This window comes from Muricoccus pecuniae (genome assembly GCF_014199205.1).
Taxonomy (GTDB): Bacteria; Pseudomonadota; Alphaproteobacteria; order Acetobacterales; family Acetobacteraceae; genus Roseomonas; species Roseomonas pecuniae.
On sequence record NZ_JACIJD010000020.1, the window covers coordinates 1 to 55,686 of the forward strand.

The window sequence follows — 55,686 nt, forward strand, 5'->3', positions numbered from 1 at the left end:
CTGTCGCGCGGCACCACCCAGCAGACCCGGTCCACCATCCCCGCCCCGATCAGCCGGCTCGCCGCCAGCACGGGAAGCAGCGACTTGCCCCCGCCGGGCGTGACGGCGGCGAGGATGTCGCGCGCCTCCGTCTCGCCCGTGGCGATCGCCTCCACCACCCCCGCAAGGCGCTGCTGGTGCGAGCGGAGACGACGATGGGTCACAGTGAGTCCGGGTGTGAGGACATGACCTCAACACCTTGATTCGTCGCGATTCCCCTGTCCAGAGAAAATTGTGAGCGCTAACCCGCCTTTCTCAGCCCCCGGCATCCCCGCGCAGCAGCGCCGCCAGCGCGGGGGAGAGGCCGGCCGACTCCCGCCCGCGCACCGGCGCCATCGGCCCGCTCCGCGCGCGGGCGGGGCGCAGGGCGACCAGCGCCTCGGCCATCCGCACGCCGCAGGCCATGCCGTCCAGCAGCGGCACGGGGGAGCCCTCGCGGAGGGCAGGCTCCATCCCGGCCAGCGCCGCCCCGCCCAGGACCACGCTGTCCGCCCCGCCCGCCACGAGGGACGCCACGCCCTCGGCCACCGCGCGCCGCGCGCCCTCGGGGTCCGACAGGGCGCGCTGCGGGGTGAAATCCACGCCGACGAGGCCGGAGAGGCGGGAGGACAGGCCGTACTTCCCGACGAGCTGGCGGTAGCTCTCCGTGCCCCCGAAGGTGACGAGGCCGAAGCGGGGGCCGAGCATGAGCGCGGCGAGACAGGCGGCCTCCGTCATCCCCACCACCGGGCAGGGCATGAGCTGGCGGGCCGCGTCCAGCGCCGTGTCGAGCGAGACGGCCAGCACCACCGCGTCCACCCTTCCCGCATGCTCCGCGAGGAGGTCGAGGATGCCGTGGGCCGCGATGGCGTTCTCCAGCCCGGAGGAGATCACCGCCGGGCCGAAGCGCGGCGTGCCCGGCACGATCTCCACCCCCGGCGAGGCGGCGGCGCGGGCCGCCCCGGCGCAGAGCGCGGTGATGGCTTCGGTGGTGTTGGCGTTGGCGACGAGGATTCGCATGGCGGTCAGCGGAGCGCGGCGAAGCCCGGATTGTCCAGGCGCGACGGCACCTCCCGGCAGGCCGTGACCACCGCGCCGGGGATCCGCTCGGCCCAGACGAGGAAGGGGTTGAGGGCGAGGATATCGCCCACGCGCAGGCTCAGTGTCATCGGCTCGCCCATCGCCGCTTCCAGCGCGGCCGGCAGGAGGTCCGGCGGCAGCGCCTCGTCGTCCCAGCGCCCGCCGAAGATCCCGCCCTCATGGGAGAAGACGGCCAGCGGCGGCTCGCCCCTGGTCTCGTAGAGGGCGGAGAGCCCGGCCCGGTCGGCGCGCAGCAGGGCGTTGTGGACGGCGGCGGCCGAACGCAGCCGCGCCGTGGCGGGCTCGGTCATCCGCAGCAGCAGCGCGTCGCAGGCCTCGGCATGATGGCGGCCCGTGCCGGGGGCGGCGGTGCAGGGCTCGCCCAGCCGGCCCGCGAGGATCCGCAGCGGCGTGTCCGGGTCCCCGGCGGCGTGCAGGCCGCGCAGCAGGGCGAAGCCCCGCCCGTGGTCGAGGCGCGAGCGCAGCTCCTCCACCAGCAGGTCGAGCCGCGGGGTGGGGTCGCTCGGCACCGCGGCGGCGATGGCGCTGCGCGCGGCCTCCAGCTCGGCCGCGTGCTCGGCGCCGAGCGGGATCATGCACTCGTTCGGCGGCAGCTCGGCCGCCGACCAGACGAGGGGGCCGACCAGCGGCACCAGGCGGCGCGGCGTGACAGTCATGGGATCGTTCATCACCTCCCGCATAGCCCAGCCCGGACCGGGGCGCCAAAACCTGCGACACAGGCTTCACCGCGGGCGGGGGATCGCGCAGGCTGCCCTCCCCCAGCCGAGGACCGCGATTGATGGACGCACTCCCCGCCAACCCCGCCCTCGACCTGCCCTTCGACGCGGAGGCCATCCTCGCGCGCCTCCGCCCCTGGGTGGAGTGCGAGAGCCCCACCTTCGACGCGGCGGCGGTGAACGCGATGATGGACCTCGCCTCCCGCGACCTCGCCCTGATGGGCGCGCGGATCGAGCGCATCCCCGGCCGCATGGGCTTCGGCGACAGCGTCCGCGCCCGCTTCCCGCATCCGGAGGGGGAGGCGCCCGGCATCCTCGTCCTCGCCCATCTCGACACCGTGCACCCCGTGGGCACGCTGAACGCCCTGCCCTTCCGGCGGGAGGGCGGTCGCTGCTACGGGCCGGGGATCTGCGACATGAAGGGCGGCACGCTGCTGGCCCTGGAGGCGATCCGGGAGTTGGCCCGCGCCGGCATCCCGACCTCGCGCCCCGTCACCGTGCTGCTGACGCCGGACGAGGAGGTGGGCACCCCCTCCACCCGGGACCTGATCGAGGCCGAGGCCGCGCGCCACGCCGTGGTGCTGGTGCCCGAGCCCGGGCGGCCGGAGGGGGACAGCCCGATGGGCGGGGTGGTCACGGGGCGCTACGCCATCGCGCGCTTCAACCTCCGCACCACCGGGCGGCCGAGCCATGCGGGGGCGAAGCTCTCCGACGGCCGCTCGGCCATCCGGGAGATGTGCCGCCAGATCCTGGCGATCGAGGGCATGACGACCGAGGCCGCCACCTTCTCCGTCGGCGTCATCCATGGCGGGCAATGGGTGAACTGCGTCGCCACCCATTGCGACGCCGAGGCGCTGAGCATGGCCCGCCGCCAGCCCGACCTGGACGAGGCGGTGCGCCGGATGCTCGCCCTCCGCTCCTCCGCCCCGGACGTGGCGCTGGAGGTCCGGCGCGGCGTCACCCGCCCGGTCTGGGAGCCGGACGCGGCGGTGATGGATCTCCTCGGCCAGGCCCGCGCGCTCGGGGCGCGGATGGGCTTCGAGATCGGCCATGAGAGCGCGGGCGGCGGCTCGGACGGGAACTTCACAGGGGCCATGGGCGTCCCGACCCTGGACGGGCTGGGGGTGCTCGGCGCCGGCTATCATACGCTGGGGGAGTACATCCGCGAGGACTCCCTCGTGCCCCGCGCCCGGCTGCTGGCCGGGCTGCTCGCGCGGGTCTGAGCGGCGCGCCTCAGCCGAGGAAGGGAAAGTCCCCGGCGGCCTCCCAGGGGCCGCCGCGATAGTGCCAGAGGAGCAGCCCCTCTCCCCGCGCCTCCCAGGGGGTGAAGCCGGCCGCCATCCCCTCCAGTAGGGCGCGCGCCGCCTCGGGCGTGACCTTGTTCTGCACCGTCACATGCGGGCGCCACCCCGCCGCGTCCTGCCGGGTGAGCCAGGGCGACCAGTGCTGGGCGAGGAGCCGGCGCAGGCGCAGCAGCGGCGGCGCCTCGACTTCCAGCGCCACGCCTCGGCCCAGCGAGCGCGGGCCCGTGAAGGTGAGCGGCACCGGGGGCGTGCCCGCGCAGGCCGTGCGGAGGTTGTCCGCGATCTCCTCGATCGCTTCCCCGGGCAGGGCGTGAAAGAGGGTGAGATGCGCGGGGATGAGGTTGCGCTCCGGCGGGAAATGGGCGCGGCGCAGCGCGTCCAGCCGGGCGAAGGCCGCCTCGTCGAAGCGGAGGGTGAGGATCAGCGGCGCGGGGCCGCCCGCCCCTCCCCGCGCGGATTCATCATGGGACATGCCCTCCCGAACGGGGTTTGAGGGGATCGGTTCCTGTGGCACCCCGCACCGCCCGGCCAGCACCGCCCCGGCGAGGCCCGGAATCGAGCAGGGGACCCCGCGACCGGGCCATGGCGACGCTTCTTCAGGCCCAGCTGCTGCTTCTCCTGCTGGCAGGGATGCGGCGGCGCGGCAGCTTCCCCCGCCCGCGCGACACCCTTCCGCGGGTGCGGCGGCCGTCGTGCTGATGCGCCACTTCGGCTGAGGCCGATACCGCGCCGGCCGGAACTGCTCTATCCCCGGGGGATGAGCGCCCGCGCCGCCCGCCAGCACCTCCTCGCCGATCCCGTGCTCGGCCCCGTCGTCGCCCAGGTCGGGCCGATGCGCCTCAAGCCCGTGCGGGACCGCGAGCCCTACGAGGCGCTGGTCCGCGCCATCGCGCACCAGCAGGTCCATGGCCGCGCGGCGGAGGCGATGCTGAACCGCCTCATCGCCCAGGCGCCGCACCAGCCCTTCCCCTCCCCCGAGGCCGTGCTCTCCCTGCCCGAGGGCGCGCTGCGGGCCTGCGGCTTCTCCGGGGGCAAGCAGGCCGCCATCCTCGACATCGCGCACAAGGCCGCGGCCGGCTGGATCCCCACGCGCCGCGCCGCTGCCCGCATGACGGACGAGGCGCTGATCGAGCGGCTGGTCGCGCTGCGCGGCGTGGGCCGCTGGACGGTGGAGATGCTGCTGATCTTCACCCTCGGGCGGCCCGACATCCTGCCCGTCGACGATTTCGGCGTGCGCGAGGGCTACCGCCTCGCGGCCGGGCTGGACGCGCAGCCCAGGCCGAAGGAGCTGGCCGCGATCGGGGAGCGCTGGGCCCCCTGGCGCTCCGCCGCCGCCTGGTATCTCTGGCGCGCGGCGGATCTGAGCAAGGAGGGCCGCTTCAAGGCGCCGGCGGCGATCTGAGGCCGCGCCCCCTGCGGGCGCCCGGGCGAACCGGTGGCCTCGCGGGCTCCGCCCCGGCATCACGGCAGTGGCGAGAGGGTGTCAGACTCCGGAGCGCATACACGTCCAAGAGGGGCCGCGCGCGAGCTTCCAAGTCGAGCCCGGGCCGATCCCGCCGCCGGGAGCGTCCGCCCGATCGGGCACTCCCCGGGAGTGGATAAGGCGGTCATCGGCCACCAGCCTCCGCGCGAGCTGATGCGCGCCCGCAGCCTCGACGCGCTTCGCCGGGCGGCGTGAGGCGGCGTCAGCCCGGGAAGAAGCCTTCCATCACGGCCGCGAAGCCCTCGGGCTGGTCGGCATGGACCCAGTGCCCCGCCCCCTTCACCGTGAGGAAGCGCGCGGCGGGGAAGGCCGACCGGATCACCGGCCGGTCCTCGGCCCGGATATAGTTCGACCGCTCGCCCGAGACGAAGAGGGAGGTCCCCTCGAAGCGCGCCCCCTCCGGCATCTCCCAGCCCATGATCGCGGGCAGCGAGGCGGCGATCCCCTCCAGCCCGATCCGCCAGCCCGAGCCATCCGGCCGGCGGTTCGTCAGGATGAAGGCGCGCACCCCCGGATCGGGCTCGGCCGTGGCGAGGCGCGCATCCGCCTCCGCCCGCGCCGTGCCGGGGGGAATGGCGCGCATGGCCGCCACCAGCCCGTCCCAGCGCGCGGGATAGGCGGTGGGGGCGATGTCCGAGACGAGGAGGCGCCCGACCCGCTCGGGATGGGTGAGGGCCAGCATCATGGCCACCTTCCCGCCCATGGAGTGCCCCATCACATCCGCCCGCCCGACGCCGCGGGCATCGAGGCTCTCGGCCACATCGGCGGCCATGGAGCGGTAGTCGATGGCGGGCGCGTGCGGGCTGGCCCCATGGTTCGCCAGGTCGAGCGCGAGGACGTATCGCCCGCCCGCCGCCAGCCGCCGCTGCAGCGCGCCGAAGTTCCGGGCCTGGCCGAACAGCCCGTGCAGCAGCAGCAGGGGCGGCCCCTCGCCCTGCTCGATCGCCCCGAGTTCCATCGCCCCTCCCCTATCCCCTGACGGCGAGCGCCACGCTGGCCGCGATCAGCGCGCCGCCCAGCCACACATCCCAACCCAGCGGCTCGCCGAGCCAGATCGCCCCGCCGGCCACGCCGAGGACGGGCACGAGCAGGAAGCCCATCGAGGCCACGGTGGAGGGCAGGCGGCGCCCGGCCTCGATCACGCTCCAGGTGCCCACCGGCGCGGCCAGCAGCCCGATGAAGAGCGCGTGCGGCAGCGCCCCCGTGCCGATCCCGCCCGTGGGCTCCCGGATGAGGGCCAGGGGCAGGAGCATGAGGCTGGCCACCCCGAAGCAGAAGGGCAGCAGCTCCAGCATCGGCCGCGCGGGCGGCAGGCGGCGGGTGATGACGATGGCGACGCTCCAGGCCAGCGCCGCCCCGATCAGCATGGCGTTGCCCGCCAGCACCCCGGGCCGGGAGGCGTCGATCGACCAGGGACCAACGAGCACCGCCGCCCCCGCCAGCCCCAGCGCCGCCGCCCCCCAGCGCCAGCCCGACACCCTCTCCCCGAGGAAGAGGACGGAGAGGGGGACGAGCCAGGGCGTGGTCACGTTGGAGAGCACCGCGATCCGCCCCGCCGGCAGCAGGGCGAGGGCGAGATGGGTCAGCGCGAAGAAGCCGCCGAGCTGGAGGGTTCCCACCGCCAGCACCGCCGGCAGGTCCCGCCGCCCGGGCAGCCGCAGCCGCCCGAGCGCGAGCAGCACCGCCGCCGTGACGAGGGCGGCCAGCCCCGCCCGGCTGAGGGCGAACCAGGCCGGCGTCGCGTCGCGCAGCGCGTCCTTGCTCACGGGCCAGGCGCCGCCGAAGAGAAGGACGGCGATCGCGAGCAGCCGCAGGTCGCGCGGGTTCAACGGCCCGGCTTCAGGCGAGCGTCAGCACGATCTTGCCGATATGGGTGCTGCTCTCCATCAGCCGGTGCGCCTCGGCGGCCTCGGCGAGAGGGAAGGTCGCGTGGATGCGCGGGCCGCAGCGCCCGGCGGAGAGGACGGGCCAGACCTTCTCCTCCAGCGCGCGGGCGATGGCGCCCTTCTCCTCCGTCGTGCGCGGCCGCATCGTGCTGCCCGTGACGGTGAGGCGCTTCACCATGATCGGGCGGATGTCGGCCCCCTCCACCTCGTGCCCGCCCATGAGGGCGATGATGACCAGCCGCCCGTCCATGCCGAGCACGCGCAGGTTCCGCCCGAAATAGAGGGCGCCGAGCATGTCGAGCACGACATCGCCGCCCTTGCCCCCCGTGACGCGCCTCATCTCCTCGACGAAGTCCTGGGTGTTGTAGTCGAAGGCCTCCTCCGCCCCGAACTCGACGCAGGCCCGCACCTTCTCCGGGCTGCCGGCCGTGGCGAAGGGGCGCGCGCCGAACTCGCGGGCGAGCTGGAGGGCGGTCGAGCCGATGCCGGAGGTGCCGCCATGGATGAGCACTGTCTCGCCGCTCGCCAGCCGCCCGTGGCCGAAGAGATTGGCCCAGACGGTGAAGTAGGTCTCGGGCACCGCCGCGGCGCGGGTGGCGTCGAAGCCCTCGGGCCATGGGAGGCATTGGGGCTCGGGCGCGACGGCGTATTCGGCATAGCCGCCGCCATTCGTCAGGGCGCAGACGCGGTCGCCCACCCGGAACCGGCTCGCGCCCTCGCCGAGCGCCACGACCTCGCCGGCCACCTCGAGCCCGATCACGGGGCTCGCGCCCTTGGGCGGGGGGTAGTGGCCCTTGCGCTGCTGCACGTCCGGCCGGTTCACCCCGGCGGCCATCACCCGGATCAGCACCTCTCCCGCGGCCGGGCGGGGCACGGGGCCGGTGGCCGGCACCAGCACCTCCGGCCCGCCGCCCTCGCCATGGGCGATGAAGGTCATGGTCTCGGGGATCGGGGGCATGGCGGCTCCTTCTGGACGGGGCGCGGAAGGTCGGCGCGGGGGCGCGGCCCGTCAAGCGCGCGGGGGCGGCCTGGAGGCCAGGCACCGCCGGCAGGAGAGGGCCGGCACCGATCCGTGACCTCCCCGCGATGCCCCGGCCTTGCGCCCGGGCGCCTCAGCGGCGACCATCGGGGCTTCCCTGGCAATGCGAGAGAGGAGAAGGGCCATGCGCCCGGCCGCGCCGCGCCGCAGCCTGTTCGCCGCCCTCGCCCTCGCGGCGGGGCCCTCCTCGCGCGCCGCCCGGGCGCAGGGGGGCGGGGGCAACGGGCCGTCCGCCGAATGGCGCTTCGGCGCGATCTACCCCCTCTCCGGCGCCCCGGCCCTGCCCGGCGACGAATCCTTCCGCGGGCTGGAGATGGCGGTGGAGGAGCGCAACGCCGCCGGCGGCCTGCTCGGCCGCCCCATCCGCCTCCTCCGCGCGGACGCGGCCGATCAGGCGACAGCGGTGGCCGAGGCGCGGCGGCTGATGGGGCCGGAGCGCGCCTCCCTCCTCTTCGGCAGCTATGCCTCCTCCCTCTCCGCCGCGGTCACCCAGGTGAGCGAGGCACAGGGCGTGCCTTTCTTCGAGCTGGGCGCCTCGGCGGACAGCATCACCGAGCGCGGCTTCCGCAACCTCTACCGCACCTGCCCGCGCGCGAGCGATTTCGCCCGGGTGGCGGCGGAGGCGATGGGCGAGCTGCTGCCGCGCCTTCTCGGCATTCCCCGCACGGAGATGCATGTCGGGCTGCTGCACGAGGACGGGCCCTTCGGCCAATCCCTCGCGGAACTGCAGGCCGCGCGTCTGGGCGGGGCCGGGATCGGCGTGGCCGAGCGCGTCGAGTATCCCGCCCGCGCGACCGACCTGCTGCCCGCCGTGCAGCGCCTCCGCGAGGCCTCGGTGGAGGTGCTGCTGCACGCGGCCGGGCAGAACGACGTCGCCCCTCTCTTCCGCGCGCTGCGCGAGGTCGGCTGGCGCCCGCGCATGATCATCGGCAGCGGCGCCGGCTACAACCTGACGGACACGGCCCGCAGCCTCGGCCCCGCGATCGAGGGGGTGATGAACCTCGACTTCACGGCCTATGCCATCGCCGAGCGCGTCGCGCCGGGGAACGCCGCCTTCGCCGAGGCCTACAAGCGACGCTACGGCGCCGAGCCCCGCTCGGGCCACTCCCTCGCCAACCATTTCGGCGCCCGCATCGCCCTCGATGCCGTGGCCCGCGCGGGCGGCACGGAGAAGGAGCGGCTGCGCGCCGCCGTCCTCGCCACCGACCTGGCCGAGGGCACGACCCCCACGGGCTGGGGCGCCGCCTTCGACGAGCGCGGCCAGAACACCCGTGCCCGCCCCTGGCTGATGCAGTGGCAGGACGGCAAGCTGGTCACCATCCACCCCGAGGCCGCCGCCGTGGCGCCGCCGCGCGCGCGGCTCGGGACCGAGTAGGGAGCCGAGTGCCATGAGGAACGACGAGCGCGTCTGGCGCGCCGTGGACGAGCGCCGCGACAGCTACGCCGCCTTCTCCGACCGCGTCTGGGAGATGCCGGAGATCGCCTATACCGAGAAGCGCTCCGTGGCCGAGCACGTCGCCATGCTGGAGAAGGAGGGCGCGCGCATCACGCGGGACCTCGCCGGCATCCCGACGGCGGTGATGGGCGAGTGGGGCGAGGGCGGGCCGGTGATCGCCATCCTCGGCGAGTACGACGCCCTTCCCGGCCTCTCGCAGGAGGCGGGTATCGCCGAGCCGAAGCCCGTCGAGGGCCAGGGCGGCAACGGCCATGGCTGCGGCCACAACCTGCTCGGCGCCGCCTCGCTGCTGGCGGCCGCCGCGGTGAAGGACTGGCTGGCCGAGAACGGCATCCCGGGCCGCGTGCGCTACTACGGCTGCCCCGCCGAGGAGGGCGGCGCCGCCAAGGGCTTCATGGCGCGGGACGGCGTGTTCGACGACGTGGACATCGCCATCTCCTGGCACCCCGCCTCCTTCTCCGGCGTGAACGAGGCGGTGTCGCTCGCCAACACGCGCATCGACTTCACCTTCCACGGCCGCTCCTCCCACGCCGCCGCCGCGCCCGAACTCGGCCGTTCGGCGCTCGATGCCGTGGAGCTGATGAATGTCGGCGTGAACTACATGCGCGAGCACATGCCGGACCACGCGCGCATCCACTACGCCATGCTGGATGGCGGCGGCATCGCGCCCAACGTCGTGCAGTCCCGCGCGAAGGTGCGCTACCTCATCCGTGCCGCGGACCTGCCGGAGCTGAATACCCTCGTCGGGCGCGTGAAGAAGATCGCCGAGGGCGCCGCGCTGATGACGGAGACGCGGGTGGAGACGGGCGTGGTCAGCGCCGTCTCGAACCTTTTGGGCAACGCGCCGCTGGAGCGCGCGATGCACGACAACTTCCAGCGCCTGGGCCCGCCGCAGTGGGACGAGGCGGACCGTGAGTACGCCGCGCAGATCCAGGCGACGCTGAGCGAGGCCGACATCAAGGCCGCGCACCGCCGCCACGGGCTGAAGGTGGAGCCGGGCAAGACGCTCTGCGACATCATCGTGCCGCTGGAGAACCGCGGCGAGGGCGGCGTCGGCTCCACCGATGTGGGCGACGTCTCCTGGGCCGTGCCCACGGTGCAGGCGCGCGGCGCCACCTGCGCCATCGGCACGCCCTTCCATTCCTGGCAGCTCACCGCCCAGGGCAAGTCGCCGGCCGCGCACAAGGGCATGCTGCACGTGGCGAAGGTGATGGCCGGGACGGCGGTGGACGCGATCCGCGACCCCGCGCTGATCGAGCGCGCGAAGGCCGAGTTCAGGGAGCGGACGGGCGGCAAGCCCTATGAATCCCCGCTGCCGAAGGACCTCTCCCCGCCGATCAAGGCCATGGGCCAGGGGGTCTGACACAGCTTCCGCGCCCCTCCCGGCCGGGAGGGGCGCGGAGGCCCGCCCGTGCGCGCTATGGGCAGGCCTGGCCCATCCGCCGGTGGTGCAGGCCCGAGGAGAAGTAGCCGCTGAGGTAATCCAGCACGGCGCGAACCTGCGCGGCGTTCCGCCGCCGCTCATGCGCCAGGAGCCAGATCTCGTAGGGCGGCTTGATCCCGATATCGAAGCAGCGGAGGAGCTCCGGGTCGCCCGCCGCGACGAAATCAGACATCAGCCCCACGCCCAGCCCCGCCCGGATCGCGGCGAACATCGCGCTCACGCTGCTTGGCCGCAGGCCGACCGCGGCGTCGGGGATGTTCGCCGCGGCCCAGGCGGCCACCGGCCCCGAATGTTGCACCACATCCGTTCCGATGAAGACATGCCCCGCGATCTCCTGGACGCAGCGGGGAACGCCCCGCGCGGCGGCATAGGCGCGGCTGCAATAGACGGCCCATTGCTCCGTCGCGATGCGGCGGCCGACAAGGTTCGGCTCGTCCGGGCGCGGCCCGGCCCGCAGGGCGACATCGGCCTCGCCTGCATCCAGATCGAGGCGCCGGTCGCTCGTGATCACGTCCAGCCGGATGCCGGGATAGGCCGCGTGGAAGTCGCGCATGGCGTGGAGAAGGAAGCTCGTGGCGAAGGCCTCGGTCGTGGTGAGCCGCACTGTCCCGGACAGCCCGCGCTTGCGCGCCGCGGCCTTGCTCCCGAAAAGCTGGACCGCCGCCTCGACCGCCCGCGCCGCCTCCATCAGCTCCCCGGCCGCCTCGGTCGGAAGATAGCCCGCCGGGGATTTCTCGAAGAGCTCCAGCCCGAGCGCCGCCTCCAGCGCCGCGATCCTGCGCGCCGCGGTACTCTGGCTGACGCCGAGCGCACGGCTGGCGGCGAGGGTGGTTCCCTTCTCCGCGACGGCGAGGAAGTACCGCAGGTCGTTCCAGTCGAGCATCCCGCGGATTCTGCATTCCCGCCGAACCGCCGGGCAAGATTGGTGTTTGAGCGGCGCCGCCGGGCTGCGTAGTGAGGAGGCCGCTTTCACCTCCTGGGGCTGCGGCCATGAAACTCCACTTCGATCCCGTCTCCACCTCCTCGCGCAGCGTGACCTTCTTCCTCTTCGACCAGGGCATCTCCTTCGAGGAACGGATCGTGAGCCTGAACGCCGGCGAGCAGCGCGCGCCGGACTTCCTGCGGCTGAACCCGAACGGGCTGGTTCCGGTGCTGGAGGACGGCGACTTCCACGTCACCCAGAGCGCCACGATCCTGCGCTACCTGGCCGACCGCCATGCACCGGCGACCCTCCCCTCCGAGGCCCGGGCGAGGGGGCGGGTGAACGAGGCGCTGGACTGGTTCTCCACCGGCTTCTACGTCTCCTACTGCGTGTTCCTCGCCTATCGCCGCATGCTGCCCCCGCTCCAGGCCATGCCGGCGGAGGGGCACCTGGCGATGGAGGGCCTGGGGCAGGCCATGGCGGCGAAATACCTCGCGGTGCTCGACCGGCACATGCTGGGGGAGAGCCCTTATGTCTGCGGGACGGAAGTCTCGGTCGCCGATTATCTCGGCTTCGCCCATGTCACCCTGGGCGAATACCTGGACTTCGATCTCTCCCCCTATCCGCGCGTGGCGGACTGGGTGCGGCGGATGAAGGCGCGGCGCGGCTACGACCCGGCCTACGCGACCTTCCGCGGCTTCGTGCAGGCCGCACGCGTGGCCCGCGCCGCGCAGGCAGCACCCGCCGAGCCTGCCCCTGCCGACGCCTGACACCATCGTCCCCAGGAAAGGAGCAACCCCGATGCGTCGGATCGACCTCGGCTTCCTCATCCTCGCCACCGCCACCCTGCTGGTTGGCGTGGGAATGGGAGTCTGGATGGGGCTGACCCACAACTTCCACTTCGCGCCGGTCCACGCGCATCTGAACCTGCTGGGCTGGACCTCACTCGCGATCTTCGGCCTCTGCTACCGGGCCTATCCTGCGCTGGCAGGCTCGCGCCTCGCGCTGCCGCACTTCGCGCTCGCGGCGGGCGGCGCGATCCTCTTTCCCGCGGGGATTGCGCTGTCGATCTCCGACATCACCATGGAGGTCGCGAAGCTCGGCGCCCTTCTCTGGGCGCTCGCGGTGCTGCTCTTCCTCGTCGCCCTGGTCAGGCTGGTCCTGGCGGGGCGGGCCAAGGCGGATGCCGGCACGGCACGCGCCCTGGCAGCCTGACGCGCCGGGCGGCAGCAGGGCCGCCCGGCAACCCTTCTCAGTCGGCCTTGATGCCGGCTGCCTTGATGACCGGCTCCCACTTGGCGATCTCGTCGTCCAGCCACTTCTTCGCACTGGCCGGCGTCGTGTCCGAGCGCGTCTCCATGGTGAGGTCGGAGAGGCGCTGCTTCACGCTCTCCATCGCCATCACCTTGTTCAGCGCGCCGTTCACCGCCGCGACCACGGGCTCCGGCGTGCCGGAGGGGGCCAGCACCATGTGCCAGGTATAGGCCTCGTAGCCCGGGACGCCCGCCTCGCTGAAGGTGGGGATGTTGGGCACCTGCGGGATGCGGCTCGCGCCGGAGATGGCCAGCCCCTTCACCTCGCCGCGCGTGACAAAGGGAAGCGCGGAGTTCGCCACGTCCAGCATCATCGCGACCGTGCCGTTCAGCAGGTCCGGCATCGCCGCGGCCGAGCCGCGATAGGGGATGTGGTTCACGCGCAGCCCGCCGGCCTGGCGGAGGAACAGCTCGCTCGCGAGGTGCAGCGCCGCGCCGTTGCCGGTGGAGGCGTAGTCGTACTTGCCGGGATTCGCCTTGAAGAGCGCGATCAGCTCCGGCAGCGAGTTTGCCGGAACCTCCTTGTTCACCATCATCAGCATCGGGATGACGCCGGTCAGGGCGACGGGCGTGAGGTCGGCCAGCGGATCGAAGGGCAGGCGCGGGAAGATGGAGCGCAGCGCCGCGTGGGCGATGGTGGTGTAGAGCAGCGTCTGCCCGTCCTTCGGCGCCTTCGCCACCACGTCCGAGCCGACGACGACGCCCGCCCCCGTGCGGTTCTCCACGATCACCCGCTGGGGCAGCATTTTGGAGAGCTCGTCGGCGATGAGGCGCGCGGGCACGTCCGTCGGGCCGCCGGCGGCGAAGGGAACGACGAGGCGCACGGGCGCGCTCGGCCAGCTCCCCTGCGCGCGGAGAGCGGGGGCGGCGAGCGGCGCGGCGGCGAGGCCCGCGGCCCCGGCGATGAGGTGGCGGCGCTGGATCATAGGGGAAGCATCCCAGGAAAGTGGAGGTTTCGTCATCCCAGAAGGGGGGAGACAGGGTCAGTGTCAACGCCCGGCCCGCTCACGAGGCGCTCATAAAGGTTTATGTCCGTTGCACCCTCGGTCGAGAAGACCAGCGCGCGGCTCTCCGGCCCGAGGCCGAGCGCCTCCCGCGCGGCCCCGTCCCGCGCCGCCAATGCCAGCCCGGCCAGGCCGGCCGCCCCGCTCTCCCCGGCCTCGATGGGCGGCGCGCGGCGGGCGAGGAGGCGCATGGCGGCGATGGCGGCCGAATCGGGGATGGCCATGAAGGCGAAGGCGGCCCGCTCCAGCTCTCCCCAGGCGAGAAGGCTCGGCTCGCCGCAGGCCAGCCCGGCCATCATCGTGTCCAGCTCTCCCGGAACCGTGGCGGGCTCGCCGGCCTCGGCGCTGGCGAGGAGGCAGGCGGCGCGCTCGGGCTCCACCACGACCAGCCGCGGCCCCGTGCCGTGCCGCGCCCGCAGCGCGACCGAGACCGCCGCCGCCACGCCGCCCACTCCGCCCTGGACGAAGACGTGGCTCGGCGGGGCGGGCAGCGCGTCCAGCGCCTCCTCCGCCATCAGGCGGTAGCCCTGCATCACCTCGCGCGGCGTCTCGGTGTAGCCGGGCCAGGAGGTGTCGGAGACGAGGAGCCAGCCCGCCTCCCGCGCCGCCGCCTCGGAGGCGCGGACGCTGTCGTCGTAGTTGCCGGGGACCTCCCGCACCTCGGCGCCCAGGGCGGTCATCGCCTCCCGCCGCCCCGCGCTCACGCCAGGATGGACGAAGATGACGCAGCGCGCCCCGAAGCGCCGCGCGCCCCAGGCGACGCTGCGGCCGTGGTTGCCGTCCGTCGCGCAGGTGACGGTGATGCCCGCCGTCTCCGTCGCGAAGCGCCCGGATTCGAGCTCGGCGGGAGAGGCCGCGTTGGCCACGCCCCGCCGCGCCAGCTCCCGCGCGATGACGACCGAGACGGCGTAGGCCCCTCCCAGCGCCTTGAAGGAGCCGAGGCCGAAGCGGGGCGATTCGTCCTTCAGATGCACCGAGGCCAGGCCGAGCGCCGCCGCGACATCCGGCAGGCCGCGCAGCGGCGTGGGCGCGTAGCCCGGCCAGGCGGTGATCGCGGCCCGCGCGCGCCGCCACCCGCCCTCGGGCAGCACGACCACCCCGGGCACGCCGTGGCGCGGGTTGGTCAGGAGGCGGAAGGGGTGGCCGGTCATGGCGGGCAGGAGGTCACGGCGCGAGGCGCTGGGCAAGACGCCCTACCAGCAGAGGAAGATCTCGATCAGCAGGAGCAGGTAGCCCAGCGCCATCACCACGAGGCCGAGGAAGATGAGCACGATGCCGATGCCGTAGCGCAGCGTCTCCACGCCGTAATCGACGAGCAACCGCCCGAAGGCGAGGGTCTCCCGCCCACCGCCGCAGGAGCGGGGCGGCGGCTCGGGCCTGGCCTGGACGATTGGACGGGCAAGGGGCGCCGCGCAGGCCGCCGGCGCCCCACCCTCCCCCGCCCCCAGCAGGAGCAGGGGTAGCAACAGGAGCCGCGCGGCGCCGGGCCGCACCGCGGGGGCTACAGCCCCGCCCGCTCCAGCCGGAGGATCGCGCGGGCCAGGGCCTGGGCGCGGGGGACCATGCTGGAGACCTCCAGATACTCCTCCGGGCTGTGCGCCTTGCCGCCCACGGGGCCCACGGCGCAGAGGGTGGGCGCGCCCATGGCGGCGGTGAAGCCGCTGTCGGCGCAGCCGCCGGAGAAGTCGCCGGTGACGCTCAGCCCGCTCTCCGACGCCGCGTCGCGGTACATCTCAAAGACGCGGGCGGCGGCGGGGGTCTGGGTCAGGGGCAGGAACTCGCCCCGGATCGTCATCGCCGCCCGCGTGCCCGGCACGAAGGAGCGGGAGACGATCTCGTGGATGCGGCCCATGACCTCGTCCCGGTCCGCGGGTTCGACATAGCGCAGGTCGATCTGCATCGCCGCGTGCGGCGCCACCGTGTTCACGCTCTGCCCGCCGCTGACGAGGCCGACATTCAGCGTGATGCCGCGCGCGAGGTCGGTGAGGGCGTGGACGGCCGTCACCTTCGCCGCCAGCTCGCCGATGGCGCTGATCCCCTGCTCGAAATTGCCGCCGGAATGGGCGGCGCGGCCCTCGATCTCCACGGCCATGAACACGCCGCCCTTGCGCCCGGTGACGACGCCGCCATTGGCCCGGCCGGGCTCGGAGTTGAACACAACCCGGGCGCGGCGGGCCTCGGCCTCGATCACCGGGCGGCCCTCGGGGGAGCCGATCTCCTCGTCGCCCGTGAACAGCCCGACGATCGGGCCCGGCGCCCCGCCCACGGCGTGGAAGGCGGCCATGACGAACATGTTCATCACCAGCCCGGCCTTCATGTCGGCCACGCCCGGCCCCGTGGCGATGCCGTTCTCCACGCGGAAGGGGCGGCGCTCCGGCTCGCCCTTGGGGAAGACGGTGTCGCGATGCCCCATCAGGAGGACGTTGCGGCGGGCGTTGCCTTCAGCACCGGCGTCGCCCTCCGCGTCCAGCGTGGCGCGGAGGCAGTCGCCGAAGCGGGCGCCGGGGATCGTCTCCACGGGGATGCCGCGGGATTCGAAGAAGGCGCGGACCTGCCCACCCACCGCGTCCACCCCGGCCTTGTCGTAGGAGCCGCCATCGGTGTTCACCATGGCCTCCAGCAGGGCGAGCATCTCCCCCTGCCGACCGGCCAGCCAGTCCAGCACGCGGCTCTCGGTGGTGGCGCTCATCCCGCTCTCCTCGCTGTCCGGACCTCCATCAGCCCGGCGGCAGCGCGATGCAAGCCGCCGGGCGGATCGTCACGCGATCGGATCGGCCTCGGGCACCGCCAGGGCGCGCTCCAGCGCCCGCGCGCCGCGGAGGCAGAGGTCGTCCCGGCCCTGGGCCGCCACGATCTGCACGGCGCGCGACATCCCCTCCGCGTCCAGCCCGGCGGTGAGGGCGATGGCGGGCTGGCGTGTCAGGTTCTGGGTGAAGGTCCAGGGCGCCCAGTCCCGCCACAGCGCCTCGGTCGGGCGGATGGTCGGCCCATCCGCGGCGAAGGCGGCGGTGGGGGTGGCGGCCGTCAGGATCAGGTCGTAGCGGAGGTGGAAGAGGCCCATGCGGTGCGCGGCGTCCACGCGCATCGCGTCGGCGGCGAGGAAGTCGATGGCGGAAAGCCCGCCCTCGCGCCGGGCGACCTCGGCCAGCCCGTCATCCAGCTCGCCCCGCTTCTCCTCGGGGGTGGCGGCGACGAGCTTGGCCAGTGCCACGCCCCAGACGCGGCCGAAGATCTGGCGGGTGTCCGGCAGCTCCGGGTCCGCCTCCTCCACCAGCGCGCCCTCGGCCCTGAGCGTGTCGGCGGCGCGCTGCAAGGCGGCCTCGCCATCCGCGTCCAGCGGCGGCTCGTAGCCCCAGCGGCGGACGAGGGCGATCCGCATCCCCCGCACCCCGTCCTCGATCCCCGCGCGCCACTCCCGGGGATCGTCGGGCAGGCAGAGGGGGTCGCGGACATCGGCGCGGCCGATGGCGTTCAGCATCAGCGCTGCGTCGCGCACCGTGCGCGTCATCGGCCCCGCGCAGGCCACCGCCGAGAAGGCGCCGTGCGGCCATTGCGGCACGCGGCCATAGCTCGGCTTGAAGCCGACGATGCCGCAATAGGCGGCGGGGATGCGGATGGAGCCGCCGGCATCCGTGCCGATGTGCAGCGCGCCGAAGGCCGCCGCCGCCGCCGCCCCCGCGCCGGAGGAGGAGCCGCCGGTGGTGCGCTTGAAGTCCCAGGGATTGCGGGTGATGCCGTGCAGCGGGCAGTCCCCCGGCGTCTTCCAGCCGAACTCTGTCGTCGTGGTCTTGCCGATGATGACGGCGCCCGCCGCCTTCAGCCCCATCACGGCCGGCGCGTCCTCGGATTGCGGGCGGGGATCGGTGGTGCGGCTGCCCCGGCGCGTGGGGAAGCCGGCCATGTGCAGCAGGTCCTTCACCGTGCAGGGCACGCCGTCCAGCACGCCCATGGGGCGGCCGGCCATCCAGCGCGCCTCGCTCTCCCCGGCCTGGCGCAGCGCCTGGGGGTTCATCGCGGCGAAGGCGTTGACCGAGGGGTTGTGCCGGGCCACCCGCTCCGTCACGGCGCGCAACACCTCCACCGGGCTCAGCGCGCGGCGGGCATAGAGGGCGATCAGGGTTTCCGCGTTCATCAGCGCGGGGTCGGTGGCGGTCATGCGGGTCCTGCGAGCGAGAGGCGGGGCAGGTATGGACCCGCCTCCCCCGCCGAGGAAGCCCAGCGCTTGAGAAGCCCAGGGCTTGAGAACCCCAGGGCTAGAGCAGCCCCTCCCGCCGGAAGGAGAGGTGCCGGCCGTTGCCGATGATGAGGTGGTCGTGGACGACGACGGAGAAGATCGCCCCGGCCTTCTTGATCTCGGCCGTCATCTCGATGTCCGCCCGGCTCGGCGTCGGGTCGCCGCTGGGATGGTTGTGGACGAGGATCAGCGCCGTCGCGTGCAGCTCCAGCGCGCGCTTGATCACCTCCCGCGGATAGACGGGGGTGTGGTTCACCGTGCCCTTCGCCTGGGCCTCGTCGGCAATCAGCCGGTTCTTGCTGTCGAGGAAGAGGATGCGGAACTGCTCGATCTTCTCGCGCGAGATGGCGGCGTTGAGATAGGCGAGCAGCCGGTCCCAGTTGTTGAGCACGGGCTGCTCCATCGCCTCCGCCTTGGCCAGGCGCAGCGCGGCGGCCTGGACGAGCTTGAGGGCGGAGACGCTGTGCTCGCCCAGGCCCCGCGTGGCCAGCAGGTCGGCCTGCGGCGCGGTCAGCACGGCGGCGAAGCTGCCGTAGCGGTTGATGAGGGTCTTCGCGAGCGGCTTCGTGTCGCCCTTCTTGAAGGCGAAGAAGAGCAGCATTTCCAACAGCTCGTAATCCGCCAGCGCGTCCGGCCCGCGTTCCAGCAGCTTCTCGCGCATGCGGCCGCGATGGCCCTGCGGCCCGGTGCTGGCGAAGGGAAGGTCATCCGCCTCCGGCTCCGCCGCGCGGGCTCGCCGGCCGCCCGTGCTCGCCCCCGCCTCGCCGGAGCGGAGAAGGTTCCGGGGGCGCGGGAGCTCGTCCAGCCCCATCGCCTCGGCAAAGCCCGGCCGCGAGGCCGGCGCCGCGGCCACGGGATAGCCCATGCCTGGCGGCGCGGCGCTCCGGGCCGATCCCTTCCGGCCGAAGATCCTCTCCAGCCACATCCCCGGTCTCCGTTCTGGCAGGCAACGCCACCATTTTGGCGACGTGGAGCGCTATCATCTCTCCACCCAGGGTTGCGCTCAAGCCGGAACATCACGGGACCGAGAGGAAGCCCTCCTCCGTTCAGGCGGCCGTGATTCCCGCGCCCCTCGCCACGGCGGTCCATTCGGCAGCGAATCTCGCGATCATTCGCGCGTACTCCGCCCCGACCAGCGGCACGGCCGGCGCGTAGGAGGCGAGATCCGCCAGCTTCGCCCGGATCTCGGGCTGCGCGACGGCGGCGAGGGTTGCCTCCCGCACCGCCTCGGCCACCGGCGCGGGCAGGCCCTTCGGGCCGGAGATGCCGATCCAGGTGGTGGCGGTCAGGGCGGGAAGGCCGAGCTCGGCGAAGGTCGGCACCTCCGGCGCCGCGGGCACGCGGGCGGGCGAGGAGACGGCGAGGGCGAGCAGCGTCCCGTCCCGGATCATGGCCACATTGGTGGTCAGGGGGTCGAAGACGCTCTCGATATGCCCGGCGAAGAGATCCTGCATGGCCGGCGCGCTGCCGCGATAGGGCACGTGGTCGAGCTTCGGCACGCCTGCCTCCCGCGTGAGCACCTCGCCCATCAGATGGGTGATGGAGCCGATGCCGGAGGAGCCGTAGCGCGCCCCGGGCCCCCGCGCCTTGTCGAGGAAGGCCGCGAGCGTCGGCGTGTTCGAGCCCTTGTTCACCATCAGCACGTTCGCCGTGTCGCAGAGCATGGCGATGTGGGTGAAGTCGGCGACGGGATCATAGGGCAGCGCGGGGTAGATGCCGGGCGCGATGCCGTGGGGCGAGGCATGGCTGATGACCAGCGTGTGCCCGTCCGGCGCCGCCTTCGCCGCCGCGTCGGCTCCGATGGTGCCGCCCGCACCCGGGCGGTTCTCCACAACGATCGTGCCGCCGAGATGCCCGGCGATGGCGGGGGCGACCAGCCGTGCGACGACATCCGCCAGCCCGCCCGGCGGGAAGGTGGCGATCAGCCTCACGGGCTGTCGCGGCTTCCAGGCGGGCTGGGCGATGGCCGGCAGCGCCAGGCCGGCGGCACCGGCGGCGAGGAGGGAACGGCGGCGGATCATGGAGCGGTCCTCTTTCCCTGGGGCGGTGCGCCCCTTCGCTGGGGCGATGCGCCCCGCGGGAACCGCTCAGCAACCCGCGTGCCGCCCGGGCCCTACGCCTCCCGCGCGGCCAGCGCCGCCGACCATGGCGACATCACGTCCGTGATCCCCGTCGCCGTGCCGTCCCCGTTGCGCGCGATGAAGTTGGGGCAGGCGAAGTTCACGGGCAGCACGGCATGCTCCACCACCTCCAGCTCGCCGTCCTCGGCGAGCCCATCCAGCACATCGGCGCCCAGCCGGCGATCCGCCGTCACGCCCTCCGGCCCGGAGACGTCGATGCGCGGGGTATGGGCCGCCGCCTCCGGCTCCATGCCGAAATCGAGCCCAAAGGCGAGCATCTGCATCACGCTCGCCAGGATGCGCCGCCCACCCGAGGCGCCGCCGGCGAGGAGCGGCTCCGTCTCCTCCCCCGCCCGCGTCACCACCACGGGGCTCATGTTGCAGAGCGGGCGCGCGCCGGGGCGGATGGCGTTGGCGCTGCCGGGCTGTGGGTCGAACCACATCATCCCGTTGTTCATCAGCACCCCCGTGCGCGGCAGCACCACGCGGCTGCCCATGGAGGAGAGAAGCGTGGTGGTGACGGAGACGGTCATCCCCGCCGCGTCGCGGACGGTGAGATGCGTGGTGCAGGTCTCCGCCGTCTCCTTCGCCGCGCCCAGCCCGGCGAGGCGCTCGGCATAGGCGCCGCGCATCGCGCGGGCGAGGCCGCGATACCACCCGGCGTCAGGTGTGGCGCCGACAGGAAGGCGCTCCATCTCCGCGATCACGGCCGCCATGGTGGGCGCCGCGGTCAGCCCGCCCGCGGTGTGGACGACATGCGTGTCGCGCCAACGGATCGGCATGCTCTCCCGCAGGGTGGCGCGGCAGCCCGCGAGGTCGGCCGCGCTGACCACCCCGCCCATCGCCGCGATGTCGGCGACGAGATCGGCCGCCACCCCGCCCTCGTAGAAGTCGCGCAGCCCGTGGTCGCGCAGTCGGGTGAGCGTCTCGGCCAGGGCGCCCTGTTGCAGGAAGCCGGGCATGCCCTGATAGGGCGGGTTGGGCGGCAGGCCGCCCGGCAGGTAGATGCGCGCGCTCTCCTCATAGAGGCGCAGCACCGCCGCCGAGGCCGAGACCTTCAGCGTGGTGAACCAGTCCTGCGCCAGCCCGCGCCGGGCGAGGGCGATGGCGGGGCCGAGCAGCGCGTCCAGCCCCATCCCCGTGCCGAAGCGCTCCCGCAGCAGGTCGTAGCCCGCGACGGCCGAGGGGATCACGAAGGAGAGCGGGCCGTGGATGTTCACGTCCCCCACCACCTCCGGCCAGGCGAAGAGGTCCCGCTTCCACTTCCCCGTGAGCGGGTAGGCCGAGGGGTCCACCCCGGCCGGAGCCACGGGGCCGAAATCCACCACCTCCGGCGCCGAGCCCGGCTTGTGGACGAGGGCGAAGCCGATGCCGCCGAGGCCGCTGTTCCACGGCTCGGCCGTGGCCAGGGCGAAGCAGGCGGCGACGGCGGCGTCCGCCGCATTGCCCCCGGCCTCCAGCACCGCCACCCCCGCTTCCGCCGCCGCCCGGGACTGGGAGGCGACCACGCCCGCGCGGCCGGTGGCGGCGGGCTTGGCCAGCACCCAGTGCTGGCTCGTATGCGGCGGGGGGAGGTAGGCGGCGAGGCCGGGCATCGGGCACCTGTTCGAGAGGGGCCGGGAGGGTCGCGCCGTCCCCTCGGCAGGGCAAGAGTGCCCCCGGTTTGCGGGCGGCGCGGTTGCCGGTTAACTGGCGGCACCAAAGACCGCAGAGAGGAAACGCGCATGGCCGAAGCCGCCCAGGGCATGGAGGTCTCCCCCATCCTCCGCCGCTTCATCGAGGAGGAGGCCATTCCCGGCACGGGGGTGGAGGCGCCCGCCTTCTGGTCCGCGATGGAGGGGAGCCTGCGCGGACTCGGCCCAGGGAACGCGGCCCTGCTGGCCGAGCGCGACGCGCTGCAGGCCCGGATCGACGCCTGGCACCGCGAGCACCCCGCCCGCCCCGTGGACCGCGCGGCCTATGAGGCCTTCCTGCGGGAGATCGGCTATCTCCTCGACCCGCCTGCGCCCTTCTCGGTCGAGACGACGAATGTGGACGACGAGATCGCGCGCCTCGCCGGCCCGCAGCTCGTCGTGCCCGTGAACAACGCGCGCTACGCGCTGAACGCCGCCAATGCGCGCTGGGGCAGCCTGTACGACGCGCTCTACGGCACCGACGCCATCCCGCAGGAAGGGCCGAAGGCCAGGGGCTACGACCCCGCGCGCGGCGCGGCGGTGATCGCCCGCGCCCGCGCCGTGCTGGACGCCGCCGCCCCGCTCGAATCCGGCAGCCATGCGGACGCCACCGCCTATCGCGTGGAGGGCGGCGCGCTCAGCGTGATGACGGGCAGCGGGCGCAGCACCGGGCTGAAGGATGCCGGCCAGTTCCGCGGCTACACCGGCAGCGAGTCCGAGCCGACCTCCATCCTGCTGGCCAGGAACGGCATCCACCTGGAGATTGTCATCGACCGCTCCCACCGGATCGGCGCGACGGACAAGGCGGGGGTGGCGGACCTCATCCTCGAATCCGCCCTCTCCACCATCATGGACGCCGAGGACTCGGTTGCCGCCGTGGATGCGGAGGACAAGGTCGGCGTCTACCGCAACTGGCTCGGCCTCATGCGCGGCGACCTCACGGCCAGCTTCGAGAAGGGCGGCGAGACGCTCGAGCGGCGCCTCAACCCCGACCGGCGCTTCAAGGCGCCGGACGGGGGCGAGCTCACCCTTCCCGGCCGCTCGCTCATGCTGGTGCGCAATGTCGGCCACCACATGACGACGGACGCCGTGATGCTCGACGGCGCCGAGGTGCCGGAGACGGTGCTCGACGCCTATGTCACCTCCCTCATCGCGCTGCACGACATCCGCGGGCGCCGGCTGAACAGCCGCGCCGGCAGCGTCTACATCGTGAAGCCCAAGATGCACGGCCCGGCCGAGGTCGAATGGGCCGTGGCGCTGTTCGGGGAGGTGGAGGCCGCGCTCGGCCTGCCGCGCGACACGCTGAAGATGGGCATCATGGACGAGGAGCGGCGCACCTCCGTCAACCTCGCCCGCTGCATCGAGGCGGCGAAGTCCCGCGTGTTCTTCATCAACACCGGCTTCCTCGACCGCACGGGGGACGAGATCCACACCTCGATGGAGGCGGGGCCGGTCGTCCGCAAGAACGACATGCGCAAGTCCGCCTGGATCTCGGCCTATGAGGACAACAACGTCGATGTCGGCCTCGCCTGCGGGCTGGTCGGCCACGCGCAGATCGGCAAGGGCATGTGGGCCGCGCCCGACGCCATGGCCGCGATGCTGGAGCAGAAGGTGGCCCATCCGAGGTCGGGCGCCAGCACGGCCTGGGTCCCCTCCCCCACCGGCGCCACGCTGCACGCGCTGCATTATCACGGCGTGGACGTGGCCGCGCGGCAGAAGGAGATCGCGGGCGGCGGGCCGCGCGCGAAGCTCTCGGACCTGCTGACCATCCCTCTCGCCGAGAACACCAACTTCGCGGAGGAGGACATCCAGGCGGAGCTGGACAACAACGCCCAGGGCATCCTCGGCTACGTCGTCCGCTGGATCGACCAGGGCGTCGGCTGCTCCAAGGTGCCGGACATCCACGACGTCGGGCTGATGGAGGACCGCGCGACGCTCCGCATCTCCGCCCAGCACATCGCCAACTGGCTGCGCCACGGCATCGTGGACCGCGCCCGGGTGGAGGAGACCATGCGCCGCATGGCCGCGGTGGTGGACAAGCAGAACGCGGGCGACCCGGCCTACACGCCCATGGCGCCGGACTTCGGCGGCGTGGCCTTCAAGGCGGCCTGCGACCTCGTCTTCGAGGGCGCGGCGCAGCCCAACGGCTACACAGAGTTCGTCCTCACCCGCCGCCGCCGCGAGGCGAAGGCGGGCTGAGCCGCCGCGCCGCGCCGGGGCCCTCCCGGCGCGGCGCAGGTCAGCCGGCGGGCAGCAGCCTCGTCACGTCGGCGCCGCGCCCGGTCCGTATCCGCCCCTCCACCCGGGCGCGCTCCAGGTCCACCACCGCCACCTCGTCCGAGGCGAGGGAGACATAGGCGATCGGGCGCGTGGGGTGCAGCGAGGCCGCGCTCGGCCTCGCGCCCAGCGGCACATGCGCGATCTCGCTCATGTCGCCGCGCAGGATGGACAGGCTCTCCCGCTGGAGATCGGCCAGCAGCAGCCGCCCGTCCCTGACGGGATAGACGCGCAGCGGATCGCCGCCGACCGCGCGCGTGTCCCGCACGCGCATCGTCCCCGTGTCCACCGCCACCAGCGTGCCGCTGCGGCGGTTGCCCACATAGAGGGTCCGCTCCTCCGGCGAGAGGCAGCAGCCCTCGGGCATCCGCCCCGTCGTCACCACCACCGGCGCGGCGGCGGCATCGCGCGGGCGCACGAGGCTGGCGGTGTTCGAGAGCAGCCCCGTGACATAGGCGCGCTCCCCGTCACGGCTGAGGGCGAGCATATGCGTCTTGATCCCGCCCGTGGGCACGGCATAGCCCGCCGCGCCGTCCTCGGCGGGGTGGTCGAGGCTGAGCAGGACGGCCTTCTCCTCGCTCAGCACACAGAGCCGGTCCGCGGCGTCGATCGCCATGCCGTGCAGCCGGTTGAAGGGCGAGAGGTCGATGCCGCGCAGGATGCGGCGCGCGGCGAGGTCCACCACGATCACGGAATGTCCGCCCTCCCCCGGCGACGCGGAGGACTCCACCCCGTAATGGCCGATGAAGGCGTGGCGCCCGGCCGCGTCCACGACGAACTCGTGCGGGAACTCGGGCAGGTCGAGCTCCGCCATCCGCCGTCCGTCGGAGGGATCGAGAAAAGCGAGGCGGTGGTCGGTCTTCTCCATCACCAACAGCGTCTCGGGGCGCGGCTGGGCGCCCGCGGGTCCTGGCGCGGGAAGGGCGGCGGCGAGGCCGGCCGCCAGCAAGGTTCTCCGATGCATGCACAGCCCTCCCCGGGGGACGGGGCGTCAGGCCCGGAGCGACAGCCGCTCCTTCAGCGCCGCGATCTCCGCCCGCAGCGCCGCCATCCGCTCCTCGACGGACTCCAACGCGCCGGGGGCGATGCCGTAACCGGCCGTGGGATCCTCGCAAGGCTTGCCGGGCGGGCGGGCGGGGATGCCCACCACGGTCACCCCGTCCGGCACGGGATCGACGCAGACGGCGTTCGCCCCCACCCGCGCGCCGCGCCCGATGCGGATGGGGCCGAGGACCTGCGCGCCGGCGCCGATGACGACGCCGTCCTCCAGCGTCGGGTGCCGCTTGCCCGGCTTCAGCGTCAGCCCGCCCAGGGTCACGCCGTGATAGATGAGCACGTCGTCGCCGATCTCGGCCGTCTCGCCGATCACCACGCCCATGCCGTGATCGATGAAGAGCCGCCGCCCGATCCGCGCGCCGGGATGGATCTCGATCCCCGTCAGGAAGCGGGAGAGATGGGAGACGCAGCGGGCCGGGGCGCGGAGCCCCGCGCGCCAGAGCCGGTGCGCGAGGCGGTGCCAGAGCACGGCGTGCAGGCCGGCGTAGCAGAGGACCGACTCCGCCACCGTCGGCCGCGCCGGGTCTCGCGCGCGGATGCTGCGCGCGATCTCCAGCGCCTCCGCGATCATGCCAGCCAGGCCGGCACGGGCAGGTTCTTCTCCCGCAGCCATTCCGGGTTGAAGAGCTTGGACTGGTAGCGCGCGCCGCTGTCGCAGAGCACGGTGACGATCCGGTGCCCCGGTCCCATGGACTTCGCCACCGCGATCGCCGCCGCGACGTTCAGCCCGGCCGAGCCGCCGACACTCAGCCCTTCCTCCGCCAGCAGGCGGAAGCACTGGTACAGCGCCTCCTCGTCGGAGATGCGGACGGCGTCGTCGATCGGGGCGCCGGTGAGGTTGCCCGGCACCTTGCTCGCCTGCCCGATTCCCTCGGTGACCGAGTTGCCCTCGGCCGCGACCTTGCCGGTCTTGACCCAGGAGAAGAGGCCGGAGCCGTGGGGGTCGGCGAGCACGATCCGCACCCCGGGGTTCCTCGCCTTCAGCGCACGAGCCGTGCCGGCGAGCGTGCCGCCCGTGCCGCAGGCGCAGGTGAAGGCATCGACCTTGCCTTCAGTCTGCTCCCAGATCTCGGGGCCGGAGCTGCGCTCGTGCTCGGCGGCGTTCGCCTGGTTGTCGAACTGGTTCGCCCAGACCGCCCCCATCTCCTCCGCGATGCGGCGGGAGGTGTGGACGTAGTGGCCGGGGTCGCTCAGCGGCTTCGGCGGCACCAGCCGCACATCGGCGCCGATCATGCGGAGGAAGTCGATCTTCTCCCGGCTCTGCGTCTCGGGCACGACGATCACGGACTTCCAGCCCCGCGCATTGGCGGCGAGGGCGAGGCCGATGCCGGTGTTGCCCGCCGTGCCCTCCACCACCGTGCCGGGCTGGAAGGGGGTGAGGAGGCCGCGCTTCACGGCCTCCCCGAGGATTCCCACGGCGGCGCGGTCCTTCACGCTGCCGCCGGGATTCATGAACTCGGCCTTGCCCAGGATCTCGCAGCCCGTCTCCTCGGAGGCGCGGCGGAGCCGGATGAGCGGCGTGTTGCCCACCGCATCCCAGAAATCGGTTGCGACCACTGTGTCAGGCCTTGTTCTGTTCGAGATCCACCCAGCGCAGATAGGGCTTCTCCGCCGTGAATCCCTGGGGAAACTGCTTCTTCGCGTCCTCGTCCGACATGCTGGCGAGCACGATCGCGCGCTCGCCCGGGCGCCAGTTGACGGGGGTCGCCACCTTGTGCCGGTCGGTCGTCTGCAGGCTGTCGATCACGCGCAGCACCTCGTCGAAGTTGCGGCCGGCGCTGGGGGGATAGATCAGCATGAGGCGGATCTTCTTGTTGGGGTCGATCACGAAGACCGTCCGCACCGTCACGGCCGCATCCGCCTCGGGATGGATCATGCCGTAGAGGGTGGCGACCTTCTTGTCGGGGTCCGAGATCATGGGGAAGTTCACCGGCGTCCCCTGGGTCTCGGCGATGTCCTGGTTCCAGCCCTCGTGGCGGTCCAGCGTGTCCACGGATAGGCCGATCACCTTCACGCCGCGGCGGTCGAACTCGGGCTTCAGCTTGGCGGTATAGCCCAGCTCCGTCGTGCAGACGGGGGTGTAGTCCTTGGGGTGGCTGAAGATCACGCCCCAGGAATTGCCGAGCCATTCGTGGAAACGGATGCGGCCTTCCGTAGTATCGGCCTCGAAATCCGGGGCGACCTGCCCGAGCTGAAGCGTCATGCGACTCTCCTCCGTGGATTAGGGGATTTCACGAAGCTAACACGGGGTGAGCGCCGCAATCCACCCGGGCAGAGCGCGGCCTGCCACCGGCGGTTGCCGGTGCCATGTCGGGAATCGGGCCGGCCCTGCCAAGGGGGGCGCCTCAGCCGTAGCGCGAGAGGCCGAGATCGGCCGTCTCGATCTCCGGCACCCGGCCGGAGACGATGTCGGCCAGCACGCGGCCGGAGCCGCAGGCCATGGTCCAGCCGAGCGTTCCGTGGCCGGTATTGGTATAGAGATTGGCCAGGGGCGTCCTCCCGATCACCGGCGTGCCGTCCGGCGTCATTGGCCGCAGCCCCGTCCAGAAGCGGGCGGCGGCGATGTCGCCTCCCTCGGGGAAGAGGTCGCGCACGGAGTGTTCCAGCGTCTCCCGCCGGGGGGCGCGCAGCCGTGTGCTGAAGCCCGCGATCTCCGCCGTGCCGCCCACGCGGATGCGGTCCCCGAGCCGGGTGATCGCGATCTTGTAGGTCTCGTCCATCACGGTGGAGACGGGCGCGGCCGCTTCCTCCGTCACGGGCAGGGTGAGCGAGTAGCCCTTGATGGGATAGACCGGCAGGCGCAGCCCGAGGGGGCGCAGCAGGGCGGGGGTATGGCTGCCCAGCGCCGCGACATAGGCATCTGCCGCGAAGTCCCCGTGATCCGTCTCCACCGCCGTCACCCGCCCGCCCTCGGTGCGGATGGCCGCCACGGAGACGCCGAGGTGGAACTCAACACCCTTTGCCCGCGCCATCTCCGCCAGGCGCTGGGTAAAGAGGAAGGCGTCACCCGTCTCATCCTGGGGCAGGCGCAGCCCGCCGACGAAGCGCTCCCTCACCCGCGCGAGCGCCGGCTCGGCCGCGATGCAGCCCGCGGGGTCCAGCAATTCCCAGGGGACGCCGTACTCGTCCAGCACGGCGGTATCGCCCCCAACGGCGTCGAGCTGCTTCTGCGTGCGGAAGAGCTGCACGGTCCCCCGCGCGCGGTGGTCGAACTCGATCCCCGTCTCCGCGCGCAACTCGGCGAGCGCCACGCGGCTGTACTCCGCCACGCGCACCATGCGCCCCTTGTTGCGGCGATAGGCGCGCTCCGTGCAGTTCGCGGCCATGCGGGCGAGCCAGGAGAGCATTTCCGGGTCCGGGCGCGGCCAGAAGACGAAGGGGCGGTGGTGCATCAGCAGCCACTTCACCGCCTTCATCGGCACGCCCGGCCCCGCCCAGGGGGAGGAGTAGCCGTAGGAGAGCTGCCCCGCATTGGCGAAGCTCGTCTCCTTCCCCGCCCCGTCCTGCCGGTCCACCACCACCACCTCGTGCCCGGCACGGGCGAGGTACCAGGCGGTGGTCACGCCGATCACCCCGCTGCCGAGGACCAGGACCTTCATGCGATCATCTCCGCGCGCGTCACGCCCGCGAGGTTGCGGGATTCGCGCAGGAAGTCCACTGCTCCGGGGGCGGCGCGTCCGCCCCACGCGCGTTTCATCCTGTGTTAGCGACGAGTCGGCCCCGCCCGCGTCATATACCGGGGATGGAAAGAGACCTCGACACGGGGCGCTCCAATCGGCGGGCCCTGCACCTCTGGCTGGCGATCGCCCTGACCCCCCAGCCGCCGCAACCGGCGGCCCTCCGGACCGCGCAGCCGCGGCCGGAGCCGCCCCGCATCCCGCCCCGGCACATGGCCGAGACGCCGGTCCGTCCGGCTTCCCCTCCCGGGAAACCGGCCTGAACGAGCGCGACCGCACGCAACGTGCCGTCGGGAAGCTGCTGGAAGAGGGAAACCGGCAGGCGGCGATGTCTGGTAGCGGGAACCGGACTTGAACCGGTGACCCCGGCATTATGAGTGCCGTGCTCTAACCAGCTGAGCTACCCCGCCAGAGTCAGCCGCCTGCCGGGACGCGCGAATTAGGCCGCCGGTGCCGCCGCGTCAACCTCCTCGCGGCGATGCGCGCGAATGAAGCCGCCGCCCAGCACGCGATCCCCGTCATAGAGCACGCAGCCCTGTCCGGGGGCGGAGATCACCGGCCGGTCCGGGCGCACGACGAGCTGCGCCGAGGCGGCATCCCACTCGGCCGTCACGGGCTGCGGCACCTCGCGGGCGCGGAACTTCGCCTCGGCGCGGAAAGGGGCGGCGGGAGGGCTGCTTAGCCAGTTCACCTCCCCCACCGGCACTTCGGCCACCGGGATCGAGGCGGCCGGGGCGACGACGATCCGGCGGCGCGCGGCATCCAGCGCGGCGACGCGCAGCCCGGCCTCGCCGCCTGCCTTGTTGGGAAGGCCGAGGCCCCTCGCCTGCCCCACGGTGTAGCGGGCCATGCCCTGGTGGCGGCCGAGCACGCGCCCCTCCGTGTCCACGATCTCCCCGGCCTCCGCCGCCTCCGGCCGCAGCTTCGCGACGAGGTCGTGGTAGCGGCCCTCCGGGACGAAGCAGATGTCCTGGCTATCAGGCTTCTCGGCGACCGCGAGCCCCAGCCGCACCGCCTCCCGACGCACCGCGGCCTTGTCCGGCATGTCGCCCAGGGGGAAGCGCGCGAAGGCGAGCTGCTCCCGCGTGGTGGCGAAGAGGAAGTAGGACTGGTCCCGAGCGGGATCGGCGGCGCGGCGCAGCTCCGGGCCATCCGGCCCTTCCAGCCGGCGGGCGTAGTGGCCCGTGGCCAGCGCCTCGCAGCCGAGATCGCGGGCGAGGGCCACGAGGTCCTGGAACTTGACGGTCTGGTTGCAGCGCACGCAGGGAATGGGCGTCTCGCCGCGCGCGTAGCTGTCGGCGAAGTCGCCGATCACGGCGTCGCGGAACCGGCTCTCGCGGTCCAGCACGTAGTGCGCGATGCCCAGCCGGTCGGCCACGTCGCGGGCGTCGTGAATGTCCTGGCCGGCGCAGCAGGCGCCCTTCTTCTGGATCGCCGCGCCGTGGTCGTAGAGCTGGAGGGTGGCGCCGATGACCTCGTGCCCCGCCTCCGCCAGCAGCCCGGCGACGACGCTGCTGTCCACGCCGCCGGACATTGCGACCATGATCCTCAAGGCTTCGCCTTTCGGGGGGCGACCATGATCCTCATGGCGTCGCGTTCAGCCCCATCTGCCAGAAATCCGCCTCCAGCCGCGAGGCCTCGGCGAAGAGGCGGGTCAGGGAGGCCAGGCGGGCCGCGCCGCCATGGGTGTCGCCCAACGCGTCCAGCCGCGCGGCGGCCCCGCGCGCCACGGCCTGGTAGTCGGCGCCGGCATACTGGACGATCCAGTTCTCATAGGGATTGCCGTCCCGCACCCGGCCGGGATGCGCCTCGATCCGCATGGCGACCTCGCCATAGCCGATCGTGCAAGGGGCGAGGGCGACCTCCAGGTCGAGGATGTCGCCCCGGAAGCCCTGGTCCATCACCCAGCGCGTGTAGCCCACCGTCTCCGGCGCCTCCGCCTCGGCCAGCACCGCCACCTCGTCCAGCCCCCACTCACGGCAGTAGACGAGGTGGAGCTTCGTTTCGTCGAGAATGGCCTGCACCACGGCGCCCTTGGCGCGCATGGCCTCCAGGCTCTCGGCCTTCACCACCGCCAGCGCCTGGGCGCGGGCGAACTGCACGAGGAAGAGATAGTCCTGCACGAGGTAGCGGCGGAAGGCGGCGAGCGGCAGCGTGCCCTCGGCCAGCCCCCGCACGAAGGGGTGCCAGCAATAGGCATCCCATTCCCGCGCCGCGCCGGCGCGGAGGGCGCGGAAGAGCCCGCCTTCCCGCCCGTAGGGGACGGGCCCCGTCACCCGGCGTTGCGGCTGCCGGCGGGCAGCTTCACCACCAGCCCGTCCAGCTTGTCCGTCATGATGAGCTGGCAGCCCAGCCGGCTCGTCTCCTGCAGGTCGAAGGCGAGGTCGAGCATGTCCTCCTCGTCCTCGGTCGGGGTCTCCAGCTTGGGGAACCAGGACGCGTCCACGATGACGTGGCAGGTGGAGCAGGCGAGGCTGCCCTCGCAGGCGCCCTCGATATCCACCCCGTGCTTGTGCGCGATCTCCAGCACCGACAACCCGAGCGGCGCCTCCACCTCGCGGCGCGTTCCGTCCCGCTCGACGAAGGTCATCTTGGGCATGGTCTCTCCTACTCGGCCGCTATCTGGTGGCGCACGGAATGCCAAGCGCGTGCCAACTCCGCGGCCGCCCGTCCCACCTCGGCGGGCGAGGTAAAACGGCCGATGCCGATCCGCAAGGTCGCGCGCGCCTCATCCGCCGGCAGGCCGAGGGCGCGGAGCACGTAGGAGGGCTCCACGCTGGCCGAGGAGCAGGCGCTGCCGGTGGAGACGCAAACCCCCGGCGCTGCCGCCATCACCGCCTGCGCGTCCACCCCGCCGGGCAGGGTGAGGTTGAGGTTCCCCGCCACGCGCCGCTCCCGGTCCCCGTTCACCCGGATGCCCGGGATCTCGGCCTCCAGCGCGGCGAGCAGGCGGTCCCGCTGCTGGGCGGCGCGGCCCTCGTCCAGCCTCATCTCCAACCGGGCGACCCGCGCGGCCTCCCCGAAGCCGATGACGAGCGGGGCCGGCAGAGTGCCCGAGCGCAGCCCCCTCTCCTGCCCGCCGCCGGAGAAGAGGGGGGCCAGCCGCACCCGCGGGCGCCGGCGGACATAGAGCGCGCCGATCCCCTTGGGCCCGTAGACCTTGTGGGCGGAGAGGGAGAGGAGGTCGATCCCCATCGCTTCCACGTCCAGCGGCAGGCGGGCGGCGGCCTGGGCGGCATCCGTGTGGAACAGCGCCCCCGCCCCGCGCGCCATGGCGGCGATGGCCGCGATGTCCTGCACCACGCCGATCTCGTTGTTCACGGCCATGACGCTGACGAGGAGGGTGGGGGTCGCCAGCGCCTCCCGCAGCGCCTCGGGGTCCAGCAGCCCGTCCGGGCGGACGGGCAGCACCACGGGCTCGAAGCCCTCGGCGGCGAGGTCGCGCACGCATTCGAGGACGCATTTGTGCTCGGTCGCCAGGGTGATGATCCGCCGGCGCTCGGTGCTCTGGGCGGCGGCGAAGCGCGCCGCCCCCTTGATGGCCAGGTTGTTCGATTCGGTCGCGCCGGAGGTGAAGACCACCTCCCGCGGCTCCGCCCCGATCAGCGCGGCGACATGGCCGCGCGCCGCCTCCACCGCCGCCTCGGCCTCGCGACCCATGGCATGCTCGATGCTGGCGGGATTGGCGAAATTCGCCTCCCACCACGGGCGCATGGCGGCCAGCACGCGCGGGTCGGCCGGCGTGGTGGCGTGGTTGTCGAGATAGGCTGGGCGGTTCGCAGCGTCGCTCATGCGGCCAAGATGGGCGATCCGGGGCGCCAGGACGAGGGCTACCCGCGCGGGTCCGCCCCGCGCCTGTCGCGCCATCCGCGCGCGCGCCGGCCCGGCCCGGCAATCGGATCAGGCCGCGCGCGCGAGCCTCTCCCGCATGGCCGCATGGGCGGCGAGGAAGCGCGCCGCCGCATCCGGCGGGGCGTTCCAGGGGAGCGAGACGCGGATTGCCTCCCCGGCCATCGCGCCGAGCCCCATGGCGGCCAGCACCGGGCTGCGCGACACCTTGCCCGAGGAGCAGGCCGCGCCGGCCGAGACGCGCACCCCCAGGAGGTCGAGGGCGATCACCTGCGTCTCGGCGCCCGTCCCGGGAAGGGCGACGCAGCTCGTATTCGGCAGCCGCGGCGCCCCGGCCCCGGCCACGGGCAAGCCGAGCCCGGCCTCGATCGCGTCGCGCAGCCCCGCCAGCGCGGCGGCGGCGGCCGGGTCCGCGGCGGCCGCGGCGACGCCAAGGCCGGCGATGGCGGGCAGCGCCTCCGTCCCGCCGCGCCGCCCCCGCTCCTGCCCGCCGCCCGCGAGCAGCGGGGCGAGGTCCAGCCCGGGGCGCAGCAGCAGCGCGCCCGCGCCCTTGGGACCGCCGAGCTTGTGGCCGGAGATCGCCATGCTGTCGGCGCCCGACGCCCCGAGGTCCAGCGGGACGCGCCCGGCCGCCTGGACGGCATCGAGATGAAGCAGGGCGCCGTGGCGGCGGCAGAGATCCGCGATGGCGGTAACAGGGTGGATCACCCCGGTCTCGTTGTTCGCCACCATGGCGAGAACGAGGGCGGGCGGGCCGCCGGCCAGCGCCGCCTCCAGCGCCGCGAGGTCGAGCGTGCCGTCGCCCAGCACGGGCAGGGTCTCCGCCTCCTCGGCGGCGCGGAGCACGGCCGGGTGCTCGGTGGCGCCGGCCAGCACCCGCCTCCCCCGGCGCAGGGAGGCGATGGCCAGCGCGCTCGCCTCCGTGCCGCCGGAGGTGAAGACCACGTCCCGCGGCGCCGCGCCGAATCGGGCGGCCACGCGGGCGCGGGCCTCTTCCAGCACACGCCGGGCCGCGCGCCCCTCGGCATGGACGGAGGAGGGATTGCCCGCCAGATCCATCGCGGCGATCGCGGCCTCCCTCGCCTCGGGGCGCAGCGGCTCGGTGGCGTTGGCGTCGAGATAGAGGCTCACCCTCCCTCCTCCCCCGGGGGCTCGGCGGGGCCGCCCGGAACCGGCACCGCCCGGCCGAGCGTGCGCCCCTCCACCACGTCCTGCAGGCTGATGGCGGAGAGGAAGAGCCGCACCTGCTCGCCGAGTGCGCGCCAGAGGTCGCGCTGGTCCGGGGGCATCTCGGGCGATTCCAGCATCTCGGCCCCTCCCGCGATCGTGTCGTCCACTGCCTCGACCACCTCGGCCACCGTGATCGAGGAGGCGGGGCGGGCGAGGCGGTAGCCGCCCCCGGGGCCGCGCGCCGAGCGCACCAGCCCCGCCCGGCGCAGCCGGCCGAAGAGCTGCTCGAGATAGGCGGTGGAGAGCATCTGGGACTGCGCGATCTCGGCCAGGGTCACGGGCGCGCCGTTCCCGTCCGGCCCGCGCCGGGCCATTTCGGTAAGGGCGGTCACGGCGTAGCGGCCGCGGGTGGACAGCCGCATCTCAACCCCGCCGAAGCGCGGTGCGCGGGAAGCCCGAACCGGTGCGACCGGCAGCCATGCGCGCTGAAAGAGGTGGCCCTGCCATGATTTGGTTATGAATCTCGCCCAGCGCTCCCTATATTGCGCCTGTCTCGCAGACCGAAAGGCCGCGCGGGACGCAAGGCATCCCCGGAGCCGGTTCGGCGTCCTCACCCCTGGCGCAAAAATCTCTGCGCGTGGCGTGACGGCCCCAACCCTGTGCCCCCGGCCCGGTTTCCGTCTGGCGGAACGGGTTGCGCCCGCGGACCCCGTCACGGTCGCGGGTGGAACCCGTTCCGCCGGGTCGGGATGCCTGCGGTGATGAAATCAGGCGGGGCGGTCCCTCTCGGTTCTGGCCGTGGGGGCCCGGCCTGCCCCAGAAAAACGCCCCTCCGGGGCGGAAGGTGATGATGCCCGAGGTAATGTTTGCCGGCCCTGACGGCCGGCTCGAGGGTCGCTACCACCACGCCAAGCAGCCCAATGCTCCCACTGCCCTGATCCTGCACCCCCATCCCCTGCACGGCGGCACCATGAACAACCGCGTGGTGCACGCGATGTACGAGCGGTTCCGCGGGATGGGCTTCTCCACGCTCCGCTTCAACTTTCGCGGCGTGGGCAAGAGCCAGGGCCGGTACGACGGTGGCATCGGCGAGATCTCCGACGCAACGGCCGCGCTCGACTTCCTCCAGGCGGTGAACCCCGCGGCCTCCATGCTCTGGGTCGCCGGCTACTCCTTCGGCGCCTATGTCGGCATGCAGGTGCTGATGCGGCGGCCGGAAATGGGCGGCTTCGTCTCCATCGCGGCCCCGGCGAGCCACTACGACTTCGGCTTCCTGGCCCCCTGCCCCTGCTCCGGCCTCATCCTCCACGGCGAGGCGGACGAGCTGGTGCCGGAGCCCTCCGTGCGGAAGCTGGTGGACAAGCTGAACACCCAGAAGGGCATCAAGATCGACTACCGCACCATGCCCGGCGCCGGCCACGTCTTCACGCCGGAGCAGACGGAGAAGGTGGCCGAAGCCACCGAGGACCATGTGACGACGGTGCTCAACCGCGCCCGCATGTCCATGGCGGCGGACTGATCGGGAACCCATCCCGGGAGGGGGCGGCGTCCGCAGGGGCGCCGCCCCTTTTTTGTTCAGGCGAGCGCCGGCACACGCCGCCCGCCGGTGAGCGGGCGGGGCGCCCCGGTCGTGCCGGGAAAGGTGAGCGGCAGGTCGCGCGCGACCCGCGCCGCGAGCACGCCGAAGGCCTGGGCCTCCAGCGCGTCCCCGTCCCAGCCGACCACCTCCACCGGGCGCACGGGCGCGCCGAGCATCCCGGCCAGCGCCTTCATGAGGGCGGGATTCCGCCGCCCCCCGCCCGCGACCAGCCATTGCAGCGGCGGGTCCGGGAAGTGCCGCGCCGCCGCGCCGACGCAGACGGCGCAGAAGGCCGCCAGGGTCGCCGCGCCATCAGCCGGGGAGAGCGCGCCGGCCCCGGATTCGCGCAGCGCCGCGTCGAAATCGAGCCGGTCCAGCGACTTGGGCGGCGGCGCGGCGAGGTAGGGATGGGCCATCAGCCGCGCCAGCACCGCCCCGTCGGCCTGGCCGGAGAGGGCGAGCAGCCCGTCCCGGTCATAATCCTGGCCGAGGGAGCGGCGGGCCCAGTCGTCCAGCGGGCCGTTGGCGGGGCCGGTGTCGAAGGCGATCAGTTCCCCGTCCGGCCCGATCCAGGTGACATTGCCCACCCCGCCCAGGTTCAGGATCGCCACGGGCTTGGGAAGCGATTCGGCCAGCACGCGGTGGAAGACGGGCACGAGCGGCGCCCCCTGCCCGCCCGCGGCCACGTCGGCCGAGCGGAAATCGTGCACCACCTCCACCCCCGTGCGGCGGGCCAGCAGGGCGGGGTCGCCGATCTGCCAGGTGTGGCCGCGCTCGCCCGGGCGCGTGGCGGGGCGGTGCAGGATCGTCTGGCCGTGGAAGCCGATGAGGTCGGCGCGCATGCCGAGCCGCTCCACCGCCTCCGCGTGGCGCTCCGTCAGGCGGCGCGCGCAGTCGAGCAGGCCGGGGTCCTCCGCCAGCCGCCCTTCGGCATGGAGGCCGGGGGCGGCGTCCAGCAGGGCGCGCAGGTCCCGGCGGAGCGCGGGCGGATAGGGGATGGTGAGGGTCGGGCCGAAGCGCCCGATCCGCTCGCCATCCGTCTCGACATAGGCAGCGTCCACCCCGTCCAGCGAGGTGCCGCTCATCAGCCCGATGGTTCGCAGCATGGCGGCACTTGTGCTACGGCCCGCGCGCTTCGCAAAGCCCGAGTGACCGAGATGAACAGCTTCCTGCACCTCGCCCGAGAGCGCGGCTACATCCATCAGGTGACGGACGAGGCCGCCCTCTCCGCCCGCATGGCCCAGGGAGTCCTGCCCGCCTATGTCGGCTTCGACTGCACGGCGGACAGCCTGCATGTCGGCCATCTCCTGCCGATCATGCTGCTGCGCCTGCTGCAGAAGTGCGGCCACAAGCCCGTGGCGCTGCTGGGCGGCGGCACGACGAAGATCGGCGATCCCTCCGGCCGCGACGAGGGGCGCCAGCTCCTGACGGAGGAGCAGATCGAGGTGAACAAGGCTGGCATCCGCCGCACCTTCGCCTCCTTCCTCCAATTCGGCGGGGGCAGCTCGGACGCTGTGATGCTGGACAACGCGGCTTGGCTGGACGGGCTGGCCTACATCCCCTTCCTGCGCGATGTCGGGCGGCACTTCAGCGTGAACCGCATGCTGACGATGGACAGCGTGCGGCTGCGGCTGGACCGCGACCAGCCGCTCTCCTTCCTCGAATTCAACTACATGCTCCTCCAGTCCTACGACTTCCTGGAGCTGCGCCGCCGCCACGGCGTCGCCCTCCAGATGGGCGGCAGCGACCAGTGGGGGAACATCGTGATGGGGGTGGAGCTGTGCCGCCGCATCGACGCGGCGGAGGTCTTCGGCGCCACCACCCCGCTGCTCGCCACGGCCTCCGGCGCGAAGATGGGCAAGACGGCCTCGGGCGCCGTCTGGCTGAACCCCGACCGCCTCTCCCCCTACGACTACTGGCAGTTCTGGCGGAACACGGAGGACGCGGATGTCGGCCGCTTCCTCCGCCTCTTCACCGAGATGCCGATGGAGGAGGTCTCGCGCCTCGCCGCCCTGCAGGGGGCCGAGGTGAACGAGGCGAAGAAGATCCTGGCGACCGAGGCCACCGCCCTGCTGCACGGGCGCGAGGCCGCCGAGGCCGCCGCCGAGACCGCCCGGACCACCTTCGAGGGCGGCGGCGCGGCGGAGAGCCTGCCGAGCATCACCGCCCCCCTGCCCGCCGGGCTGCTGGATCTCGCCGTCTCCGCCGGCCTCGCGGCCAGCAAGGGCGAGGCGCGGCGCCTGATCGGCCAGTCCGGGCTGCGGCTGAACGACGAGGTGGTGACCGACCTCCTGCGGGAGGTGACGGAGGCGGACCTGCGGGACGGGGCGGCGAAGCTCTCGGCCGGGCGGAAGCGCCACGTGCTGGTGCGGGCGGGCTGAGCCCCGCCCCGGCGGCCGCGCAGGGGCGCGGCTGCCCCGGGTGGTGGCCGCCACTGGAAAACTCAAACTGTGCTTTGAAAACAGGCGGATGGTGGGCGCAACAGGGATTGAACCTGTGACCCCCACCGTGTCAAGGTGGTGCTCTCCCGCTGAGCTATGCGCCCATCCGCCGGGTTCCGTCGCCGTGCTCCGGGGAGCGCGGCGTCGGGGCGGCCCCTTTAGCCTGCCCTTCGCGGCCCGGCAAGCCCGAAGGCGCAGGCAACGCATCGGGCGTGACAGTTGCGCGCGGCTGTGGTGATTCGGGGCGGAATGGACGGACCCATCCAGGCCCCTGCCGAGGCCAGCACGCCCCCGCCTTTCCTGCTGGAGAGGCCGCCGCTCCAGGCCGCGCCGCTGGTCCTGGCCTCGCCGCATTCGGGGCGGCACTATCCCGCCTCCTTCCTCGCCGCCAGCCGGCTGGACCCGGTCTCGCTACGACGGTCGGAGGACGGATTCGTCGAGGAACTCTTCGCCGACGCGCCCTCGCACGGGGTGCCGCTGCTCTCGGCCACCTTCCCTCGCGTCTACTGCGACGCGAATCGCGAGGCCTGGGAGCTGGACCCCGGCATGTTCGACGGGCCGCTGCCGGATTTCGTCAACAGCGCCTCCCCCCGCGTCGGCGCCGGGCTCGGCACGATCGCGCGCGTGGTGGCCAGCGGCGAGACGGTCTACCGCCGCCGCCTCTCCTTCAACGAGGCCGCCGACCGCATCCGGGCGCTCTGGGAACCCTATCACGCCGCCCTTTCCGGGCTGATCGGGGAGACGGTGCGCCGATTCGGCTGCTGCTTATTGATCGACTGCCATTCCATGCCCTCCCTCCCCGGCGAGCCCGGGCGGGCGGCGGACATGATCCTCGGCGACGCCCACGGCACCTCGGCGGGCCCGCGCGCGACGCGCCTGCTGGAGGAGACGCTCGGCGGACTCGGCTACCGCCTCCGCCGGAACGATCCCTATGCCGGCGGCTACGTCACCCGGCATTACGGCCGTCCGCGGGAGGGCGTCCATGTGATCCAGCTCGAGATCGCGCGGAGCCTCTACATGGACGAGCGTCGGATCCAGCGCCTCCCCGGGCTGGAGGGCCTGCGCGCGGACATGGACCGGATGGTGCAGCGGCTGGCGGCCGAGGACTGGTCCTTCCTGAAGCCCTGATCTCCCCCGCTGCCCGGGCATGCGGGCAAAAAAAGAGGCGGTGCCAGAGGCACCGCCGAGTTTAGGGAGGAAACGTCCAAGAAAGACAACAACGCGACAACATCGCGTTGCTGCGATGCACAACGTAGGCTCCGCCCCAGGGTTTCGCAAGACCTTTCCCGCATTGCAGCATCACGGAAAGCGGATAGCTCCGGCACGGCTCTTCTGGCACGGCTCTTGAGCAGGGAGGGGCATGCGCCTCCTCGCCTTCCTCCTCCTCCTGCTCCCCGGCACCGTCCTCGCCCAGCCCTCGCCGATGGCGCTCTGCCGCGCCGCGATCGCCTCGGCAGAGCGTGAATACGGGCTTCCCGCCGGGCTCCTGGCCGCCATCGGCCGCGTCGAATCCGGCCGGCGCGATCCCGTGACGGGCGAGACCGGCCCCTATCCCTGGACGATGAACGCCGAGGGGGCCGGCAAATACTTCCCGGGCAAGGCGGAAGCGGTTGCCGAGGTGCGGCAGCTCCGGGCGGGGGGGATGCGGATCATCGATGTCGGCTGCATGCAGATCAACCTGCACCACCACCCCAACGCCTTCTCCTCGATCGAGGAGGCCTTCGATCCCATGGCCAATGCCCGCTACGCCGCCCGCTTCCTCTCCGAGCTGAAGGCGGCGAGCGGGGACTGGATGACCGCCGCCGGCCACTACCACAGCCACACGCCGAGCCGCGCCGAGGCCTACCGCGCCCAGGTGGCGCTGCGCTGGCCCGAGGAGCAGCGCCAGGCCGGGAGCGCACCGGCCTGGCAGCCCGGCTGGTCCAACACGCCCCGCCCCCCTGCCATGGGCGCTCCCGTCACGGCCTCCCTGGCCGGGATGAGCATCCGTTCCGCTCCGCCGCCCACCATCATCCGCAGCCCGGGCGCGATGGCGGAAGGCGAGCGCGGGCGGGGCCTCGACGCCTACCGCGCCATGGCGATCCCCCTCGCCACCGGCCCCTCGCCCTCCCTCCTGCGTGGCCTGCCCGGGGTGCGGGGCTAAGCCCGCACCCGGGGTGCGGGGCTAAGCCCGCACCCGGGGTGCGGGACTGAGCCCGTACCCGGGGTGCCGGGCCGAGAGGCGCGAGCCGCCCCGGCCCCGGCGCGCCGCAACCCGCCCCTGCCCTGTCGCGCTCACCGAGGGCAGGGGCGAGGGGTTCTGGTCATGGCAGCCACGCGGATGGGAAGCGGGGGCTCGATCCCGCGGGCGAGCCTGGGCGAGACGGCGCGCGTCATGCTTTCCGTGGTGCTGCCGCTGCTGGGCAAGGGCGTCCTGCTGCGCCGCCCGCCCGTGGTCGCCATGGCGCAGTCCATGGGGCTGGACCGGCGCGCGGTGGAGACCATGCGCGCCCTGCGGGACCGGCACGGCGACGGGCCGCTGATCCTGCCGATCCCGCTGCATCCCTACGCCCTGATCCTCTCGCCCGCCCATGTCTCGCGCGTGCTCGCCCTCACGCCCGAACCCTATTCCCCGGCCAGCGACGAGAAGCGCTCCGCCCTCTCGCATTTCCAGCCGACCGGCGTGCTCATCTCTCCCTCCGCCGACCGCGCCCGGCGCCGCCCCTTCAACGAGGCGGTGCTCGACGCCCCCTGCCCCATGCACCGCCTGGCCGAGCGTTTCCATCAGGTGGCCGAGGACGAGGCGACGGAACTGGTTGAGGCCGCCGACCATTTCGGCGAGCTGGACTGGGGCCGCTTCGCCACGGCCTGGTGGCGCATGGCGCGGCGCGTGGTGCTGGGCGAGGGCGCGCGGGACGACCACCGCCTCACCGACGCCCTCTCCCGCCTGCGGGCCGACGCGAACTGGGCTTTCCTGCACCCCGGCCATCCCCGCCTCCGCGCCCGCTTCCGCGCTCGGCTGGAGGCGCATCTCGGGCGCGCCGAGCCGGGCAGCCTCGCCGCCCTCTTCCCCGCCGCCCGGGCCGCGCCCGGCACGGACCCGGCGGGGCAGGTGCCGCAATGGCTCTTCGCGCTGGACTCCCCGGCGCGCGCCACCTTCCGCACCCTCGCCCTGCTCGGCACCCATCCCGCCCTGCGGGGGCGGGCGGAGGGGGACATCGCGGAGGCCGGGCCGGCCGAGCGCCCCTTCCTGCGCGCCTGCCTGCTCGACACGCTGCGCCTCTGGCCGACCACCCCCGTGATCCTCCGCGAGGCCGTGGAGGACGTGGAGTGGGAGGGGGGGCGGATGCGGAAGGGCACGGGGATCGTGGTCTACGCGCCCTTCTTCCACCGCGACGAGACGCGGCTGCCCCAGGCACACCGCTTCGACCCCGATCTCTGGCTCTCCGGCCGGCCGGAGGACGAGGGGCTCGTGCCCTTCAGCGACGGGCCGGCGAACTGCCCCGGGCGGAACCTCACCCTCCTGCTGAGCACGGCGATGCTCGCCGCCCTGCTGCGCCGCCGCGCCTTCACCCCCCTCGGCGCCGAGGGGATCGGGCCGGGGGACCGGCTGCCGGGAACCCTCAGCGCCTACGGGCTGCGCTTCCGCACGGGCTGAAGCACGCCCTCAGTGGTTGCGCGTCACCAGCCGGCCCGGCTTCTCCCCCGTCGCCCCGCGCGCGGCGGCATAGGTGGGCACGCCGTTGCACCAGACCTCCTCGATCCCCTCGGAGAGCTGCTTCGGGTTCTCGAAGGTGGCGCGATCCCGCACCGTGTGGGGGTCGAAGAGGACGATATCGGCGAAGGCGCCCTCCCGCAGCACGCCGCGGTCCACCATGCCGAAGATCTCCGCGGCGCGGCCGGTCATCTTGTGGATGGCGGTCTCCAGGCTGAACAGCCTGACGTCGCGCACGTAGTGCCCGAGCACGCGCGGGAAGGTACCCCAGAGGCGGGGATGCGGGTGCTCGTCATGCGGGATGCCGTCCGAGCCGATGACGGAGAGCGGGTGCGCCATAATCCGGCGCACGTCCTCCTCGTCCATCTGCCAGGTCACCTGCCCCGCCGGCAGGAGGCGGGAGGCGGCGGTCTTGATGTCGGTGTTCCAGCCGCGCGCCACGTCCCGCAGGTACTTCCCTGCCATCTCGGGATGCGGGACGGACCAGGTGATCATCACCTCCACGTCGTCCCGCAGCTTGTCCGGCATCAGCACGGTGGAGCCGGCGGGATAGGGATAGACGTCGAAGGCGAGGTCCTGCGTGCGGGCGAATTCCGCCAGCAGCGGCAGGGTCTGGGTGGAGCGGCCGTAGTTCTCGGGCATGGAGCACTTGTGGTGGCTGACATGCACGGCCACCCCCGCGCGCTTGCCGATCTTCGCCGTCTCCTCGATGGAGGCGAGGATGCGGTCCGCCTCGTCGCGCATATGGGTGCAGTAGAGGCCGCCGAAGGGCCGGATGGCCTCGGCCACCGCGATCACCTCCTCCGTCGTCGCATGGGCGTTCGGGGGATAGTACAGGCCGGTCGAGAAGCCGCTCGCCCCCTCCCCCATGGATTGCCGCACGAGGTCGTGCATCCGCGCGATCTCGGCGTCCTTCGCGGGGCGGTAGACGTCGTTCTCCATGACGCGCGCGCGGAGCGTCTGGTGGCCGACGAAGGCGAAGGTGTTCACCTCCGTTCCCCTGGTCCGCAGCGCATGGGCATAGTCGCCGAAGCTGTCGAAGACGTACCAGCTCTCGTCCCCCAGCAGGTCAAGCGGCGGAATCGGCCGCGAGGTCAGGCGCGCGGGGGAGAGGCTGACGCCGCAATTCCCCACCACCACCGTCGTCACGCCCTGGCTCGTCTTGCAGGTCGTGCAGTCCGGCCCGCAGAGCACGGCGCGGTCGTCATGCGTGTGGCTGTCGATGAAGCCGGGGGCAACGGCCTTGCCGGTCGCGATCACCTCCCGGTCCGCGCTCGCCCCGCCGAGGTCGCCCACCCCCACGATCCGGTCCCCGCGCAGCCCGACATCGCCCACCCGGCGCGCCGTGCCTGTGCCGTCGAAGAGGGTGGCGTCGCGGATGATCGTGTCGCAGCGCAGGGCCATGGTGCCGCCTTTCCGGGAAGGGCGGCATACTGGCCCCGGCGGCCCCGGCGATCCAGGGGGCGCCCTCCAGGCGAGGGACAGCGCCGATGAGCGAGGCGGGCAGCACCGGACGGCCCGGGGCGGACGGGGTGAAGGCCCGGATCGAGCGCATGCGGGACCGGCTCCTGCATCTCAGCAAGACCCTGCCCCTGGAGCAGCGCCTGCGGGACGGGCTGTCCCAGGGCACCCTCTCGGCGCTGGCCGCGGTCGTCGCCTACCTCCCCACCCAGGCGCTCGGCCTGCGCGAGGGGTTCTGGGGCGCCATCACCGCCCTGGCCGTGGCCCAGGCGGAGCTGGGGGCGGCGCGCAGCACCGGGCGGGACCAGCTCGCCGGCGCGACCATCGGGGGCGGCATCGGGGTGGCCACGGTGCTGACGATCGGGGCAGGCCTGCCGGGCTACGTCCTGGCCGTGGTGATCTCCGTGCTCGCCTGCTGGTGCGTGAACATCGCCTCGGCCAGCCGGCTGGCCGCCATCACGGCGACGATCATCCTCCTCGTCCCGCATACCGGGACGCCGCAGCACATGCTCCTCTCGCGCGTGGGAGAGGTCGGCTGGGGGGCGCTGGTGGCGCTCGGCCTCGTCTGGCTGCGCGAGCGTGTGACGCGGCGCTGAGAAACCGCGGCCCCGGCCCGGCTGTTCCCGGCGCGACAGGAACCGGACCACGCCCGTGATGCACGCCTCCCGACGCCCGCTTCTCCTCGCCTCCGGCGCCCTCGCCCTCTCCGCCGCCCTTCCCGCCCTCGGCCAGACCCGGAGCGAGACGCGGGCCGGCACGGGCGCCGGGAGCAAGCCGCCCGCCATGGACTTCTCGCGCGGGGCGAGGCTGGAACAGGTGGCTGCCTTCCCCGACCGGCAGATCACGGGCATCACCGTCTCCCGCAGTGGGCGCATCTTCGTCTGCCTGCCGCGCTGGGGGCAGGACGTGCCGGTCTCCGTTGCCGAACTCGCGGAGGGGCAGCTCCGCCCCTATCCTGACGAGGGCTGGAACGCTTGGCGCAATGCCAGCCCCGCCATGCCGGAGCGCCGCTTCGTCTGCGTGCAGAGCGTGGTGGTGGACCCACAGGACAACCTCTGGGTGCTCGACCCCGCGGCGCCGGACATGATGGGGCCGGTGAAGGGGGGGCCGAAGCTCGTGCGGATCGACCTCCGCACCAACACGGTCGCGAAGGTAATCCCCGTGCCGGAGAGGGTGGCGCCGCCCGGCAGCTACCTGAACGACCTCCGCTTCAGCCCCGACGGGCGCACCGCCTACATCACCGACAGCGGCATCAAGGGCGCGCTGGTGGTGCTGGACACGGCGAGCGGCGCGGCGCGGCGCGTGCTGGACGGCCACCCCTCGACCCAATTCGAGGAGGGGCTGGTGCCGATGGCGGACGGCCAGCCCCTGCGCCGCCCCAACGGCCGCACGATGCAGAGCGCGGCGGACGGCATCGCCATCTCCCCGGACGGTGCCACCCTCTACTGGCAGGCGCTGACGGGGCGCACGCTCTTCTCCATCCCCACTGCGGCGCTGCGCGACGCGCGGCTGTCGCCCGACCGGCTCGGCGCCCAGGTCCGCCGCGTCGCCGGGACCCATGTGGCGGACGGGCTGTGGATCGACGCCGCCGGCCGCCTCTACGTCACGAACCCCGAGACGAGCGCGGTGGAAATGGCGCCCGCCCCCGGCCAGCCCCTCTCCGTGCTGGTGCGGGACGACAGGCTGCGCTGGCCCGACACCTTCGCCCAGGGACCGGACGGCGCGCTCTTCGTCACTACCTCGCACATCCAGGACAGCCCCTGGTTCAAGCCGGAAGCGAAAGCGACGCCCTCCGAGGTGTGGCGAATCGTCCCGGCGTAGAGGGCTGGCTCTCGCGCGCCGAAGTGCCGGAACAGGGCTCTTCGGCGCGATGGGCACTAGGCGTGGGCGGGCGTGCGGAGCGCGACGATCTCCTCGGCCAGCCGGTCCAGCGTCATCTCCGCTTCCACCGCCCCGGCCTGCATTGCGGCCTTCGGCATCCCGTAGACGACGCAGCTCGCCTCGCTCTGCCCGAGGCAGCGCGCCCCTGAGCGCCGCATCTCCAGCAGCCCCGCCGCGCCATCCCGCCCCATCCCTGTCAGGATCAAGCCCATGGCATTCTTCCCGGCAGACGCCGCTACCGAGGCGAACAGGACGTCCACGGAGGGGCGATGCCCCGAGACGGGCGGGCCATCGTGCAGGCGGCATGCGTAATGCGCCCCGGTCCGCACGAGCTCGAGGTGGCGCGCACCGGGCGCGATATAGACATGGCCCGGCAGCACCTGCCGCCCGTCAGCCGCCTCGCTCACCGTCAGCGCGCACTGCTCGTTCAGGCGCCGCGCGAAGGAGGTGGTGAAGCCCGCGGGCATGTGCTGGGTGACAAGAATGGCCGGCGATGTCGCGGGAAGGCGCGAGATGACGCGCTGCAAGGCCTCGACACCACCGGTGGACGCGCCGATCGCCACGACGCGCCCTGCCGTGGACAGGCGCGGATCGGCTGCGAGCGGTGTCGGAGCACCCGGCTCCGCCTGGCGCGCGCGGGGCCGGCAGGCCGCCGCCATCTTCACCTTCGCCACCAGCTCGGCGCCCAACTCGACCATGCCGCTGCGGATGTTCATCAAGGGCTTCGGCACGTAGTCGACGGCCCCGAGCTCCATCGCCTGCACCGCTGCGTCCGCGCCCTTCTGGGTAAGGGTGGACACCACCAGGACCGGCATCGGCCGAAGCGCCATGAGCTTCTTGAGGAAGCTCAGCCCATCCATGCGCGGCATCTCGATGTCGAGAGTGAGCACGTCCGGCGAGAGAGCCTTGATCCTCTCCCGAGCGATGATCGGGTCGGGCGCCGTGCCGACCACCTCGATGTCGGGATCCCTGGACAGGAGCTCCGTCAGCACCTGACGGATCAGCGCCGAGTCGTCGATGATGAGTACCTTGATCGCCACCGGCGCCTCCAGTTCAGGAAAAGAGATCGATCGTTCCAACGGGCATGCGGCGCGGCAATGCGCGCTCGAAACGCGCTTCCACATCGCTCACGCGCGATGTTCCTTCCGGCAGGTCCTGCAGGAAGGCGCGCCCGCTGACCGGGAGATAGATGAGCCGCACCGCCCAGTTCCGGCCCATCTCGCTCACCAGCGGGACGATACCTTCCGTCCGGAGATAAGCTTCGACATAGGCCGCGTTACGCTCCCCGACCCCTCCCGACTGCTGGGCGAGGCGCCCTCCGCCGAACAGCTTCACCTCCAGCCGCGCTCGCTTCCCACCACGGGAGAGGATGTCGTTGATGAGGCGCTCCATCGCGAAATTGCCGTATCTGAGACTGGCCGACGCCTTGCCCCACACCCCATCCTTGCTCTCTGGCAGCATGAAGTGGTTCAGCCCTCCCACGCCGATAGCGGGGTCGCGGATGCAGGCTGCCACGCAGGAACCGAGAACTGTTACGATCGCAGCCTCAGGATCCCCGGTCACGTGATGCTCCCCCGGACCAACCTTCACCAAGGGTCTGCCCTGGGCCGGCGATCGCTCCCGCACCTCAAGAAGCGTGTTCATCGGAGCTTCTGGTAGATCGTTCTGCCGAGATGTCGGAACCGGTCGCAGGTTCGGAACAGGCTTTCCGAATGACCGATGAACAGGTGCCCTCCCGGAACCAGCATGTCGGCGAAGCGGTCGAACAACGCGCGCTGGGTCGGCTTGTCGAAGTAGATGACGACGTTGCGGCAAAAGATCGCGTCGAAGGGCCCGCGCATCGGCCAGGAATCCAGCAAGTTCAACTGCCGGAAGGCGATGAGCGCCTTCAAGTCGTCGCCCATCCTAACGGTACTGCCATCAAGCTGATGAACATGGGCGCGTTGCAGTTCGGCCGGTACCGGTGCGATCCGGTCTGCCGGGTACACTCCCGCGGCTCCCTTCGACACCATTTCCGTGTCGATGTCGGTCGCGAGAATGCGCGCGTCCCAAGCATGAAGATCGGGCATGGACCGATGGAGCGTCATCGCGATCGTGTAGGGCTCCTCCCCCGAGGAGCAGCCCGCGGACCAGATTCGGAGCCTTCGTCCCTGACGGGGGAGATGCGGCAGCAGGTCTCGTTCGAGGTACTCGAAATGATGACGCTCCCGGAAAAACCCCGTGAGATTGGTCGTGATCGCGTTGACCATCTCGACCCGCTCCGCCGCCCCCTCCGGTGCGTCGAGCATCGACAGGTACTTGGCGAAGCTCGTGATACCAAGCACCCTTAATCTCCGGCGCAGTCTCCCATAGACAAGGTCACGCTTGCTGCTGCCGAGAACGATGCCTGACGCCTCGCGGACGCGTTTGCTGATAGCGTCGAAGTCCGCCTCCGTGAGGGGAACGTCGCCAACGGACCGGTCCTGAAGCATGGCAGGCATCGTACCCTCTCAGGTTCAGAATTCCTTCCAATCATCCTCGGCAGGGTTAGCAGCACGGGCGGCTGGGGCTCGCTTCGCAACCGGCGCGGCAGGCCTGGTCGGCGACACCGACACGCGCTCGCCCAGGCTCGGGCCACCTTGCCAGGTCGGCAGCACAAAGCCCGCCACCATCTGCGCCAGGGACTGCGTCTGCTCCTCCATGGACTTGGCCGCTGCAGCAGCTTCCTCCACAAGAGCCGCGTTCTGCTGCGTGATCTTGTCCATCTGCGAGACGGCAGTATTGACCTGCTCGATCCCAGAACTCTGCTCCTGCGAGGCCGCAGAAATTTCGGCCATGATGTCCGTCACACGCCGGACGGAGGTCACGATCTCGTCCATGGTCTGCCCGGCAGAGGTGACGAGCTTGGATCCGCTATCCACCTTCTCAACAGAGTCGGAGATGAGTGCCTTGATCTCCTTCGCTGCATTGGCGCTGCGCTGCGCGAGGTTCCTCACTTCCGCAGCCACGACCGCGAATCCACGCCCCTGCTCACCGGCCCTTGCTGCCTCGACCGCGGCGTTCAGCGCGAGAATATTCGTCTGGAAGGCGATCTCATCAATGACGCCGATGATATCACTGATCTTGCGGCTGGAATGAGTGATCGCGTCCATGGTCCGGACGACTTCCGTGACCACCATGCCACCCCGCGTGGCGATCTCGGAGGCTGACGTCGCAAGCTTGTTGGCCTGCTGGGCACTGTCTGCATTCTGGCGGACCGTCGTCGTCAGCTCCTCCAGGCTGGCGGAGGTCTCCTCCAGGCTCGCGGCCTGCTCCTCCGTCCGCTGCGAAAGGTCGGTGTTTCCCATGGCGATCTCGCGCGATGCCACGCTGATCGTGCCGCAGCTCTCCGAGATCGTGGCAACCACCTCAGCCATCGTATCAAGCATGCCGTTGACGCCGGCACAGAGCTGACCGATCTCACCCGCCTTGCCAGCAAGCGATATTCGCTGGCTCAGATCGTTTGCCTGGGCCGCAGTGACAATTGCCTGGGTCTCGCCGACAGCCCTCTTGAGGGCCTCACCCATTTCGACCTGGACTTCCATCGTGTCCAGCATGCTGTTGATGCCGGCGCAAAGGCGGCCGATTGCCCCCTCAACACCTTCGGTCGGGATACGGCGGGAGAAGTCATTACGCTGAGCCGCTGCGACGATCTCCTCCGTCCGGTCAACCGCGCGCGCCAGGGTATCCGCCGCACGCCGCTGCGCCGTGATATCGGTCGCGTACTTGACGACTTTGAACAGCTTACCACTCAGGTCGAGAATGGGATTATAGCTCGCCTGAATCCAAATCTCCCGACCGCCCTTGGTGAGACGTTTGTACTGCCCCGCATCGTACTCGCCCCGCGCCAGCTTTTCCCAGAACATCTTGTATTCGACGCTCTGCCGCTCGGTCGGCTCCACGAACATGCTGTGGTGCTGGCCCCGTACCTCGTCCAGCGAATAACCGAGGGTCGTCAGGAAGTTCGCGTTCGCGTGCAGAATTCGTCCGTCCAGGCCGAACTCAATCACCGCCTGTGCCTTGTCAATCGCGGCAAGCTGACCGGCGAAGTTCGCGGACTCCATCTTCTGCGCCGTGATATCAGTCGCGTACTTGACGACTTTGAACGGCTTGCCACTCAGGTCGAGAATGGGATTGTAGCTTGCCTGAATCCAGATCTCCCGGCCGCCCTTGGCGAGACGCTTGTACTGTCCCGCATCGTACTCGCCCCGCGCCAGCTTCTCCCAGAACATCTTGTATTCGACGCTCTGCCGCTCGGTCGGCTCCACGAACATGCTGTGGTGCTGGCCCCGCACCTCGTCCAGCGAATAACCGAGGGTCGTCAGGAAGTTCGCGTTCGCGTGCAGAATTCGTCCGTCCAGGCCGAACTCAATCACCGCCTGCGCCTTGTCAATCGCGGCAAGCTGACCTTTCGCATCCGCTTCGAAAGCGCGCTGTTCCGTAAGATCCTGTCCCATCAGAACGATCTTGTTTACGCGACCATCATCGCCTTGCACGGGGATGGCGGAGAGACGCAGCAATCGTTCCTGCTTCTCGCTGGAGGAGTGGCGCAGGGTTACCGCCGCCGCAGATCCGCGAAGAGCACACTCCAGGAATTCCCGGTACTCCGGAGCGCCACGCTCCCCCTCACTCAACAATGCGGCATAGGATCGGCCGCGCATCAGGTCAGCTGTGGTGCTCAGCAACGTGGCAAACGCAAGGTTAGCGTCCAGAACCGTGCCATCCGGTCCAAGCTCCACCATAGGCAGAGCTTGCTCGAATGCCGCCAGGAGTATTTCCATATCCCGCACGGCTTCCCGGCGGTCACGCTGGCTGCGGCGCTCAAGAAAGCTCACGGCCGGCTTGGCCTGTGTGGTTCGGCTCACGAACATCGGGGGTCTCCGCGTCTCTATGATGTCTGTATCAAATCGCCGCAGCGCCAATTAGGCAGCCAACGCGGCCGTATCTTCCCGGGGACGCTCGCTCTTCAGCGCACTGTCCTCGGTGATGTTGAGGAGCTTCTCTAGCGCCACCAACGCGACCATACCGCGCTCCAGGGGCACAAGGCCCGATAGAAGCCTGTCCGGACCGCCGGCACCTATCTCAGGCACAGGCCTGATGTCGCTGACATCAACGGTGATGATGTCGGAGACGGCATCGACCAACAGCCCCACCGTCCGTTCCATCGTCTGAATGATGACTACAACATGCATTGGGCCAGGCATCGTTGGTGCCATGCCGAACCGTGCACGCAAGTCCAGGATTGGGACGATCACGCCGCGGAGATTGATGACGCCTCGTATCCAGGATGGCGCATTCGGGATAGCAGTTGTCTCAGTCCAACCCTTGATCTCGCGAACGGACATGATGTCGATGCCGTACTCGGCATCATTCAACGCGCAGGTGATGTACTGCCCCGTTGCCATGCCTGCTCCGTCCGCCGGCGCTTTCAGGGTGCCTGCCACAGCCTCGATGTTCATCGGTGCGTTCATCGGAGTTCCCTAGTGTGACGGGGGTTGAGGCGAGGGGATGGTGATCGTTTGAGACGCGCCCCGAACAGGGCCAATCCCTCCGAGCGCGGGGACGTCAAGGATCAGCGCTACACGGCCATCGCCGAGGATGGTCGCCCCGGCCACCCCGTCGACCGGCCCATAATTGGCTTCTAGGCTCTTCACAACGACCTGCTGCTGGCCAAGCAGGTCGTCCACGATGAGGCCCAACCTTCCGGCCCTATCCGTCTCGACGATGACGACGATCCCCCGGGACGGATCCGGCTCGGCATCCGGGACGGCGAACCGCAGATGAAGCGGGAGAAGGGGAATGTAGGCGCCCCGTATGGCCAGCACCTGCCCCGAGCCGATCACGTCGTGGATTTGCTCCTTCTGCGGCCTCAGGCTTTCGACAATGGAAGTGATCGGCAGGATGTAGGCCTGTGCGCCGACGGACACGACAAGTCCGTCGAGCACTGCCAGCGTCAGTGGAAGCGACAGAACGAATCGAGAGCCGGAGCCGAGCCGCGACTCCACGGCAATCCGGCCACCGAGCGCCTCGATGTTGCGCCTGACCACATCCATTCCGACACCCCGTCCCGAAACCTCGGACACGGCTGCGGCGGTGGAGAAGCCCGGGAGGAAGATGAGTTCATCGATTTCCGAGTCGTTGAGCACGGCGTCCTGCCTCACCAGGCCACGCTCCTTGGCCCGGTCGAGAACACGGGCTCGATCGATCCCACGGCCGTCATCGGACATTTCGATGATGATGCGCCCGCTGCGCTGCTCTGCGCTTAGATGCACAGTACCCTGGCGAGGCTTGCCGCCGGCAGCACGCTGCTCCGGCGGCTCGATCCCATGGTCGAGCGCGTTGCGCAGGAGGTGCGTGAGCGGGTCTGCGAGTTGCTCGACAACGGTCTTGTCGATCTCTGTCATCTCGCCCGTGACAACCAGCCGCACCTCCTTGCCAAGCTGCGCCGAGAGCTCCCGCACGAGGCGTGGCATCCGCGAGAATACCGATTTCACCGGCTGCGTGCGGATGGCCATCACCCCCTCCTGCAACTCCCGCAAGTGCTGGGAGAGGGTCTCTAGCCCCCCTATCAAACCGGGGCATATGTCGGGCGGCAGGGCGCTTCCGACCTGCATCAGCATCGCCTGGTTGATCACCAGCTCGCCGACGAGGTTTACCAGCCGGTCGATCTTGGACACGTCAACGCGGACAGATTGCGGCGCCGGGGCATTCGCATCAGATCTCAGCGCTGGGACGGCGTCGCCCTGCACGACAGCAGAGGGGGATTTCCGCTCGTCGAGCTCGAACTTCTCCTTCGCCGCCGGCGCGAGTGGCTCGATCCGCAGGTCACAATCGTCAGCGACGAATTCGAAAACCTCCTCGACCGCTAGACGCGGCACCGCGCCCTCAAGCGTGAGGTTCCAGCCGAGATAGGCGTCCTCAGGCTCCATCCGATCCAGGGAGGGGAGCTTACCGGCATCGACGGACAGCTTTACGGGACCCAGCGTCCGTAATTCACGAACGAGGTGCAGGGGCTCGCTGGCGTTCCGAAAGAGAGCTGCATGGGGTTGGAACAGAATCCGCCATCCCTCACCCACTGCCTCTTGAGGCTCGTCCGTCCTCGGGCTTGGCGCCGGCTCGGACGGTGCCGAGACGGCATGGAACTGCTGGATCAACTCTTCCGTCAGCCCCTCCGGGGCAGGCTCCCCTACCCGCTCTGCGGAGAGAAGGTCGGAAAGGGCGTCGGTCCCACGCAGAAGGAGCGCCAGGAGATCCGGATCCAGCGTAACCAACCCGTCACGGGCCCGGTCGAGAAGGGTCTCCATCACATGTGCCAGGCCGATCATGCGATCGAGACCGAAGGCACCTCCGCCGCCCTTGATGGAATGAATGGCGCGGAAGAGCGCGTGCACCGTCTCGGCATCGCTCCGCCCCTCAGCCAGCGCGGCGAGCTGGGCGTAGGCGCTCTCCAGCAGCTCGGCGCTCTCCTCGAAGAAGGTAGCGCGGAGATGGTCGAAGTTCATGCCGGCTCAGCCCGCCACACGCTTGACCACGTCGATCAGCTTCGCGGGATCGAAAGGCTTGACGAGCCATCCGGTCGCGCCCGCGCTCTTTCCCTCGGCCTTCTTCGATGCGTCCGACTCCGTGGTGAGCATCAGGATGGGCAGTGCACGCCACTTCGGATCCGCACGCAGCGTGCGGATCAGCGTCACGCCGTCCATCTTCGGCATGTTCAGATCGGTGATCACCACATCCACCGGCGAAGTGCGCAGCACGGCCAGCGCGGCTTGGCCGTCCTCCGCCTCGAGCACCTCGAAGCCCGCCTTCCCAAGGGTAAAGGCCACCATCTCCCGCATCGTCCGGCTGTCATCCACAGCCATCACTCGCTTGGCCATCTCAATCACCCATCGGAATCATCGCGGTCAGGCCAAGATCGGCGACCGCCTCGGACAGCACCTGCGAAGGAGCCCGAACATGGAAGCCGCGGCCGGCGGCCAGCGCTGCGGCGGCACCGGCCGCGAGCACCTGGAGGCAAGCGGTGGACACCCGCTCGACCTCGCCTCCATCCAGCAGCACTGGACCGGCCGGAACACGCTCGCGAAGAGCACGGCACAGCGGCTCGGCCGCGGTCAGGTCCAGCACGGCCGGCAGGACCAGAGGCATTTCCGACAGCCCAACCTCCGCCGCGGCCCCTTCCTCTGACATCAGTCCGGTTACTCCCGCCTCATCCAGGCTTCGCGCCCGGAAATCGGCGCCACCTTGCCGGGACGTCGTTAGCGCCGCCTTAAAGGCGTTCACTTTCCCGCGCTCCGTGCGCCAATCGCCTCAGAACAGCTCGATGTCGCCGGCGTCGGAGTCGTCCTCGGGTGCGTCGCTGTCGTCACGGATGCGCGCCAGGAAGCGTTGGCGCACGCTGCTCAGCGACTGACGGTCCAGCATGCGCTGAAGCAGGGCATGGTCGATGCTGGCCTCCTCCCGGAGCAGCGGCACCGCTTCCAGGGACTCGCGCCTGAGCCGCTCGGTCGCCTCGCCCAGGGTGCAGACGACCTCGCGGAGATGGTCGAGATGCTGCGTCGTGCGGTCCTGGAACTGTGCGCCGGTCACGAGCATCGACACGGTGCCCGCGATCTCCGCCGAGGCCTCGAGCGCCTCGGCGAGTACGGAGGACAGGGCATCGTTCTGGGTCACGATCCCCGAGAGCACGGCGTTCAGCTCCTGCCGCGTGCGCGCCTGGGTGGCCCCATCGATGCCGGCGATCGCCTCGAGCTCGGCATGCGCACCCCTCACGCCCCGGGCGACGGCGGCGATCCTCTCACCCACCATGCGGGATGTCTCGTCCGTCTCGCGCGAGAGCTCCTTCAGCTCGTGCGCGATCACCTTGAAGGTGCCGCCCGACCCTTCGGCGCGCTGCGCCTCGATGGCGGCGTTCAGCGCGACGAAGCGGGCCTGCTTGTTGATGGTGCCGATCCGGGCGACGCACTGCTCCGCGCCGGCCACCTCGGCCGTGACCTCGTTCAGCACGGCCACCATCCGCCCGGCCTGCTCCGAGACCTGGCCCAGCGTGTCGATGGCGTGGGCGAGCGCGATCTCCACGAGACGAGTGGCCTCGGCGAGCGGCACGGCCCTCCCGGAGACCGTCACGGTTTTCGCGATCTCCGCGATTCGCTCGACCCGGCTCGTCTGCGCCTGGGCGGCGGCCGTCAGCTCCCGGAAACGCGCACTCAGATCCACCGTGCTGCGCTCGATCAGGCCGGTGGATTCGCTCAGCTCCTCCGCGATCGCCACGAAGGCGCGGCGCTCGGTCTCGCCCAGCTCCAGCCAGCGGGCGAGCAGATCCAGGGCGCCGCCATCGGGCGGGGCGTCGGCCCCGGGGCGGGAATCGGCGGCGAGTGGGGCATGCACGACGGACGGGAACCCTTCCAAATCGAAGGGGTCTCTTAGGCGCCCGGGGCAGAACAGAAGGTTAAGGCTTCGCCGGGGCTGGCGCGGAGGGCCTCAGTCCGAGAAGAAATCCGGCAGCGGCCGCGGCGGCGGTGGGCTGCCGCGCATGGCCGTCCTCACCACCAGCTCCAGGGCTTCGAGGAAGCGCGAGCGGTTCTGGGCGCCGAAGGCCGCGTGGCGGGTCTCCTGCCCGGTCTCCCTAAGATGGCGGGACACCTCCCGCCCGGCGAGGGCGCCGCCGATATTGTCCGTGTCCCAGACCTTCCCGCCCGGCGCGATCGCGAGCCCCCCGGCCGCGAGGCAGCGCGAGGCGAGGGGGATGTCGGCCGTGACGCAGACGTCGTTCGGCCGGACCGCCTCCGCGATCCAGTCGTCGGCCGCGTCCGCCCCCTCGGCCACGATCACGCGCCGGACCCAGTCGGGCAGCCGCACCCCGCGCGAGCCGTTGGAGACGACGGTCACCGCCAGCCCGTGCCGCGAGGCGACGCGGAAGACCTCGTCGCGGACGGGGCAGGCATCCCCGTCCACATAGACGTGCGGCGCGCTCAGACGAGACCGTCCGCGATGTCGCGCTCGACCAGCGCGGGGTCGCGCTGCGCCGGATTGCCCATGCCGCCTCCCCCGGGCAGGAGGAGGCGCAGCCGCTTGCCCCGGGGAATGACCTGGAAGCCCTTCGTCCGGAGCAACGTGCCGTCCGTCAGCCCGACCCAGCCCGGCGCCCCGTCCCCGCCGCCGTCGCGGCCGCGCGGGGGATTCCCAACACGGTCGAAGATGGCGTTCACGGCGAACTCGGCATCGCCCTTCGCGCCGATCTCCATCACCTGCCCCAGCCCGCCGCGGGTGCGGCCGGCGCCGCCGGAGCCCGGGCGCAGCTCCTTCTTCCAGAAGATCACGGGAGCCACGTTCTCCGTCGCCTCCACCGGCATGGTGCGGACGCCGGAGGGAAAGGCGGTGCCGTCCAGCCCGTCCCTCCCCGGCCGGGCGCCCGTGCCGCCGGAGTTGAAGGTGATGACCTCGAAATCCGGCAGCTCGGCCTCGGCGCCGCTCACCTGCCCGCCCCCGCGGAGCGGCGGGTTCCAGAGGCAGGAGGAGCCCTCGGCCGTCACGCGGTCCGGCACGGCCTGGTGCAGGCAGCCCATCATCAGGTCCGGCAGGAGCTGGCCGACGACGTGGCGCACGGCTACCGGGAAGGGCCGCGGGGCGTTGAGGATGCAGCCCTCCGGGATCTCCATGCGGAAGGGCAGCAGCGAGGCCCAGTTGTTCGGCACCTCGGGCGCGACGACGCATTTGATGCCGAAGCAGGCATAGGCGCGCGTATAGGCCGCCGGCACGTTGATGCCGCGCCCGGAGAGGCCGGAGGTGCCGGCATAGTCCACCGCGATGTGGTCGCCCGCGATCGTCATCCGCGCGCGGAGCGTAACCGGCGCCTCGTAGCCGTCCGAGCGGATCT

Annotated in this window: 54 protein-coding genes and 2 tRNA genes (1 of these 56 only partly in view); 14 read left to right on the top strand and 42 right to left on the bottom strand. The window is 71.9% G+C overall.

Annotation, left to right across the window (positions count from 1 at the left end; translation table 11 throughout):
* The 3 genes from FHS87_RS17985 to FHS87_RS17995 form a co-directional block, all read right to left on the bottom strand.
* On the bottom strand, positions 1-203 hold a 203-nt coding region (locus tag FHS87_RS17985; RefSeq protein ID WP_456306621.1), incomplete at its 3' end, for a hypothetical protein.
* 91 nt (positions 204-294) lie between these two features.
* Entirely contained in the window at positions 295-1,038 is a 744-nt protein-coding gene (locus FHS87_RS17990) for an aspartate/glutamate racemase family protein (RefSeq protein WP_184520780.1), read from the bottom strand.
* 5 nt (positions 1,039-1,043) lie between these two features.
* Positions 1,044-1,775, bottom strand: a complete 732-nt coding sequence (locus FHS87_RS17995) for a hypothetical protein (RefSeq protein ID WP_184520781.1) — start codon at positions 1,773-1,775, stop codon at positions 1,044-1,046.
* Between the two features lie 122 nt (positions 1,776-1,897).
* Here FHS87_RS17995 and FHS87_RS18000 point away from each other — a divergent pair, with 122 nt between their 5' ends.
* Complete coding sequence (locus FHS87_RS18000) at positions 1,898-3,058, top strand: M20/M25/M40 family metallo-hydrolase (protein ID WP_184520782.1); 1,161 nt, start codon at positions 1,898-1,900, stop codon at positions 3,056-3,058.
* 10 nt (positions 3,059-3,068) lie between these two features.
* On the opposite strand, the gene FHS87_RS18005 is transcribed toward FHS87_RS18000, so the two are convergent.
* A complete protein-coding gene (locus tag FHS87_RS18005; RefSeq protein ID WP_184520783.1) occupies positions 3,069-3,611 on the bottom strand; it encodes a 2'-5' RNA ligase family protein in 543 nt (180 codons plus the stop codon).
* 285 nt (positions 3,612-3,896) lie between these two features.
* Between FHS87_RS18005 and FHS87_RS18010 the strand changes: the two genes are divergently transcribed.
* A complete protein-coding gene (locus tag FHS87_RS18010) occupies positions 3,897-4,541 on the top strand; it encodes a DNA-3-methyladenine glycosylase family protein (protein ID WP_184520784.1) in 645 nt (214 codons plus the stop codon).
* Positions 4,542-4,824: 283 nt separating this feature from the next.
* Here FHS87_RS18010 and FHS87_RS18015 read toward each other — a convergent pair whose 3' ends face one another.
* Genes FHS87_RS18015 through FHS87_RS18025 form a run of 3 tightly spaced genes read right to left on the bottom strand, consistent with a single transcriptional unit; the run spans position 4,825 to position 7,466 of the window.
* Positions 4,825-5,580, bottom strand: coding sequence for an alpha/beta fold hydrolase (locus tag FHS87_RS18015; protein WP_184520785.1), 756 nt, complete (start codon positions 5,578-5,580; stop codon positions 4,825-4,827).
* A gap of 10 nt (positions 5,581-5,590) precedes the next feature.
* Positions 5,591-6,451, bottom strand: coding sequence for a DMT family transporter (locus FHS87_RS18020; protein WP_184520786.1), 861 nt, complete (start codon positions 6,449-6,451; stop codon positions 5,591-5,593).
* Positions 6,452-6,461: 10 nt separating this feature from the next.
* The gene (locus FHS87_RS18025; RefSeq protein WP_184520787.1) at positions 6,462-7,466 is read right to left on the bottom strand and encodes an NAD(P)H-quinone oxidoreductase; all 1,005 of its coding nucleotides are present in this window, start codon (positions 7,464-7,466) and stop codon (positions 6,462-6,464) included.
* A gap of 205 nt (positions 7,467-7,671) precedes the next feature.
* Between FHS87_RS18025 and FHS87_RS18030 the strand changes: the two genes are divergently transcribed.
* Positions 7,672-8,922 (top strand): ABC transporter substrate-binding protein, encoded by a 1,251-nt coding sequence (locus FHS87_RS18030; protein WP_184520788.1) that lies wholly within the window; start codon positions 7,672-7,674, stop codon positions 8,920-8,922.
* A 13-nt stretch (positions 8,923-8,935) separates the two neighbouring features.
* A complete protein-coding gene (locus FHS87_RS18035) occupies positions 8,936-10,366 on the top strand; it encodes a M20 family metallopeptidase (protein ID WP_184520789.1) in 1,431 nt (476 codons plus the stop codon).
* Between the two features lie 55 nt (positions 10,367-10,421).
* Here the strand turns inward: FHS87_RS18035 and FHS87_RS18040 are convergent, their stop codons facing one another.
* Positions 10,422-11,330: a LysR family transcriptional regulator gene (locus FHS87_RS18040; RefSeq protein WP_184520790.1), complete on the bottom strand. Its 909-nt coding sequence runs from the start codon at positions 11,328-11,330 to the stop codon at positions 10,422-10,424.
* A gap of 107 nt (positions 11,331-11,437) precedes the next feature.
* On the opposite strand from FHS87_RS18040, the gene FHS87_RS18045 reads away from it, so the two are divergent.
* Positions 11,438-12,139: a glutathione S-transferase family protein gene (locus FHS87_RS18045; RefSeq protein WP_184520791.1), complete on the top strand. Its 702-nt coding sequence runs from the start codon at positions 11,438-11,440 to the stop codon at positions 12,137-12,139.
* A 31-nt stretch (positions 12,140-12,170) separates the two neighbouring features.
* The gene (locus FHS87_RS18050) at positions 12,171-12,584 is read left to right on the top strand and encodes a hypothetical protein (RefSeq protein ID WP_184520792.1); all 414 of its coding nucleotides are present in this window, start codon (positions 12,171-12,173) and stop codon (positions 12,582-12,584) included.
* Between the two features lie 37 nt (positions 12,585-12,621).
* Here FHS87_RS18050 and FHS87_RS18055 read toward each other — a convergent pair whose 3' ends face one another.
* The 8 genes from FHS87_RS18055 to FHS87_RS18090 form a co-directional block, all read right to left on the bottom strand.
* Entirely contained in the window at positions 12,622-13,608 is a 987-nt protein-coding gene (locus FHS87_RS18055) for a Bug family tripartite tricarboxylate transporter substrate binding protein (protein ID WP_184520793.1), read from the bottom strand.
* A gap of 32 nt (positions 13,609-13,640) precedes the next feature.
* The gene (locus tag FHS87_RS18060) at positions 13,641-14,873 is read right to left on the bottom strand and encodes a diaminopropionate ammonia-lyase (RefSeq protein WP_246418512.1); all 1,233 of its coding nucleotides are present in this window, start codon (positions 14,871-14,873) and stop codon (positions 13,641-13,643) included.
* Positions 14,874-14,879: 6 nt separating this feature from the next.
* Entirely contained in the window at positions 14,880-15,179 is a 300-nt protein-coding gene (locus FHS87_RS18065; protein WP_184520794.1) for a hypothetical protein, read from the bottom strand.
* A gap of 8 nt (positions 15,180-15,187) precedes the next feature.
* Entirely contained in the window at positions 15,188-16,375 is a 1,188-nt protein-coding gene (locus tag FHS87_RS18070) for a M20 family metallopeptidase (protein WP_184520795.1), read from the bottom strand.
* A 69-nt stretch (positions 16,376-16,444) separates the two neighbouring features.
* Positions 16,445-17,842 carry an amidase family protein gene (locus FHS87_RS18075; RefSeq protein ID WP_184520796.1) on the bottom strand — a complete coding sequence of 466 codons (1,398 nt, stop codon included), beginning with the start codon at positions 17,840-17,842 and terminating at the stop codon, positions 16,445-16,447.
* A gap of 97 nt (positions 17,843-17,939) precedes the next feature.
* The gene (gene radC, locus FHS87_RS18080) at positions 17,940-18,845 is read right to left on the bottom strand and encodes a RadC family protein (RefSeq protein ID WP_246418513.1); all 906 of its coding nucleotides are present in this window, start codon (positions 18,843-18,845) and stop codon (positions 17,940-17,942) included.
* A gap of 121 nt (positions 18,846-18,966) precedes the next feature.
* Positions 18,967-19,941, bottom strand: a complete 975-nt coding sequence (locus tag FHS87_RS18085) for a Bug family tripartite tricarboxylate transporter substrate binding protein (protein ID WP_184520797.1) — start codon at positions 19,939-19,941, stop codon at positions 18,967-18,969.
* 92 nt (positions 19,942-20,033) lie between these two features.
* Complete coding sequence (locus tag FHS87_RS18090; protein ID WP_184520798.1) at positions 20,034-21,635, bottom strand: gamma-glutamyltransferase; 1,602 nt, start codon at positions 21,633-21,635, stop codon at positions 20,034-20,036.
* 129 nt (positions 21,636-21,764) lie between these two features.
* On the opposite strand from FHS87_RS18090, the gene FHS87_RS18095 reads away from it, so the two are divergent.
* Positions 21,765-23,912: a malate synthase G gene (locus tag FHS87_RS18095; RefSeq protein WP_184520799.1), complete on the top strand. Its 2,148-nt coding sequence runs from the start codon at positions 21,765-21,767 to the stop codon at positions 23,910-23,912.
* Positions 23,913-23,952: 40 nt separating this feature from the next.
* Here FHS87_RS18095 and FHS87_RS18100 read toward each other — a convergent pair whose 3' ends face one another.
* The 12 genes from FHS87_RS18100 to FHS87_RS18155 all read right to left on the bottom strand — a co-directional run bounded on the left by FHS87_RS18100 (position 23,953) and on the right by FHS87_RS18155 (position 34,164).
* Positions 23,953-24,954, bottom strand: coding sequence for a YncE family protein (locus FHS87_RS18100; RefSeq protein ID WP_184520800.1), 1,002 nt, complete (start codon positions 24,952-24,954; stop codon positions 23,953-23,955).
* A 27-nt stretch (positions 24,955-24,981) separates the two neighbouring features.
* The gene (gene cysE, locus FHS87_RS18105; RefSeq protein ID WP_184520801.1) at positions 24,982-25,617 is read right to left on the bottom strand and encodes a serine O-acetyltransferase; all 636 of its coding nucleotides are present in this window, start codon (positions 25,615-25,617) and stop codon (positions 24,982-24,984) included.
* Positions 25,614-26,630 carry a cysteine synthase A gene (locus tag FHS87_RS18110; protein ID WP_376766444.1) on the bottom strand — a complete coding sequence of 339 codons (1,017 nt, stop codon included), beginning with the start codon at positions 26,628-26,630 and terminating at the stop codon, positions 25,614-25,616. The genes cysE and FHS87_RS18110 overlap by 4 nt, the downstream gene beginning before the upstream one ends.
* Positions 26,608-27,249 carry a peroxiredoxin gene (locus FHS87_RS18115; protein ID WP_184520803.1) on the bottom strand — a complete coding sequence of 214 codons (642 nt, stop codon included), beginning with the start codon at positions 27,247-27,249 and terminating at the stop codon, positions 26,608-26,610. The genes FHS87_RS18110 and FHS87_RS18115 overlap by 23 nt, the downstream gene beginning before the upstream one ends.
* 142 nt (positions 27,250-27,391) lie before the next feature.
* A complete protein-coding gene (locus tag FHS87_RS18120; RefSeq protein WP_184520804.1) occupies positions 27,392-28,645 on the bottom strand; it encodes a D-amino acid dehydrogenase in 1,254 nt (417 codons plus the stop codon).
* A 411-nt stretch (positions 28,646-29,056) separates the two neighbouring features.
* A tRNA-Met gene (locus FHS87_RS18125) sits at positions 29,057-29,133 on the bottom strand.
* 29 nt (positions 29,134-29,162) lie between these two features.
* Positions 29,163-30,275 (bottom strand): tRNA 2-thiouridine(34) synthase MnmA, encoded by a 1,113-nt coding sequence (mnmA, locus tag FHS87_RS18130; RefSeq protein ID WP_184520805.1) that lies wholly within the window; start codon positions 30,273-30,275, stop codon positions 29,163-29,165.
* A gap of 31 nt (positions 30,276-30,306) precedes the next feature.
* Positions 30,307-30,999: a TenA family protein gene (locus tag FHS87_RS18135; RefSeq protein WP_184520806.1), complete on the bottom strand. Its 693-nt coding sequence runs from the start codon at positions 30,997-30,999 to the stop codon at positions 30,307-30,309.
* Positions 30,996-31,322: a ferredoxin family 2Fe-2S iron-sulfur cluster binding protein gene (locus tag FHS87_RS18140; protein ID WP_184520807.1), complete on the bottom strand. Its 327-nt coding sequence runs from the start codon at positions 31,320-31,322 to the stop codon at positions 30,996-30,998. Before FHS87_RS18140 ends, FHS87_RS18135 begins: the two co-directional genes overlap by 4 nt.
* 8 nt (positions 31,323-31,330) lie before the next feature.
* Entirely contained in the window at positions 31,331-32,515 is a 1,185-nt protein-coding gene (locus FHS87_RS18145) for a cysteine desulfurase family protein (protein ID WP_184520808.1), read from the bottom strand.
* 108 nt (positions 32,516-32,623) lie between these two features.
* Positions 32,624-33,703 (bottom strand): cysteine desulfurase family protein, encoded by a 1,080-nt coding sequence (locus tag FHS87_RS18150; RefSeq protein ID WP_184520809.1) that lies wholly within the window; start codon positions 33,701-33,703, stop codon positions 32,624-32,626.
* The gene (locus tag FHS87_RS18155; protein ID WP_184520810.1) at positions 33,700-34,164 is read right to left on the bottom strand and encodes an Rrf2 family transcriptional regulator; all 465 of its coding nucleotides are present in this window, start codon (positions 34,162-34,164) and stop codon (positions 33,700-33,702) included. Before FHS87_RS18155 ends, FHS87_RS18150 begins: the two co-directional genes overlap by 4 nt.
* Positions 34,165-34,592: 428 nt before the next feature.
* On the opposite strand from FHS87_RS18155, the gene FHS87_RS18160 reads away from it, so the two are divergent.
* Complete coding sequence (locus FHS87_RS18160; RefSeq protein ID WP_184520811.1) at positions 34,593-35,261, top strand: alpha/beta hydrolase; 669 nt, start codon at positions 34,593-34,595, stop codon at positions 35,259-35,261.
* Between the two features lie 56 nt (positions 35,262-35,317).
* On the opposite strand, the gene FHS87_RS18165 is transcribed toward FHS87_RS18160, so the two are convergent.
* Complete coding sequence (locus tag FHS87_RS18165) at positions 35,318-36,424, bottom strand: anhydro-N-acetylmuramic acid kinase (RefSeq protein WP_456306622.1); 1,107 nt, start codon at positions 36,422-36,424, stop codon at positions 35,318-35,320.
* A 54-nt stretch (positions 36,425-36,478) separates the two neighbouring features.
* Here FHS87_RS18165 and tyrS point away from each other — a divergent pair, with 54 nt between their 5' ends.
* Positions 36,479-37,702, top strand: coding sequence for a tyrosine--tRNA ligase (gene tyrS, locus FHS87_RS18170; protein ID WP_184520836.1), 1,224 nt, complete (start codon positions 36,479-36,481; stop codon positions 37,700-37,702).
* A gap of 89 nt (positions 37,703-37,791) precedes the next feature.
* On the opposite strand, the gene FHS87_RS18175 is transcribed toward tyrS, so the two are convergent.
* Positions 37,792-37,866 (bottom strand) — tRNA-Val (locus tag FHS87_RS18175).
* Between the two features lie 145 nt (positions 37,867-38,011).
* Here FHS87_RS18175 and FHS87_RS18180 point away from each other — a divergent pair.
* The 3 genes from FHS87_RS18180 to FHS87_RS18190 all read left to right on the top strand — a co-directional run bounded on the left by FHS87_RS18180 (position 38,012) and on the right by FHS87_RS18190 (position 41,399).
* Positions 38,012-38,890, top strand: coding sequence for an N-formylglutamate amidohydrolase (locus FHS87_RS18180; RefSeq protein ID WP_184520813.1), 879 nt, complete (start codon positions 38,012-38,014; stop codon positions 38,888-38,890).
* A gap of 232 nt (positions 38,891-39,122) precedes the next feature.
* Entirely contained in the window at positions 39,123-39,905 is a 783-nt protein-coding gene (locus tag FHS87_RS18185) for a lytic transglycosylase domain-containing protein (protein WP_184520814.1), read from the top strand.
* Between the two features lie 162 nt (positions 39,906-40,067).
* Positions 40,068-41,399 (top strand): cytochrome P450, encoded by a 1,332-nt coding sequence (locus tag FHS87_RS18190; protein ID WP_221300085.1) that lies wholly within the window; start codon positions 40,068-40,070, stop codon positions 41,397-41,399.
* A gap of 9 nt (positions 41,400-41,408) precedes the next feature.
* Here the strand turns inward: FHS87_RS18190 and FHS87_RS18195 are convergent, their stop codons facing one another.
* Entirely contained in the window at positions 41,409-42,860 is a 1,452-nt protein-coding gene (locus FHS87_RS18195) for an N-acyl-D-amino-acid deacylase family protein (protein WP_184520815.1), read from the bottom strand.
* Positions 42,861-42,946: 86 nt separating this feature from the next.
* On the opposite strand from FHS87_RS18195, the gene FHS87_RS18200 reads away from it, so the two are divergent.
* Positions 42,947-43,513, top strand: coding sequence for an FUSC family protein (locus FHS87_RS18200; RefSeq protein ID WP_184520816.1), 567 nt, complete (start codon positions 42,947-42,949; stop codon positions 43,511-43,513).
* A 58-nt stretch (positions 43,514-43,571) separates the two neighbouring features.
* Positions 43,572-44,738, top strand: a complete 1,167-nt coding sequence (locus tag FHS87_RS18205) for an SMP-30/gluconolactonase/LRE family protein (protein ID WP_184520838.1) — start codon at positions 43,572-43,574, stop codon at positions 44,736-44,738.
* Between the two features lie 56 nt (positions 44,739-44,794).
* Here the strand turns inward: FHS87_RS18205 and FHS87_RS18210 are convergent, their stop codons facing one another.
* The 11 genes from FHS87_RS18210 to FHS87_RS23900 all read right to left on the bottom strand — a co-directional run.
* On the bottom strand, positions 44,795-45,838 hold the full coding sequence (locus FHS87_RS18210; RefSeq protein ID WP_312862038.1) for a protein-glutamate methylesterase/protein-glutamine glutaminase: 1,044 nt from the start codon (positions 45,836-45,838) through the stop codon (positions 44,795-44,797).
* Between the two features lie 13 nt (positions 45,839-45,851).
* Complete coding sequence (locus tag FHS87_RS18215; protein WP_184520818.1) at positions 45,852-46,361, bottom strand: chemoreceptor glutamine deamidase CheD; 510 nt, start codon at positions 46,359-46,361, stop codon at positions 45,852-45,854.
* A 77-nt stretch (positions 46,362-46,438) separates the two neighbouring features.
* Positions 46,439-47,269: a CheR family methyltransferase gene (locus FHS87_RS18220; protein ID WP_221300088.1), complete on the bottom strand. Its 831-nt coding sequence runs from the start codon at positions 47,267-47,269 to the stop codon at positions 46,439-46,441.
* A 24-nt stretch (positions 47,270-47,293) separates the two neighbouring features.
* Positions 47,294-49,687: a methyl-accepting chemotaxis protein gene (locus FHS87_RS24310; protein WP_221300090.1), complete on the bottom strand. Its 2,394-nt coding sequence runs from the start codon at positions 49,685-49,687 to the stop codon at positions 47,294-47,296.
* Between the two features lie 51 nt (positions 49,688-49,738).
* On the bottom strand, positions 49,739-50,287 hold the full coding sequence (locus tag FHS87_RS18230) for a chemotaxis protein CheW (RefSeq protein WP_246418514.1): 549 nt from the start codon (positions 50,285-50,287) through the stop codon (positions 49,739-49,741).
* Positions 50,288-50,296: 9 nt separating this feature from the next.
* Positions 50,297-52,318, bottom strand: a complete 2,022-nt coding sequence (locus FHS87_RS18235; protein WP_184520820.1) for a chemotaxis protein CheA — start codon at positions 52,316-52,318, stop codon at positions 50,297-50,299.
* A gap of 6 nt (positions 52,319-52,324) precedes the next feature.
* Entirely contained in the window at positions 52,325-52,690 is a 366-nt protein-coding gene (locus tag FHS87_RS18240) for a response regulator (RefSeq protein WP_184520821.1), read from the bottom strand.
* Between the two features lies 1 nt (position 52,691).
* The gene (locus FHS87_RS18245; RefSeq protein WP_184520822.1) at positions 52,692-53,093 is read right to left on the bottom strand and encodes an STAS domain-containing protein; all 402 of its coding nucleotides are present in this window, start codon (positions 53,091-53,093) and stop codon (positions 52,692-52,694) included.
* 27 nt (positions 53,094-53,120) lie between these two features.
* Complete coding sequence (locus FHS87_RS18250) at positions 53,121-54,218, bottom strand: methyl-accepting chemotaxis protein (RefSeq protein WP_184520823.1); 1,098 nt, start codon at positions 54,216-54,218, stop codon at positions 53,121-53,123.
* 72 nt (positions 54,219-54,290) lie between these two features.
* Entirely contained in the window at positions 54,291-54,764 is a 474-nt protein-coding gene (locus FHS87_RS23895; protein WP_312862039.1) for a YaiI/YqxD family protein, read from the bottom strand.
* Positions 54,765-54,781: 17 nt separating this feature from the next.
* Positions 54,782-55,686: the 3' portion of a hydantoinase B/oxoprolinase family protein gene (locus FHS87_RS23900; RefSeq protein WP_246418515.1), read on the bottom strand. It continues 727 nt past the right edge of the window; 905 of the gene's 1,632 nt are visible here — the last part of the coding sequence; its start codon lies beyond the right edge, outside the window; it ends in the stop codon at positions 54,782-54,784.

What these genes read in the sequence shown, in the direction of transcription:
- FHS87_RS17990 (WP_184520780.1), bottom strand. Translation starts at nt 1,038, where the DNA reads ATGCGAATCCTCGTCGCCAACGCCAACACCACCGAAGCCATCACCGCG.
- FHS87_RS17995 (WP_184520781.1), bottom strand. Translation starts at nt 1,775, where the DNA reads ATGACTGTCACGCCGCGCCGCCTGGTGCCGCTGGTCGGCCCCCTCGTC.
- FHS87_RS18000 (WP_184520782.1), top strand. Translation starts at nt 1,898, where the DNA reads ATGGACGCACTCCCCGCCAACCCCGCCCTCGACCTGCCCTTCGACGCG.
- FHS87_RS18005 (WP_184520783.1), bottom strand. Translation starts at nt 3,611, where the DNA reads ATGTCCCATGATGAATCCGCGCGGGGAGGGGCGGGCGGCCCCGCGCCG.
- FHS87_RS18010 (WP_184520784.1), top strand. Translation starts at nt 3,897, where the DNA reads ATGAGCGCCCGCGCCGCCCGCCAGCACCTCCTCGCCGATCCCGTGCTC.
- FHS87_RS18015 (WP_184520785.1), bottom strand. Translation starts at nt 5,580, where the DNA reads ATGGAACTCGGGGCGATCGAGCAGGGCGAGGGGCCGCCCCTGCTGCTG.
- FHS87_RS18025 (WP_184520787.1), bottom strand. Translation starts at nt 7,466, where the DNA reads ATGCCCCCGATCCCCGAGACCATGACCTTCATCGCCCATGGCGAGGGC.
- FHS87_RS18030 (WP_184520788.1), top strand. Translation starts at nt 7,672, where the DNA reads ATGCGCCCGGCCGCGCCGCGCCGCAGCCTGTTCGCCGCCCTCGCCCTC.
- FHS87_RS18035 (WP_184520789.1), top strand. Translation starts at nt 8,936, where the DNA reads ATGAGGAACGACGAGCGCGTCTGGCGCGCCGTGGACGAGCGCCGCGAC.
- FHS87_RS18040 (WP_184520790.1), bottom strand. Translation starts at nt 11,330, where the DNA reads ATGCTCGACTGGAACGACCTGCGGTACTTCCTCGCCGTCGCGGAGAAG.
- FHS87_RS18045 (WP_184520791.1), top strand. Translation starts at nt 11,438, where the DNA reads ATGAAACTCCACTTCGATCCCGTCTCCACCTCCTCGCGCAGCGTGACC.
- FHS87_RS18050 (WP_184520792.1), top strand. Translation starts at nt 12,171, where the DNA reads ATGCGTCGGATCGACCTCGGCTTCCTCATCCTCGCCACCGCCACCCTG.
- FHS87_RS18055 (WP_184520793.1), bottom strand. Translation starts at nt 13,608, where the DNA reads ATGATCCAGCGCCGCCACCTCATCGCCGGGGCCGCGGGCCTCGCCGCC.
- FHS87_RS18070 (WP_184520795.1), bottom strand. Translation starts at nt 16,375, where the DNA reads ATGAGCGCCACCACCGAGAGCCGCGTGCTGGACTGGCTGGCCGGTCGG.
- FHS87_RS18075 (WP_184520796.1), bottom strand. Translation starts at nt 17,842, where the DNA reads ATGACCGCCACCGACCCCGCGCTGATGAACGCGGAAACCCTGATCGCC.
- radC (WP_246418513.1), bottom strand. Translation starts at nt 18,845, where the DNA reads ATGTGGCTGGAGAGGATCTTCGGCCGGAAGGGATCGGCCCGGAGCGCC.
- FHS87_RS18085 (WP_184520797.1), bottom strand. Translation starts at nt 19,941, where the DNA reads ATGATCCGCCGCCGTTCCCTCCTCGCCGCCGGTGCCGCCGGCCTGGCG.
- FHS87_RS18090 (WP_184520798.1), bottom strand. Translation starts at nt 21,635, where the DNA reads ATGCCCGGCCTCGCCGCCTACCTCCCCCCGCCGCATACGAGCCAGCAC.
- FHS87_RS18095 (WP_184520799.1), top strand. Translation starts at nt 21,765, where the DNA reads ATGGCCGAAGCCGCCCAGGGCATGGAGGTCTCCCCCATCCTCCGCCGC.
- FHS87_RS18100 (WP_184520800.1), bottom strand. Translation starts at nt 24,954, where the DNA reads ATGCATCGGAGAACCTTGCTGGCGGCCGGCCTCGCCGCCGCCCTTCCC.
- cysE (WP_184520801.1), bottom strand. Translation starts at nt 25,617, where the DNA reads ATGATCGCGGAGGCGCTGGAGATCGCGCGCAGCATCCGCGCGCGAGAC.
- FHS87_RS18115 (WP_184520803.1), bottom strand. Translation starts at nt 27,249, where the DNA reads ATGACGCTTCAGCTCGGGCAGGTCGCCCCGGATTTCGAGGCCGATACT.
- FHS87_RS18120 (WP_184520804.1), bottom strand. Translation starts at nt 28,645, where the DNA reads ATGAAGGTCCTGGTCCTCGGCAGCGGGGTGATCGGCGTGACCACCGCC.
- FHS87_RS18140 (WP_184520807.1), bottom strand. Translation starts at nt 31,322, where the DNA reads ATGCCCAAGATGACCTTCGTCGAGCGGGACGGAACGCGCCGCGAGGTG.
- FHS87_RS18145 (WP_184520808.1), bottom strand. Translation starts at nt 32,515, where the DNA reads ATGAGCGACGCTGCGAACCGCCCAGCCTATCTCGACAACCACGCCACC.
- FHS87_RS18155 (WP_184520810.1), bottom strand. Translation starts at nt 34,164, where the DNA reads ATGCGGCTGTCCACCCGCGGCCGCTACGCCGTGACCGCCCTTACCGAA.
- FHS87_RS18160 (WP_184520811.1), top strand. Translation starts at nt 34,593, where the DNA reads ATGCCCGAGGTAATGTTTGCCGGCCCTGACGGCCGGCTCGAGGGTCGC.
- tyrS (WP_184520836.1), top strand. Translation starts at nt 36,479, where the DNA reads ATGAACAGCTTCCTGCACCTCGCCCGAGAGCGCGGCTACATCCATCAG.
- FHS87_RS18180 (WP_184520813.1), top strand. Translation starts at nt 38,012, where the DNA reads ATGGACGGACCCATCCAGGCCCCTGCCGAGGCCAGCACGCCCCCGCCT.
- FHS87_RS18185 (WP_184520814.1), top strand. Translation starts at nt 39,123, where the DNA reads ATGCGCCTCCTCGCCTTCCTCCTCCTCCTGCTCCCCGGCACCGTCCTC.
- FHS87_RS18190 (WP_221300085.1), top strand. Translation starts at nt 40,068, where the DNA reads ATGGCAGCCACGCGGATGGGAAGCGGGGGCTCGATCCCGCGGGCGAGC.
- FHS87_RS18195 (WP_184520815.1), bottom strand. Translation starts at nt 42,860, where the DNA reads ATGGCCCTGCGCTGCGACACGATCATCCGCGACGCCACCCTCTTCGAC.
- FHS87_RS18200 (WP_184520816.1), top strand. Translation starts at nt 42,947, where the DNA reads ATGAGCGAGGCGGGCAGCACCGGACGGCCCGGGGCGGACGGGGTGAAG.
- FHS87_RS18205 (WP_184520838.1), top strand. Translation starts at nt 43,572, where the DNA reads ATGCACGCCTCCCGACGCCCGCTTCTCCTCGCCTCCGGCGCCCTCGCC.
- FHS87_RS18220 (WP_221300088.1), bottom strand. Translation starts at nt 47,269, where the DNA reads ATGCTTCAGGACCGGTCCGTTGGCGACGTTCCCCTCACGGAGGCGGAC.
- FHS87_RS24310 (WP_221300090.1), bottom strand. Translation starts at nt 49,687, where the DNA reads ATGTTCGTGAGCCGAACCACACAGGCCAAGCCGGCCGTGAGCTTTCTT.
- FHS87_RS18230 (WP_246418514.1), bottom strand. Translation starts at nt 50,287, where the DNA reads ATGAACGCACCGATGAACATCGAGGCTGTGGCAGGCACCCTGAAAGCG.
- FHS87_RS18235 (WP_184520820.1), bottom strand. Translation starts at nt 52,318, where the DNA reads ATGAACTTCGACCATCTCCGCGCTACCTTCTTCGAGGAGAGCGCCGAG.
- FHS87_RS18240 (WP_184520821.1), bottom strand. Translation starts at nt 52,690, where the DNA reads ATGGCCAAGCGAGTGATGGCTGTGGATGACAGCCGGACGATGCGGGAG.